The sequence below is a fragment of the Cupriavidus sp. HMR-1 genome (genome assembly GCF_000319775.1).
Taxonomy (GTDB): Bacteria; Pseudomonadota; Gammaproteobacteria; order Burkholderiales; family Burkholderiaceae; genus Cupriavidus; species Cupriavidus metallidurans.
On the sequence record NZ_ANKP01000234.1, the window covers coordinates 1 to 57,671 of the forward strand.

Genomic DNA, 57,671 nt, shown 5'->3' on the forward strand with positions numbered 1-57,671 from the left:
ACGGCCAGCGCCTTGAGCTTGCCGGCCTTGATCAGCGCCATGGAGGAAGGCAGGTTGTCGAACATCACCTGCATCGTGCCACCCGTCATGTCGGTCAGCGCGGGGCCGCTGCCGCGGTACGGGAAGTGGACCATGTAGGTCTTGGTCTGGGTCTTGAACAGCTCGCCGGCCAGGTGGATCGACGTGCCGTTGCCGCTCGATGCCATGTTCAGCTTGCCAGGATTAGCCCGTGCGTAGGCAATGAGATCGTTGACGGTATTGATCTTGTTCTGTTGCGCGAAGGCGGGGTTCACCTCCAGCACATTGGGTACCGACGCCACCTCGGTGATCGGCGCGAAGTCCTTGATCGGGTCGTACGGCAGCTTGCCGTACAGCGACTGGTTGATGCCGTGCGTCCCTACGGTGCCCATCAGCAGCGTGTAGCCGTCCGGCGCCGACTTAGCGACGATGTCCGAGCCGATATTGCCGCCGGCGCCGGGTTTGTTGTCGACCACCACGTTCCAGCCGGGCAGCTTCGACAATTCAGCAGAGACTGCGCGCGCCAGGATGTCAGTGGTGCCGCCGGCCGGGAATGGCACGACCAGACGGATCGGCTTGGTGGGATAGGCGTCGGCTGCATGGGCCGAAGCGGCCGCCAGCGGGCTCAGGGCAATCGAAAGCAGCAGCGCGACAGTGCGCCGGCGTGGGTGTGACATGGCGAGGTCTCCGTATAAGGGCCGGCTAATGGCCGGTTGTCCCGGTCTCGGAGCCATTCTAGTCTGGTGCCCGCCACCTGGCGGATGGGGTGAAGCCCTTATGCGTGTCTCGCATCTGGCAAAAAAAAAGGCGCCCGTGGGCGCCTTGAAAGGAACGATGAATCGGTTCGATCAGAACTTGTGGCGAATACCCAGGGCCACGCCGACCTGGCTGTTGGCGCCTTGCTGCAGGTAGTAGCCGTTGGCGAAGCTGACCGCCGACGTGTCGAAGTTCAGGCCCGAGTTCTTCGCGTAGGCCATCGTCAGGTAGACGTCGGTGCGCTTCGAGAAGTTGTAGTCGGCCACGAAGCTGATCTGCCACGGGTTGGCGGGATTGTTCGACGGCAGGGCAGCCTGGCCAACCCCGGCAGGGGCGCGCAGCTGCGTGACGTCGTCGTAGAAGTAGGCCAGCGTCAGACCCAGCGGAGCGCTGACCTGATAGTTCAAGCCGATCCAGTAGTAGTTGTCGCGGATCAGTTCGTTGCCGCTGCTGTCCGTGGTACGGCCATAGCGGTAACCAGCCATCAGCTTGGCCGGGCCATACGTGTAGCTACCGGCTGCGCCGATCTTGCGCGACCGGCCAGGCGAGCCAATGTTGACCGCCGGACGCCATTCGTCATAGGCAACCGTCAGGCCAAGGGGGCCGCTCATGTACAGCACGCCAGCGCCACCGCCTGCGTTGTTGTTGAAGTTGCCCGGCACTTCGCCAGCACCGCCGCCGGCCAGCGGGGTCGTGCCGATCGCGCCGACGCCCGTGCCGAAGCTCCAGTGCGCCTCGGCGGTGACTGGGCCGATCACGGCGGTGTACTTGGCCGTGTTGTCCGAGCGGAAGTTCGTACCCAGTTGGGCCACCACCGGTTCATACAGCGTCGCGTAGCCGGTCGGCGAGAAGTTCGCGAACATGTCGAACATCGTGGTGTACTGGCGACCGAAGGTCACGCGACCCAGCGTATCGCTTTGCAGACCCACGAATGCCTGACGACCGAAGAGGCGGCCGCCTTGCTGCGACTTGCCATCGTCAAGGCCAAAGCCGCTTTCCAGCACGAACAGTGCCTTCAGGCCGCCGCCCAGATCTTCGGTGCCACGCAGGCCCCAACGCGAGCCGGACAGGCCGCCGCCGCCAGACAGACCAACACGGCTGCCGCCGCCCGGCGCCGCTTGAGGAACGCCGCTGGCGTTAGGGGCGCCCAGGCCCGGTGCCAGGTGGTTCGTGTATTCGATCGGCAAGTCCACGACACCATAAAGGGTCACGCTCGATTGCGCATTTGCCGCAGTGGCAAACGCGCTCATCGCGGCAAGCGCGAGAAGCGACTTTTTCATGCTGGGTGATCTCCACTTAAGAATTATTAGATAAAGCCCGGAAGGGACCTCCATAAGTCAGCCCTCTACACCCTTCCGCACTTGACTTCCTTGGAAGCTGCCGACCACTCTAACAAAAGAGCACTTCTTTTGACCCTGTGGTAAACGCCTTGTCTGGTTTTCACAACTCAGGGTTTTTAAGTACCTGTAAGCGACAGATGCCAGCACAGACGCGGCGTTGCGGGCGATGTTGCGGGCCTCGCGCGGGTCGCGCGGGTACAATGGGGGAATTCCCGAAGGCGCGTTTGGTGCGACCTACCTCTTCAGTGGGGCGAAGGTTCGATATGCGCGCAGACCATCCCTAGACAGACATGGATACGTTGATCCGAGAATTCGATGTCGCGTTGCGCGCGATTGCCGGTGCGACCCGCGCGGAGCGCGCCAACCCTGCAGACAGGCTGGCTCCGGAAACGGAGCAGATGAACCCCGAGGAGCGTCGCCACGTATCCGGCCTCATGCGCATCAACCATGTTGGAGAGGTTTGCGCCCAGGCCCTCTACCAGGCGCAGAAGCTGACCGCGCGAACGCCGGCCGTGCGCGCGCAGATGGATGCTGCCGCCAAAGAGGAAGAGGATCATCTGGCCTGGTGCGCGGACCGCCTGCGTGAACTGGGCTCGCGTCCGAGCCTGCTGAATCCCGTCTGGTATGCCGGCGCGTTCGCGATCGGCGTTCTGGCGGGACGCGCCGGCGACAAGGTCAGCCTTGGCTTCGTGGCCGAGACTGAGCGTCAGGTCGAGCATCATCTGACCAGCCACCTCGACCGCCTGCCCACCACGGACAGCCGCTCGCGCGCAATCCTCGAACAAATGCGCGACGACGAGGTCCGCCACGGCGATGCCGCGAGGAACGCAGGGGGTATCCCACTGCCGGGACCAGTTCGCGCATTGATGCAAGTCGCATCGCGCGTCATGACCACCACCGCCTACCGCATCTGATCGATAAGGATCGGCGCGTCTCGAAGCGCTTCGTCGCGATCCAATTCGCGATGGGTCGCGGACCTGCCTGTGGTGGTTGTGGAAAAGTCCCCTGAGCCCTTGCCTGACAGGGGCTGACAGCAAAACGTTGTATCCTTCCCGACGGCGTGAAACCGATGGCGTTTCACGCTGTCGGCAGTATTCCCTCCGGTAGTTCTCAGGTGGTTTCTCTGCTTTCCTCCCCAAGTTCTTCATTTCATTAAGGAATCACCTTTGCGGTGCGTGAGGTTGACGCGCTAAGTCTTTGTTCTGATTAAAAAAAGCTTGTTTCTTGCCCCATAGCGAGCCTTGACCCGCCAAAACGCTTCCTCTAAAGTGGGAAATAGTGTGAGGAAGTGTATTTTTGTGTGAAAAACCGGGTTGGCTCTGCGATGATTTATCTCAGACCGAACTGGTAGCGGAAGGGATGAATCGACCTGCCGGACGGCTCTGAGGCCGACGGCTACCAGGGGGGCGAGCTTGTTTCAGGGAGCATCGGCGCTTTCGCTTGATGCCAAGGGTCGGATGTCCATTCCGGCCAGGCACCGCGAAGCGCTGCAAACACAGGCCGAGGGCCGGGTTACGCTGACCAAGCACCCGGATGGATGCCTGTTGCTCTTTCCCCGCCCTGAGTGGGAGGTTTTCCGAGGCCGTATAGCGGCGCTGCCGATGGATGCCCATTGGTGGAAGCGGATTTTCCTCGGTAACGCCGCCGACGTGGATATGGACGGCGCAGGCCGCGTGCTGATAGCACCGGAATTGCGCAGTGCCGCCATGCTCGACAAGGAAGTGATGCTGCTCGGCATGGGCAGCCACTTCGAAGTTTGGGATGCCGCGACCTACGCCGCCAAGGAACAGGCAGCGATGGCGCAAGGCATGCCGGAAGCATTGAAGAATTTCTCCTTCTGAAGAGGTCATGAGCCCTACCGAATCGCCGGGGACCACCACCCTGCGCCATCGCACCGTGTTGCTGGACGAGGCCGTCGATGCGCTCGTCTGGCGGCCCGACGGCGCCTATGTGGACGGCACCTTCGGCAGAGGGGGGCACAGCCGGGCAGTACTGGCCCGGCTGGGGCCGGCCGGCACCCTGGTCGCCTTCGACAAGGATCCGGCAGCAATCGCAGAAGCGGGCACCATCAAGGATGCCCGCTTCTCCATTGAGCACGCGAGCTTTGCGGAAATGGGCGATCGGCTGGCCGGCCGTGGCCCGGTAGCTGGCGTGCTGCTCGACCTGGGAATCAGCTCGCCCCAGATCGACGAGGCAGCGAGGGGGTTTTCCTTTCGTTTCGAGGGCCCGCTGGACATGCGCATGGACACCACGCGCGGCATTACCGCCGCCGAGTGGCTTGCACAAGCGGACGAGCATGACATTGCCAGGGTGATACGAGACTATGGGGAAGAACGGTTTGCTCTACAGATTGCAAAGGCGATTGTTGCTCGCCGGCGCGAATCCGGCGATGGCGGAGCACTCGCCACTACTTCAGACCTTGCCGCGCTCGTGGCGAAAGCCGTCAAAACACGCGAGAAGGGCCAGGACCCTGCGACCCGCACCTTTCAAGCTTTACGGATTTACATCAATCAAGAGCTTGAGGACCTCGAAAGAGGCCTGAAGGCGGCGTACGAACTGCTTCAGGTCGGGGGCCGCCTCGTGGTGATCAGCTTTCACTCGCTCGAGGACCGTATCGTCAAACGGTTCATGCAGGCGCACGCCCGTCCCGAGCGGGATGCCGATCCGGCCCTGCGCCGCGCACCGTTGCGCGCGGCCGACCTGCCGCAGCCGACGATGAAACTGCTGGGCCGATTCAAGCCGGGCGCCGAAGAGGTGGCCGGCAACCCGCGCGCCCGTTCCGCGGTGATGCGCGTGGCCGAAAAACTCGGAGAGCAGTCGGCATGAACCGCCTGACCTTCTTCCTCCTTGCCGCCCTGTTGTTCTGCGCGCTGTCGCTGGTCAGCGCGCAGCATCAGGCACGCACGCTGTTCGTGGCACTCGAACGCGCGCAGTCGGAGGAGAAGCAGCTCGATATCGACTGGTCGCGCCTGCAGTACCAGCAAAGCTCGCTCAGCAAGAGCGCGCGCATTGCCGAGGCCGCGCGCACGCAGCTCAAGATGTCGCCGGCGGTGGCCGGTCGTACCCAGTATCTGCAGGGCGTGGTGCTGCCATCGACGCCGCCGGATGCCGAACAACCCGCAGAGGGGGCAGCCAAATGAGCATGGCCCGGCCAACCATGAACCGCGCCCGCGCCGGCAACAAGTCGCGCGGCGAGGCGGCCCGTCCTCGCACCGGCCAGTTCTCTGCCAGCCCGGTGCTGGGTCTGCGCCTGCCGATGTGGCGCTCGAAGTTCGTGGTGTTCCTGATGTTCGCCGCGTTCCTGGCGCTGGCCGCGCGCGCGATGTGGATTCAGGGCCCGGGCAACCAGTTCTACGAGATGGAGGGCAAGAAGCGTTTCCAGCGCACGCTGGAGCTGCCCGCCACGCGCGGCAAGATCCTGGATCGCAACGGCCTGGTGCTGGCCACCAGCCTGCCGGTCAAGGCGATCTGGGCCGTGCCTGAGGACGTGCCGAACGATCTCGATCCGCAGCGCATGCGCCAATTGGCCAAGCTGCTGGACATGTCCGAAAAGGAACTGCGCGCCAAGTTCAACGAGGACAAGAGCTTCGTCTACCTGAAGCGCCAGGTGCTGCCCGATGCGGCCGACAAGATCGCCGCGCTCAAGATCGATGGCGTTCACCAGACTCGCGAATACAAGCGCTTCTATCCCGAAGGCGAGGCGATGGCGCATATCGTCGGCTTCACCAACGTCGAGGACAAGGGGCAGGAAGGCGTGGAACTGGCGCGTGAAAGCGTGCTGGCAGGCCGTGCCGGCGCGCGTCAGGTGATCAAGGATCGCCTGGGCCGCGTGGTGGAGGACGTTGGCATCCTGAAGACCCCGCGCGACGGCGAGGACATGCAGCTGTCGATCGACGCCAAGATCCAGTACCTGGCCTACAACGAGGTCAAGGCCGTGGTCGAGCGTAGCAAGGCTAAGGCCGCCAGCGCCGTGGTGCTCGATGCGCAGACCGGCGAGGTGCTGGCGCTGGCCAACTGGCCGACCTACAACCCGAACGACCGCAGCCGCCTGTCGGGCGAGCAGCTTCGCAACCGTGTGCTGACCGATACCTTCGAGCCCGGCTCGATGATGAAGCCGATCTCGATCGGGCTGGCGCTGCAGCTTGGACGCGTGACGCCGTCGACGACCATCGTGACGACCGGCAAGTTCAACTTCGAAGGCGCGACGATCTCCGATACCCACAACTACGGCACGCTCACGGTGGGCGGCGTGATCCAGAAGTCGAGCAACATCGGCACGACGAAGATCGCGATGATGATGAAGCCGCAGGAAATGTGGGACATGTTTACCAGCGTCGGCCTGGGGCAGGCGCCAAAGATCGGCTTCCCGGGTGCCGTGGCGGGTCGCGTGCGGCCGTGGAAGAGCTGGCGCCCAATCGAGCAGGCGACGATGTCCTATGGCTATGGCCTCTCGGTGTCGCTGTTCCAGATCGCGCACGCCTATACGATCTTCGCGCATGACGGCGAGCTGATTCCCGTGTCGATCTTCAAGACCAACGGCCCGACAGACGGCGAACGCATCCTGTCGCCCCAGGTTGCCCGCCAGGTGCGCGGCATGCTCGAAACCGTGACCGCGCCCGGCGGTACCGCGCCCGAGGCCCAGGTGATGGGCTACCGCGTCGGCGGCAAGACCGGCACTGCATACAAGCATGTAGGCCGCGGCTACGACCGCAGCAAGTACCGCGCCTCGTTCATCGGCCTGGCCCCGATGTCGAACCCGCGCGTGATCGTGGCCGTCAGCGTGGACGAGCCGACCTCCGGCAGCCACTACGGTGGCGCGGTCGCCGGCCCGGTCTTCTCGGCCATCACCGGCGGCGCTCTGCGCGCGCTGAATGTCCAGCCCGACTCGCCGATCCGGCAGTTGATGGTCACCGACAAGGTGCCTGAGAGCGAACCATGGAGCGCGACCCAATGACGCGCCAGCCGCTGCTTCCGCTCGAAGTCTCCGCCCAGGCCAGCAACGCGCTGGCCTGGCTGCGTACGCACGCCCCGGAAAACGCGCAGTTGACCGGCGATACGCGCCGCCTGCAACCGGGCGACGTGTTCTTCGCCTATGTGCTGGGCAACGAGCGTCTGGCTACCGATGGTCGTCCGCATATCGACAAGGCGATCGCTGCCGGCGCGTCGGCCGTCGTCTACGAGGCTGACAACTTCGCATGGCCCCATGACGATCGCGTGCCCCACCTGGCAGTGTCTCACCTGCACGAGCTGGCGGGCCCCATCGCGGCTGGCTGGTACGGCATCGCTGCGTGCAATCTGACGATTACCGGCGTCACGGGCACCAACGGCAAGACCTCGTGCTCGCAATGGCTGGCACGCCTGCTGCAGATGGCAGGCACGCGATGCGCGACGATCGGCACGCTCGGCTCGGGCTTCCCCGACGCGCTCAAGCTCACCGGCTTCACCACGCCGGACGCCGTTCAGTTGCAGGCCAGCCTGGCCGAACTGCACGACGCCGGCGCGCGCGCCGTGGCGATGGAAGTTTCCTCGCATGGGCTGGAGCAGGGCCGCGTGGCCGGCACCGGGTTTGCCGTTGCCGTGCTGACCAACCTGACCCAGGACCACCTCGACTACCACGGCACGATGGCCGAGTACGAGGCAGCCAAGGCGCGCCTGTTTGCGTGGGACGGCCTCAAGGCGGCGGTGATCAATCGCGACGATGGCATGGGCCAGCGCCTGCTAGCCAGCAACGCGGTGGCCGTGAGTGCCCCGCAAGTCATTGAATATGGCATCGACGGCAAGGCCGGCGCTTCGGTGGCACGCGGCCAGTGGTTGCGCGCGACTGGCGTGCGGGCCACTGGCGCCGGCACGGCGTTCCACGTCGATGGCAGTTTCGGCACCGCGGACGTGACCACGCCGATGATCGGCGCATTTAACGTCAGCAATCTGCTGGCCGTGCTCGGCGCCGCGCTGGCGCAGGGCGTGACCTGGGATGCGGCCATCGATGCGCTGCGCCGCCTGACGCCGGTCGATGGCCGCATGGAATTGTTCGGCGGCCACGATGCCCCGCTGGCCGTGGTCGACTACGCCCATACGCCCGATGCGCTGGTCCAGACGCTGATCGCGCTGCGGCCCGTGGCCCAGGCGCGTCAAGGCAAGCTCTGGTGCGTGTTCGGCTGCGGCGGGGATCGCGACGCCACCAAGCGCCCGCTGATGGGCGAAGTGGCCGAGCGCCTGGCCGATGAAGTGGTGCTGACCAGTGACAACCCGCGCAGCGAAGATCCGCGCGAGATCCTTGAAGCGATCGCCGACGGCATGAACGACCGCGCCCGCGCCGCGCTGATCGAGGACCGCGCCGCCGCCATTCTCTACGCCATCAAACATGCCGCCCCGGCCGACGTGGTGCTCGTGGCCGGCAAGGGCCACGAAGCCACGCAGGAGATCCAGGGGCGCAAGCGCCCGTTCTCCGACCGCGAGCACGTGCGCCTGACCCTGGGCGCGCGGGGGGTGTCGGCATGAACCGCCAACCGATGACGACTCTGCAGCAAGCCGCTGGCTGGATTGCCGGCGCAAGTATTTCCGGAGATGCTGCGCGCTCGTTTTCGCGCGTGCATACCGACAGCCGTACCGTCGAGCCCGGCGACCTGTTCGTCGCGCTCAAGGGTGAGCGTTTCGACGCCCACGATTTTCTGGCCGATGTGGTCGCGCGCGGCGCCGCCGCGGTGATGGTGAGCCGCAAGGTCGACGTCGACGTGCCGGCGCTGATCGTGCCCGACACGCGCACCGGCCTCGGCCAGTTGGCCACGGGTTGGCGCCACACGTTCACGCCGCCGACGGTGGCCGTGACCGGCAGCAATGGCAAGACCACGGTCAAGGAAATGATCGCGGCGATCTTTGCCGCGGCCGTGGGTGAGGGCGATCGTCTGGCAACGGGCGGCAACCTGAACAACGACATCGGCCTGCCATTGACCGTGCTGCGCCTGCGCGCGCATCACAAGCTGGCCGTGCTCGAACTGGGCATGAATCACCCGGGTGAGACGATCTACCTGGCCGGCATTGCCCAGCCGACCGTGGCGGTGGTCACCAACGCCCAGCGCGAGCACCAGGAATTCATGGTCAGCGTGGAGGCCGTGGCGCATGAACACGCCAGCGCCATCGCCGCGCTGCCCGCCGATGGCGTGGCCGTGTTTCCGGTCGATGCCGAAAGCGGTGGCGCCTATGCGGCCATCTGGCGTCAGGCCGCCGGCACACGGAAGGTGCTGTCGTTCGGGACCGATGCTTCGGCTGACGTACGGGCCACGGTATCGCTGGAGAATGGCGTGCAGGTGCTGGACGTGACCGCGCCAGACCTGCGCTTCACGCTGCGCCTGCAGGTGCTGGGTGTGCACAACGTGCGCAACGCGCTGGCGGCCACGGCGTGCGCGCTGGCCGCAGGCGTCGATGTGGCGGCGATCCAGACCGGCATCGCCGGCTTCACCGCCGTGAAGGGCCGCCTGCAGGTGAAGCACACGCCAGCGGGCATCGTCGTTATCGACGACACGTACAACGCCAACCCGGATTCGATGCGTGCCGCGATCGACGTGCTGGCCGGATTTGCGACGCCGCGCCTGCTGGTGCTGGGCGATATGGGCGAGGTAGGGGACCAGGGGCCGATGTTCCACACCGAGATCGGTGCGTACGCGCGCGAGCGCGGCATCGACGCGCTCTGGGCAACAGGCGAACTCGCACCGCACGCGGTGCAGGCATATGGCGGTGGCGCACGGTATTTCGCTCGCGCGGAAGACCTGGCGCAGGCGCTGGAGGCAGACAAGGAGGGCACGGTGGCCAATGCAGCGGCCGTGCTGGTGAAGGGATCGCGCTTCATGCGCATGGAACGGATGGTCGATGCGCTTGTCGCATCACCTTCCGCTCATTAACGAAACAGACCAACGATGTTATTGACACTGGCCCAGTGGCTGCAGAACGACTACAGCTTCCTGCGGGTCGTCAACTATCTGACTTTCCGCGCGGTGATGGCCAACGTCACCGCGCTGGTGATCGGCCTGGGTTTCGGGCCGTGGGTGATTCGCCGCCTGACCGAACTGAAGATCGGTCAGGCCGTACGCACGATCGGCCCGCAGACGCACCTGGTGAAGGCCGGCACGCCGACCATGGGTGGCGTGCTGGTGCTGATCTCGATCGCGATCTCGACATTACTCTGGTGTGACTGGGGCAACCGCTTCATCTGGGTTGTGCTGCTCGTGACGCTGGGCTATGGCGCGATTGGCTGGGTCGACGACTACCGCAAGGTGGTCTATCGCGATCCGCGCGGCATGTCGAGCCGCGAGAAGTTTTTCTGGCAGACGCTGATCGGTCTGGTTGCCGCCGTGTATCTGGCGTTCTCGGTGTCCGAGGCCAGCAACGTGCGCATCTGGAGCCTGTTCCTGAGCTGGATCGAGGGCGGCATGTTTGCCGACGTGCCGTACAAGATGAACCTGATCGTGCCCTTCTTCAAGGAAGTGAGCTACCCGCTCGGCGTGACCGGTTTCATCGTGCTGACCTATCTGGTGATCGTTGGCTCGAGCAACGCGGTGAACCTGACCGACGGCCTGGACGGCCTCGTGATCATGCCCGTGGTGTTGGTGGGCGGCGGCCTTGGCGTGTTTGCCTACGTGATGGGCAATGCGGTCTACAGCAAGTACCTGCTGTTCCCGCACATTCCCGGCGCGGGCGAACTGCTGATCTTCTGCTCGGCGATGGCCGGCGCGGGTCTGGCGTTCCTCTGGTTCAACGCCCACCCGGCACGCGTGTTCATGGGTGACGTCGGCGCGCTGGCGCTGGGCGGGGCGCTGGGCACGGTCGCGGTGATCGTGCGCCAGGAGATCGTGCTGTTCGTGATGGGCGGGATCTTCGTGGTGGAAACGCTGTCAGTGATGCTCCAGGTGTCGTGGTTCAAGTTCACGAAGCGTCGTTACGGCGAAGGCCGCCGGCTGTTCCGCATGGCGCCGCTGCATCACCACTTCGAACTGGGCGGCTGGAAGGAAACACAAGTGACGGTGCGCTTCTGGATCATCACGATGCTGCTGGTGCTGATCGGGTTGTCGTCGCTGAAGCTGCGCTGAACCCGGGCTGAAATTTTTAACCTACGGACTCTACAAGGCAGGAAAACGAAGTGTTTGGCGTGTTGCAGAAACCTCATGTGCTGGTACTTGGCCTCGGTGAATCGGGGCTGGCCATGGCACGCTGGTGCGGCCTGAATGGCTGCCGCGTGCGCGTGGCCGACACACGCGAGGCGCCCGCCAACCTTGTCTTCCTGCAGGCGGAACTGACCACGGCCCAGTTCGTGGGCGGGCAGTTCACCGAGAACCTGCTCGACGATATCGGTCTGGTGGCGATCAGCCCCGGGCTGTCCCCGCTCGAACCCAATACGCGGGCGCTGCTCGAGGCGGCGCAGGCACGCAGTATTCCTGTCTGGGGCGAGATCGAACTGTTCGCCCAGGCGATTGGCTACCTGGAGGCCACGTCGGGCTACGCCCCGCGCGTGCTGGCCATCACCGGTACCAACGGCAAGACCACGACCACCGCGCTGACCGGCCGGCTGATCGAGCGCGCAGGCAAGACCGTAGGCGTGGCAGGCAATATCAGCCCGTCCGCGCTGGACAAGCTGTCGGCCTGCATCGCAAGCGCCACGTTGCCCGATGTCTGGGTGCTCGAACTGTCCAGCTTCCAGCTCGAATACACGTTCTCGCTGGCGCCGCACGCGGCCACGGTGCTCAATGTCACGCAGGACCACCTCGACTGGCACGGCAGCATGGAAGCGTATGCCGCCGCCAAGGCGCGCATCTTCGGCCCGGCCGAGAAGGGTTGCCTGCAGGTGCTCAACCGGCAGGACCCGCTGACGATGAACATGGCCCGCCGCGGCACCACGCTGGTCACGTTCGGCACCGACCTGCCCGAGACGCCGGGCAGCTACGGCGTGCTGCGCGAAGGCGGGATGCCATGGCTCGTGCTGGCCGAGCCCGACACCGAAGCCGATGCCGAGCAGAAGCCGCGCCGCCGCAAGAAGGACGATGTCGTCGCCGATGCCGTCGTGCCGGTGCGCCACAAGCGCCTGATGCCGGCCGACGCGCTGCACATCCGTGGCATGCACAACGCCACCAACGCGATGGCCGCGCTGGCGCTGTGCCGCGCGATCGACCTGCCGCTGAACGCGCTGCTGCACGGCCTGCGCGAGTATCGCGGCGAGCCGCACCGCGTGGAATGGGTGGCAACGATCGATGAAGTCGAGTACTTCGACGACAGCAAGGGAACGAACGTCGGCGCCACCGTGGCTGCACTGAGCGGGCTGGACAAGCACGTGGTGCTGATCGCCGGTGGTGAGGGCAAGGGCCAGGATTTCTCGCCGCTGGTCGCGCCGGTGGCGCAATACGCGCGCGCCGTGGTGCTGATCGGCAAGGATGCGGGCGCGCTGCGCGAAGCGCTGGAGGCGACCGGCAAACCGCTGATCGACGCCGGCTCGCTGGAGGAAGCGGTAGAGAAATCCGCCAGCCTCGCGGAAGCGGGCGACGTGGTGCTGCTGTCGCCGGCCTGCGCCAGCCTCGACATGTTCCGTAACTACGTGCATCGCGCCCAGGTGTTCCGCGGCGCGGTGGAAGAACTGGCTTTGTCCCGGGGGATCATGCCATGAGCGACTCGCAGGTCAAGCGCAGCGGATTCATCGGCGCCACCATTGGCAATGCCTGGGGTGGCCTGCGTGATGCGGTGTCCGGCGTCAAGCCGACCCGCTCCCGCATGATGGAGTACGACCAGCCCCTGCTGTGGGTAGCGATCGTACTGCTGACGTTCGGCCTGGTGATGGTCTACTCGGCGTCGATCGCGCTGCCGGACTCGCCGCGCTACGCCAACTACCGCGAGGCCCATTTCCTGGTGCGCCACGCGTTCAGCCTGGTGATCGGACTCTCCACGGCGCTGGTGGCGTTCCAGATTCCGGTGAAGGTCTGGGACCGTTACGCGCCGAAGCTGTTCATCGTCGCCCTGATCCTGCTGGTGATCGTGCTGGTGCCGTTCGTCGGCAAGGGCGTGAACGGCGCGCGGCGCTGGATTCCGCTTGGCCTGATGAATTTCCAGCCGTCCGAACTGATGAAGCTGGCCGTGGTGCTGTACGCGGCCAACTACACGGTGCGCAAGCAGGAGTGGATGCAGACCGTCTCGAAGGGCTTCCTTCCGATGGGGGTGGCCGTGGTCGTGGTGGGGATGCTGCTACTGCTCGAACCCGATATGGGCGCGTTCCTGGTGATCGCGGCCGTGGCGATGGGCATCTTGTTCCTGGGCGGCATCAACGGCAAGCTGTTCGCCGGCCTGGTCGGCGTGGCCGTGGGCGCGTTCGCGCTGCTGATTACGGCATCGCCGTGGCGTCGCGAGCGGATCTTTGCGTACCTGAATCCGTGGGAAGAAAGTAACGCGCTCGGCAAGGCTTATCAGCTCACGCACTCGCTGATCGCCTTCGGCCGTGGCGAATGGACTGGTGTGGGCCTGGGCGGCAGCATCGAGAAATTGCACTACCTGCCGGAAGCCCACACTGACTTCATCCTGGCGGTGATCGGCGAGGAATTCGGCTTCATCGGCGTGCTCGTGATGATCGTGCTGTTCTACTGGATGGTCCGCCGCTGCTTCGACATCGGCCGTACGGCGCTGCAGCTCGACCGTACCTTCGCCGGTCTGGTGGCCAAGGGCATGGGCATCTGGATCGGCTGGCAAACGTTCATCAACATGGGCGTGAACCTGGGCCTGCTGCCGACCAAGGGCCTGACGCTGCCACTGGTCAGCTATGGCGGCTCGGGCATCCTGATGAACTGTGTGGCGTTGGCGATTGTCCTGCGCATTGACTACGAGAACAGGGTGTTGATGCGCGGAGGGAAGGTATGACCGCACGCACGCTGCTCGTGATGGCTGGCGGCACCGGGGGCCACGTGTTCCCGGGGCTGGCGGTCGCGCGTGCGTTGCGTGACGAGGGCTGGCGGGTGGTCTGGCTCGGCAATCGTACGGGCATGGAAGCGACGCTGGTGCCGAAGCACGACATCCCGATGGAGTACATCCAGTTCGGTGGACTGCGTGGCAAGGGCCTGCTGACCAAGCTCCTGCTGCCGCTGAACCTGCTGCGCGCGTTCTGGCAGAGCATCGGCGCGCTGCGTCGGGTGAAGCCGGACGTGGTGCTCGGCATGGGCGGCTATATCACCTTCCCGGCAGGGATGATGGCGTCGCTGCTTGGGCGCCCACTGGTGCTGCACGAACAGAACTCGATCGCTGGCCTGGCGAACAAGGTATTGGCGAAGGTCGCGGACCGCGTGCTCTGCGCGTTCCCGGACACGTTGCCGAACAGCGAGTGGACCGGCAATCCGGTGCGTGCCGAACTGGCGCAGATTCCGGCGCCGGAGTCACGCTACGACCATCGCACCGGCCCGCTGCACGTGCTTGTGGTGGGTGGCAGCCTTGGCGCGGCCGCACTCAACGACGTGGTGCCGAAGGCGATCGCGCTGCTGCCCGAGGGGCAGCGCCCGGTCGTCAAGCATCAGGCCGGCGTGAAACAGATCGATACGCTGCGTGCGAACTACGCCGCGGCGGGCGTGGCCGGCGATACCGTGCCATTCATCGACGACATGGCGGCGGCCTATGCCGACGCCGATCTGGTCATCTGCCGCGCGGGCGCGATGACGGTTTCCGAAGTGGCGGCCGCCGGTGTGGCGGCGCTGTTCGTGCCGTTTCCGCATGCGGTGGACGATCACCAGACCACCAACGCGACGTTCCTGTCGAAGCAGGGCGCTGCGTTGCTGGTGCAACAGAACGAACTGACCGCGGAAGGTCTGGCGAAGACGCTCGCCGGCCTGTCGCGGACGCAATTGAAGGACATGGCGCGCGCTGCGCGCGGCCTGGCCAAACCGGAGGCAACCCGGCGCGTCGCCGAGATCTGCAGCCAGTTGGCGGGTAAATCGTGAAACGAATTCAATGAAGCATATTGTCAAGAACATCCACTTCGTAGGTATTGGCGGGGCCGGCATGAGCGGCATCGCCGAGGTCCTGCTGAATCTGGGCTACAAGGTCTCGGGTTCCGACGTGGGCAGCAATGCCGCCACGCGGCGCCTGGCTTCGCTCGGCGCGCGCGTGGCTCATGGCCACGGCGCGGAGAACGTGACGGGCGCCAATGCCGTGGTGGTATCCACCGCGGTGACCAACGACAACCCCGAAGTGCTGGCAGCCCGCGCCAGGCGTATCCCGGTGGTGCCGCGTGCGGTGATGCTGGCCGAGCTGATGCGCCTGAAGCAGGGTGTGGCCATTGCCGGCACCCATGGCAAGACCACCACGACCAGCCTGGTGGCATCGGTGCTGGCCGAAGGCGGGCTCGATCCGACGTTCGTGATCGGTGGCCGCCTGAATTCAGCCGGCGCCAACGCGCGGCTCGGCACGGGCGATTTCATCGTCGCGGAAGCCGACGAGTCCGACGCGTCGTTCCTGAACCTGTTTCCGGTGATGGAAGTCATCACCAATATCGACGCCGACCACATGGACACCTACGGGCATGATTTTGCCCGGCTCAAGCAGGCGTTCGTGGAGTTCACCCAGCGCTTGCCGTTCTACGGCATTGCCGTGCTGTGCGTCGATGATCCGAACGTGCGCGAGATCCTGCCGTTCGTGTCCAAGCCGGTGGTGCGCTACGGATTTGCCGAGGACGCGCAGATTCGCGCCGTCAATGCGCGCGCCGTCGATGGACAGATGCACTTCACCGTGCTGCGCCAGCTCAATGGCCACGCCGAGCCGCCGCTCGACATCGTGCTGAACCTGCCGGGGATTCACAACGTGCAGAACGCGCTGGCCGCTATCGCGATCGCCACCGAACTCGAAGTGCCGGACGCGTCGATCGTCAAGGCGCTGCGCGAGTTTCACGGCGTGGGCCGCCGCTTCCAGCGCTATGGCGAGGTGGCGACGCCCGACGGTTCGGGCACGTTCACGCTGGTCGACGACTACGGCCACCACCCGGTCGAGATGGCCGCGACGCTGGCCGCCGCGCGCGGCGCGTTCCCGGACCGCCGCCTGGTGCTGGCGTTCCAGCCCCATCGTTTTACACGCACGCGCGACTGTTTCGAGGACTTCGTCAAGGTGCTGGGCACCGTCGACGCGCTGCTGCTGGCGGAGGTGTACGCCGCCGGTGAATCGCCGATCGTCGCGGCCGATGGCCGCGCGCTGACGCGCGCGCTGCGCGTCGCAAACAAGGTAGAACCCGTTTTTGTCGAGCAGATCGAGGACATGCCCCAGGCCATCCTGAATGCCGTACGGCCCGGCGATGTGGTCGTAACCATGGGCGCTGGCTCGATCGGCGCGGTGCCGGGCCAGTTGGTATCGCATCAACAAGGGGGGCAGCAATGAGCTTCGTCGCCCATCCCAATATCGATCCGAAGTCGCTGGGCAAGGTTGGCGTGCTGCTGGGCGGCAAGTCGGCCGAGCGCGAGATCTCGCTGCTGTCCGGGAACGGCGTGCTGGCCGCGCTGAAGTCGCGCGGCGTCGATGCGCATCCGTTCGATCCGGGTCTGCAGCCGATCAGCGAACTGGCTGCGGCAGGTTTCGACCGCGTTTTTATCGCGCTGCACGGCCGCTACGGCGAAGACGGCACGATGCAGGGCCTGCTCGAGCAGCTTGGCATCCCCTATACCGGCAGCGGCGTGCTGGCGTCGGCGCTGGCCATGGACAAGCAGGCTACCAAGCGCCTGTGGATGACGCATGGCCTGACCACGCCGCGCTTCGCGATGCTCTACGCGAATACCGATTTCGATGCCGTGGTTGCCGATCTTGGCCTGCCGCTGATCGTCAAGCCGGCCCGTGAAGGGTCGTCGATCGGCCTGACCAAGGTGGTCGCCGCGGACCAGATGCGCGCTGCGTTCGAGAAGGCTGCAGGGCTCGATGCCGACGTGATCGCCGAGACGTTCATCGACGGCGCGGAGCTGACTTGCCCGATCGTGGGCGAGGGTCCGACGGCCGAAGCGCTCCCGGTTATCAAGATTGTCGCGCCGGAGTCGAACTACGACTATCAAAATAAGTATTTTACTGACGATACCCAATACCTGTGCCCGTCGACATTGCCCGACGCGCTGGAGCGCGAAGTACGCGCGCTGGCCGTGGAGGCATTCCGGGTGCTGGGGTGTCGCGGCTGGGCCCGCGCGGACGTGATGCTGACGCGTGACGGCAAGCCTTATCTGCTCGAAATGAATACGTCCCCCGGCATGACCGGCCATTCGCTCGTGCCGATGGCGGCGCGCGCGCAGGGCATCAGCTATGAGGATTTCGTCATGCAGGTACTGGCGGCCGCCACGCTGGACCTGCATCCGAATGAACACTGGAAACCCGAATAACCGCAGTACCGACCGCCTGACCGACGACACATGTGGCATAACGCGCGCCTGCTCAACCTGCTCGCCTCAGCGCTATACGCGCTGGTGGCGCTCATGGCGCTTGGGGCTGGGCTGCTGTGGCTGGCCCAGCGGCCGGTGTTCGCCATTACGCATGTCGAGCTGACGTCGATGGATGGCGAGCCGTTGCGCCACGTGAACGCGCCGAGCGTGCGGGCGAACGCGCTGGGCAAGCTGGCCGGCAACTTCTTCACGCTCGACCTGAACACGGCGCGCCAGGCGTTCGAGTCGGTGCCCTGGGTGCGCCACGCGAGCGTGCGACGCGAGTGGCCGAACGGCCTGGCGATCCAGGTGGAAGAGCATGAGCCCCTCGGTACCTGGGGTGGTCCGGATAGTGGCAGGCTGATCAATACCTATGGCGAGGTATTCGTGGCCAACACCGCCGAGGCCGAAGAGGATGCCCAACTGCTGGCGCTTGACGGACCGCCGGACAGCGAGGGAGACGTGGTCGAGAAGCTGGAGATCATGCGCGAGTGGTTCAAGCCGATGAAGCTCGAACCGCTGGCCGTCGCGCTGTCGGGGCGTTATGCATGGCGTGCCAAGTTGTCTAACGGCATGGTCGTCGAATTCGGCCGCGAGCAGAACGACGAGGATCGCACGGCCATGGAGGCGCGGGTCAAGCGCTTCGTGGCGTCGTGGCCGCAGGTCACGGAGCAGATGGGCAAGCAGATCGAGTATGCCGATCTGCGCTATCCCAACGGATTCGCGATCCGGGCGGCCAGCGTGCGCTTCCTGACCGATGCGCAGGCAGCGGCGGCGGCCAAGGCGGCGACCAAGGCTGCCAGCGGCACGGCAACCCCCCAGGCGGCTTCGGCCGGTAACACCAACAACAATCCGACGCGACTCAAGAGTAAGAACGCGGAGAAAACTCGATGAGCAAGGAATACAAGGACCTACTGGTCGGTCTAGACATCGGCACCTCGAAGGTGGCGGCCGTGGTGGCGGAACTGCGCCCCGACGGCAGCTATGAGGTGATCGGGATGGGCCAGTCCGAGTCCAAGGGTTTGAAGAAGGGGGTCGTGGTCAACATCGAGGCAACCGTGCAGTCGATCCAGCGCGCGCTGGAAGAAGCCGAGCTGATGGCTGACTGCAAGATCGCCGAGGTGTTCACCGGCATTGCCGGCAGCCATATCCGCAGCTTCAACTCGAGCGGCATGGTGGCGATCAAGGACAAGGAAGTCACGCAGACGGACGTGGCCCGGGTGATCGAGACCGCCAAGGCGGTCAACATCCCGACCGATCAGCAGATCCTGCACATCCTGACCCAGGAATTCATCATCGACGGCCAGGAGGATGTGCGCGAGCCCATCGGCATGAGCGGTATCCGGCTCGAAGTGAAGGTGCATATCGTGACGGGCGCGGTTAGCGCGGCCCAGAACATCGTCAAGTGCGTGCGCCGCTGCGGCCTGGAAGTGCACGACCTGATCCTGCAGCCGCTGGCCTCGAGCCTGGCGGTGCTGACAGAGGACGAGAAGGAACTCGGCGTGGTGCTGGTGGATATCGGCGGCGGCACGACGGACATCGCCATCTTCAGCGAAGGCGCGATCCGGCACACGGCCGTGATCCCGATCGCCGGGGACCAGATCACCAACGACATCGCCATGGCGCTGCGCACGCCGACGCCCGATGCCGAGGACATCAAGATGCAGTACGGCATTGCCAAGCAGGCGATCGCCGACCCGGAAGACATGATCGAGGTGCCTGGCGTGGGCGACCGCGGCACGCGCACGCTGAGCCGTCAGGCGCTGGCCGCCGTGATCGAGCCGCGTATCGAGGAACTCTATTCGCTGGTGCACCAGGTGGTGCGCGAGTCGGGCTACGAGGAACTGCTGTCTTCGGGCGTGGTGATCACCGGTGGCACGGCCATGATGCCGGGCATGGTGGAACTGGGCGAAGACATCTTCCTGAAGCCCGTGCGCGTGGGCGTGCCCGAGTATCGCGGCAACCTGCACGAAGTCGTGAAGAGCCCGCGTTACTCCACGGTGATGGGCCTGCTGCAGGAAGGATGCGTTCAGCGTATGCGCGGCCGCAAGGTGGCGGTGCAGAGCGGCTCCGTGAAGCAGGTGTGGGGACGCATGAAGGAATGGTTTGTCGGCAACTTCTGATGAGTTTGCCGGTCAGGTTTTCTTTGACGTGATACGCGACTGGCGTCAGCGAGATGGCGGAAATGCACGTTGAGCAGTTTTTTCGCAGTTTTTCTGGTTAGTTGTTCTTGATGGTTTCTTGTTCAGGAACCAAGGGTTGCGGCGGGGAGGCTGCAGCGTTTGGGGACTGATTTTTCTCGGAGGCAGTGATGGACTTTGACATGATCGAAACGGAGATTCAGGACGGCACCATCATCAAGGTGGTGGGCGTGGGCGGCGCGGGCGGCAATGCCGTGCAGCACATGATCAGCCGTGGCGTACAGGGTGTGGAATTCATTTGCATGAATACCGATGCCCAGGCGCTGAAGCGCTCCACCGCATCGCGCGTGCTGCAACTGGGCAACACCGGCCTTGGAGCCGGTGCCAAGCCGGAAGTTGGCCGTAACTGCGCGGAGCAGGCGCGTGACCAGATCGCCGACGCCCTGCGCGGCGCGCACATGGTCTTCATCACTGCCGGCATGGGCGGTGGCACCGGTACCGGTGCTGCGCCGATCGTGGCGCAGGTGGCCAAGGAAATGGGCATCCTGACCGTGGGCGTGGTCAGCAAGCCGTTCGACTTCGAAGGCGCGCGCCGTGCCAAGGTGGCCGAACACGGTTCGGGCGAACTCGAGTCGTCGGTGGACTCGCTGATCGTTGTGCTCAACGAGAAGCTGTTCGAAGTGATGGGCGACGACGCCGAGATGGACAAGTGCTTCCAGTGCGCCGATGACGTGCTGCATAACGCTGTCGCTGGCATCGCCGAAATCATCAATGTCGACGGTCTCGTGAACGTCGACTTTGAAGACGTGAAGACGGTGATGGGCGAGCAGGGCAAGGCCATGATGGGCACGGCTACCGTGTCCGGCGTGGATCGCGCCCGCCTGGCCGCCGAACAGGCCGTGGCCAGCCCGCTGCTCGAAGGTGTGGACCTGTCCGGCGCGCGTGGCGTGCTGGTCAACATCACGGCCAGCCGCTCGTTGAAGCTGTCGGAAACCAAGGAAGTCATGAACACGATCCGCAGCTACGCTGCGGAAGACGCGACCGTGATCTTCGGTACGGTGTACGACGATTCGATGAGCGACGCGCTGCGCGTGACCGTGGTGGCCACTGGCCTGGGCCGTTCGGCCAAGAAGCAGCAGCCGATGACGCTGCTGAAAACCGGCACGGACAACATCCCGGTGCAGATGATGGCTGGCCTGACCGCTGCCCCGGCGCATGCATCGCCGGACTACAGCGGCCTGGATACGCCGGCCGTGTGGCGCAGCTCGCGCGAGTCGGCGTCCGCCCACGTGGCGGCGCTGCAAGAGAAGGGCGTGGATACGTACGACATCCCGGCCTTCCTGCGCAAGCAGGCTGACTGAGTTGGGCTCCGGCAGGGCCGTGGCGTTGGCCGCGTGCCTGGCGGGTTGTCGCTGGTCCGTTCCGCATCGCCCGAGCGCTCCCTTTCCGCTCGGTGATTGCCTGGACTGACGCCATCCGTCAGTGCGCCGGCACGCGTCGCGCCCGCGCCGAAAGCAGTCCGTCCGCATCCCGTTGCCGGGCAGGCAGGCCATCGGCCGCCTCCCCGGACTGGTTTCCCGCCTCCCAGCGGCGGGATGTGCCCCCGTCCGCGCGGCGCGTCCACAAGACGCGCCGCGCGGCGTTTGAGCAGCAAGCCGACTGCCCTGCACTTGACATAGCTGAAGCCAGGATTCGCCAATGCGACGCTTGGTTGCAACGGCATCCGCCCCTATGATGCAGGCAGGGTTTCTACCGAGAGGAGGAATCTCCCATGATCGCCATTGGGCAACGCGTCCCCGACGCCACGCTGTACGAATTTTTCGAAACCGAATCCGAAGGCTGCGCGCTCGGGCCGAATGCGTTTTCGGTGGCCGAACTGGTCAAGGGCCGCAAGATCGTGGTCTTCGGCCTGCCCGGCGCTTTTACCCCGACTTGCTCCGCGAAGCATGTGCCCAGCTATCTCAAGGAGTACGATGCCTTGCGTGCCGCCGGTGTCGACGAAATCTGGTGCCACTCGGTCAACGACGCCTTTGTGATGGGTGCCTGGGGACGCGAGCAGAAGGCCACAGGCAAGGTCAGGATGATGGGTGACGGCGCCGCGCAATGGGCCAAGGCCCTGGGGCTGGATCAGGACCTGAGCCAGCGCGGCCTGGGTGTGCGCGCCAAACGCTATGCGATGGTCGTCGATGACGGTGTGGTGACCCACCTGTTCGTCGAGGAGCCGGGCGAGTTCAAGGTCAGCAGTGCCGAATGGGTGCTGCAAGCGTTGCGCGCCTGATACGGTAGTTCGGGCGTGAATGCTTTATGCGTATCATTTCGGACGTTGTCTAACACCCCGAAACAAAGTGGTGCAGCGCAATAGACCGAGTAATGGTAGTATCGCGTTATCAAGTTTTACGCCCAATAGCTTTTAATAATAGTTGAGGCCGTCATGCTCAAACAGCGCACTATCAAATCCCTGGTGAAGACGGTTGGTATCGGTTTGCACTCGGGCCGCAAAGTGACGCTGACCCTGCGCCCGGCTCCGGCCGATACCGGCATTGTCTTTACCCGCGTCGACCTGCCCGAGGCCGTGGAAATCCATGCGGCGGCTTCGGCCATTGGTGATACCCGTCTGGCATCGGTGCTCCAGAAGGACGGCGCGCGCGTTTCGACCGTTGAACACCTGATGTCGGCCTGCGCCGGCCTGGGTGTCGACAATCTTTATGTCGACGTCGACGCCGAAGAAATTCCGATCATGGACGGCAGCGCGGCATCGTTCGTGTTCCTGCTGCAGTCGGCGGGCATGGAAGAGCAGCCTGCGGCCAAGCGTTTCATCCGCGTGAAGAAAGCCGTGGAAGTCCGCGATGGCGACAAGCTGGCTCGCCTGGAGCCGTTCTTCGGTTTCAAGCTTGCCTTCACGATCGACTTCCGCCATCCCGCTGTCGACAAGACGGGTCAGACGTTCACGATCGACTTTGCCGACACCAGCTACGTCCGTGAAATCGCCCGTGCCCGCACTTTCGGTTTTGCCCATGAAGTTGAGGCACTGCGCGAGATGGGCCTGGCACGCGGGGGCAGCCTCGACAACGCGATCGTGCTCGACGAGCACCGCATGTTGAACAACGAGGAACTGCGCTACGGCGACGAGTTCGTCCGCCACAAGATCCTCGACGCGATTGGCGACCTGTACGTGATCGGCCATCCGCTGATTGCTTCATATGTTGCGCACAAATCTGGCCATGGCATGAACAATCAGTTGCTGCGCGCGCTGCTGGCGGACCAGGAAGCCTACGAATTCGTGACCTTCGACAAGGTCGAGGAAGCGCCCGTCGCGTTCCTGCCACAGGCTCAGCCGGCATTTGCCTGACAACTGACTGGCATCAAGCTTCGATCGAAACCCCGCGCCTCGAAAGAGCGCGGGGTTTTTTGTTGTCTGTGGGATGGTGCCGGGCCGCGCATCCAGCCGCAACAAACTACTGATAAGGGGGCTGAGCGGGCGTAGCGAGGATCGAATCAGCGATGCCGGGCCAGCAAGGCCACCACCGCATCCTTCAGCGGTGACGCCTCCAGGTTGTGCGCCAGCACGTCCATGCTGTGCAATCCGGCGGGCGATAGATTGGCCGTTCGCGGCTTGCGTTCGACCGGGTCAGTGTCCCAATCGCCACGCCCGACCTCCGGTTGTACCCGTACACGGATTGCGGTAACCTGCGATCCCCGTTGTTGCAGCCGGGAAAGCAGGGTCGGCACCACTTGCCGGACCCGCGCGGCCGCCGCGCCATGCGCGGCAAGCAACAACAGTGTGCGTTCCGTTTGCGGTCCCCGGTCGTCAGTCTTGATGCCGGCCACGGCGATGCCGGCCCGCATGCCTTGCGGCAGGAGCGACAGGACTTCCGCTTCCAGAGATGCCAGTTGCCGCGCGGTCTGCATCAGCGCCGAAACCGGCCCGGCCTTGGCCAGCCAGTCATTGAGTGGCTTGGCCGCAGGGGTCTGGTGAGCGTGGTGAGTGAACATGCGCATGCGCGCATTCTAGCGCGCAATCCTTGCCCGTCCGAGAGCCGGGATGCCTTTGCCCGCGTGCGCACGGGGCCGAAAGAGCGGCCCCGTCTTTTGGGGTGGGGTTAGGTCATGCAAATCATCGTGCTACATCCGCGCGAGCAGCGGATGCTTCGTTTTCATCTCACGCGCCTGCGCGTCGCGCTGCTCATGCTGGCGCTCTGCTCGCTCGTTGCTGCCGCCGCTTCAGGGGTGACCTGGCTCGTGGCGCGCTCCCAAGCGTCGCCCGAGGTCTCGCGACAAGCACGCGAAAACGCCTTTCTACGGCAGAACCTGGCGGTGCTTGCCGCGAGCGTGGGCGATCTGCAGGCGCAGATGGTCCGTCTCGATGCCCTCGGTGAGCGGGTTTCGGGTCTCGCCGGCATTGCCCCCCAGGATTTCGACTTTCGCCATCGTCCGGCCCGTGGCGGCCCGACCGCGCCGGCGCAGTCGACCGAACTGACCTTGCCGGAGTTGCGCGCCGAGCTGGCGCGCTTGGGCGAGCAGGCCGAGCACCGCGTCGACTACTTTGACGTGATCGAGACCGCGTTGATGGACCGTCAGATGAGAGAACGACGCATCCCCCGGGTGCTTCCCGTAGCAACCGGGTACGACGGATCCAGCTTCGGTGCGCGGATCGATCCTTTCACCGGTCGCCGCTCTCAGCATGATGGCGTGGACTTCGTGGCGCCCACCGGCACGCCGATCCTGGCGGCCGCAGGTGGCGTGGTGGTGGCAGCGGAATGGCACAACGAGTACGGCAACATGATTGATATCGATCACGGTAACGGACTCAAGACCCGGTATGCTCATGCGTCGAAGTCGCTGGTTCGGGCCGGCGATATCGTCCGCCCTGGCCAGATGATTGCCCGGGTCGGCAGCACGGGGCGCTCGACCGGCGCGCACCTGCACTTCGAGGTCCATGTGAACGGTTTGCCACGTAATCCGAACGGCTTTCTGAACGCGGCCGCACCGGCGCCCTTGGCCGAGGCGCTCTCCCCAACCGACCGTACCGCCATCCGCTGATCGTCGAACCCTGGGCACGCAGCGGAACATTGAAGTCGGTGAGGTTGTCCCAACCTCACCGGTAGCCTGTCCCGGACGGGCGGCTCCGGTTATCGCCCGGGCCTGTTGCGCCCATGCAGATTCTGGCCTGGCAGCGGTCCGGTCAGGACATCGGCACATGATAAACTCGGCGTTTTGCGCCAATCCACCCATTCCTCGCGCGTGGCTGCCCGGTTCGCCGCTGGTCGCTCGCAGGTGAAAGCACTCGATGATCACGGGCCTTCTCAAGAAAGTCTTCGGCAGCCGCAACGAACGGCTGATCAAACAATATCGCCGCACGGTCGAGCAGATCAATGCGCTCGAGCCGAAGTTCGAGAAGCTCTCGGACGACGAGTTGCGTGGCATGACCGAGACATTCCGCCAGCGCCATGCCGGCGGCGAGTCGCTCGAGGCACTGCTGCCTGAGGCTTTCGCCGTCTGCCGCGAAGCCAGCAAGCGGATCATGAAGATGCGTCACTTCGACGTGCAGATGATCGGCGGCATGGTGCTGAACGACAACAAGATTGCCGAAATGCGCACCGGCGAAGGCAAGACGCTGACCGCCACGCTGGCCGTGTATCTCAATGCGCTGACCGGCAAGGGCGTGCACGTGGTGACGGTCAACGACTACCTGGCGCAGCGCGACGCCGAGTGGATGGGGCGCCTGTATAACTTCCTGGGCCTGTCGGTGGGCGTGAACCTGTCGCAGATGCCACACGATCAGAAGCAGATCGCGTACAACGCGGACATCACGTACGGCACCAACAACGAGTTCGGCTTCGACTATCTGCGCGACAACATGGTCTATGACCCGTCGCAGCGCGTGCAGCGTCCGCTGCACTACGCGATCGTCGACGAAGTGGACTCGATCCTGATCGACGAGGCGCGCACGCCGCTGATCATCTCGGGCCAGGCCGAGAACCAGACCGATCTTTATCAGCGCATGAACGGCATTCCGAAGCTGCTCGAGCGCCAGATCGGCGAGGAGAAGGCCGACGGTACCGGCGTCGAGAAGCCGGGCGACTACTACGTGGACGAGAAGGGCCATCAGGTCTACCTGACCGAGGCCGGCCACGAGAAGGCCGAGCAGATCCTGTCCCAGCTCGGCCTGATCAGCGAGGGCGAATCGCTCTACGCGCCTCAGAACATTACGCTGATGCACCACCTGTACGCCGCCCTGCGCGCGCAGAGCCTGTTCCATCGCGACCAGCACTACGTGGTGCAGAACGACGAGGTCATCATCGTCGACGAATTCACGGGCCGCCTGATGACGGGCCGCCGCTGGTCCGATGGCCTGCACCAGGCCGTGGAAGCCAAGGAAGGCGTGACCGTCCAGCAGGAAAACCAGACGCTGGCAACCATCACGTTCCAGAACTACTTCCGCATGTACGAGAAGCTGGCCGGCATGACCGGTACGGCCGACACGGAAGCCTACGAATTCCAGGAAATCTACGGCCTCGAGGTCGTGGTGATCCCGACCAACCGTCAGGCCCAGCGCAAGGACCTGCAGGATCAGATCTACAAGACGTCGAAGGAACGCTACGACGCCGTGGTGCGCGATATCCGCGACTGCTACGACCGAGGCCAGCCGGTGCTGGTGGGCACGACGTCGATCGAAACGTCCGAGTATCTGTCGGACCTGCTGAACAAGGAAAAGCTGCCGCACCAAGTGCTGAACGCCAAGCAGCACGCGCGTGAAGCCGAGATCGTGGCGCAGGCCGGTCGGCCCAAGATGATCACGATCGCCACCAACATGGCCGGTCGCGGTACCGACATCGTGCTGGGCGGCAACGTCGAGAAGCAAGCCGGTTTTATTGAAGCCGATGCCAACCTGGCGGATGCCGAGAAGGCCGAGCGCATCGCCAAGCTCAAGGATGAGTGGCAATCGCTGCACGACCAGGTCAAGGCGGCTGGCGGCCTGCATATCGTCGGCACCGAGCGACACGAGTCGCGCCGGATCGACAACCAGCTGCGCGGCCGTGCCGGCCGTCAGGGCGACCCGGGTTCGTCGCGCTTCTATCTGTCGCTCGACGACCAGCTCCTGCGTATCTTCGCCGGCGACCGCGTGCGCGCGATCATGGAGCGCCTGAAGATGCCTGAAGGCGAGCCGATCGAAGCCGGTATTGTCACGCGCTCGATCGAATCCGCGCAGCGCAAGGTCGAAGGCCGCAACTTCGACATCCGCAAGCAACTGCTGCAGTACGACGACGTTGCCAACGACCAGCGCAAGGAAATCTACAAGCTCCGCAACGACGTACTCGAATCGCAGGACGTCGGCGACATGGTGGCGAACCTGCGCGAGAGCGTGCTGGTCGAGGTGTTCCGCGAGTACGTGCCCGCCGAGAGCATGGAAGAGCAGTGGGACATCGCTGGCCTGGAGCAGCGCCTGCGTGACGACTGGGGTCTGGAGCTGCCGCTGGCGAAGACCATCGAAGGCGCGCAGAGCATCGAGGATGAAGAGCTGCTGGACATGATCCTGAAGGCAGCGCGCGAGCACTACGACGCCAAGGTGGCGCAAGTGGGCCGCGAGTCGTTCGCCGGCTTCGAGCGCTCGGTCATGCTGCAAAGCATCGACACGCACTGGCGCGAGCACCTGGCCGCGCTGGATCATCTGCGTCAGGGCATCCACCTGCGTGGCTATGCGCAGAAGGATCCGAAGCAGGAGTACAAGCGCGAATCGTTCGAACTGTTCGCGCGCCTGCTGGACGTGATCAAGAGCGAAGTCACGCGCGTGGTGTTCAACGTGCATATCCAATCGCCCGAGGAACTCGAACAGGCTTCGGAGCAGATCGAAGAGGGTCTGGCGCACCTCGAGAACGTGCAATACAAGCACGACGAGTTCGCCGAGGGCGCCGAGCCTGTGGAGCAGGCAGAGCCGGCACGCAGCAACACGGCCGCCGCGGCGCTGGCCGCGATGGGCGGCGAAGCGGCGCTGGCCGGCATGCCCAAGGTTGGCCGCAACGACCCGTGCCCGTGCGGTTCGGGCAAGAAGTTCAAGCAGTGCCACGGCAAGCTGAGCTGAAGCCAGTCCGTCGCGGTCGGTGATAGGCGCGCGCGGCGCGCATCACCAAACCATCCAGCACATGCCCGCTTGAACCCTGCGTCAAGCGGGCATGTTCGTCAGGTGCATCAGAGAATTTGAGGAAATCACCATGCCAGTGAACCTGCCCCTGCCCCAGGCAGAAAACTTGAAATCCGTCGCCGGCGTCGAGCTTGGCTGGGCCGAAGCCGGTATCCGCAAGGCCAATCGCAAGGACGTGCTCGTGGTCCGCGTGGCCGAAGGCAGCACGGTGGCGGGCGTGTTCACGCAGAACCGGTTCTGCGCGGCGCCAGTGCAGGTTTGCCGCGAGCATCTCGCCGCGGGCGCTGGCATTCGTGCCATCGTGGTGAACACTGGCAATGCCAACGCCGGCACCGGGGAACCGGGTCTGGCCGCCGCGCGCGCCACGTGCGATGCGCTGGCCAAGGCACTGGCCATCCAGTCGAACCAGGTGCTGCCGTTCTCGACCGGCGTGATCCTGGAACAGCTTCCGGTCGACCGCCTGACCGCCGCACTGCCGACGGCTATCGCCAACGCACGTGCCGATAACTGGCTGGCCGCCGCGGAATCGATCATGACCACCGACACGCAGCCGAAGGCCGCCTCGCGCACGGTGCAGATCGATGGCAAGACCGTGACGCTCTCCGGCATCAGCAAGGGCGCCGGCATGATCCGCCCGAACATGGCGACGATGCTCGGCTTCATCGCCACCGATGCCGCCGTGGCGCAACCGGTGTTGCAGAAGCTGGTGTCGCACGCCGCCGATCACTCGTTCAACAGCATCACGATCGACGGCGATACGTCGACCAACGACTCGTTCGTGCTGATCGCTTCCGGCAAGGCCGGCGTGACGATCGATCGCGCCGAGGGTGCCGCGTTCGAGGCGCTGCGTGATGCCGTGACGGCGCTGGCTCAGGAACTCGCGCAGGCGATCGTGCGCGATGGCGAAGGCGCCACCAAGCTGATGACGATCCGTGTGGAAGGGGGCAAGAATGTGGCCGAGTGCCGCCAGATCGCCTACGCCGTGGCCCATTCGCCGCTGGTGAAAACGGCGTTCTATGCCTCGGACCCCAACCTCGGCCGTATCCTCGCCGCTATCGGCTATGCCGGCGTCAACGACCTCGACGTCGATCGCGTGAACCTGTGGCTCGATGACGTGTGGGTCGCGCGTGACGGCGGCCGCAACCCCGAGTATCGCGAGGAAGACGGTCAGCGCGTGATGAAGCAGGCGGAGATCACGGTGCGCATCGCGCTGGGCCGTGGCGACGCCGAAGCGACCGTGTGGACCTGCGACCTGTCGCATGACTACGTGTCGATCAACGCCGACTATCGTTCGTAAGTTCGTAATTCTGGAAGACTCGCCCCATGTCTGACCTCGCTGCCCGCCTCGATGGCTTCCTTGCCCGACTTGAACAATGGCTGCCGCCGGAACTGACCGACGCGGACTGGAAGGAGGCGGTAGCGTTCCGCTGGCGCAAGCGCCAGAGCCTGTTCGGCAACATCGGCTATCTGCAGGCGATCCGGCAACTGCCGCCGATCCATCTGGGCGATCTGAAGAACATCGATCGCCAGAAAGACGCGATCGTCGCCAATACCCGCCAGTTCGTGAACCGGCTGCCGGCCAACAACGTGCTGCTGACCGGCGCGCGTGGCACCGGCAAGTCGTCGCTGATCAAGGCTTGCCTGAATGCATTCGTGAACGACGGGCTGCGCCTGGTGGAAGTAGACAAGGATGATCTGGGCGATCTCGGAGACATCGTCGAGCAGCTTGCGCAGCGCCCCGAGCGCTTCGCGATTTTCTGCGACGACTTGTCGTTCGAGGACGGCGAATCCGGCTACAAGTCGCTCAAGTCGGCGTTGGACGGCTCGGTGGCCGCGCAGTCAGACAACGTGCTGATCTATGCGACGTCGAACCGCCGGCATCTGCTGCCCGAGTACATGAAGGACAACGAGACCTACCAGCACACCTCCGATGGCGAAATCCATCCGGGAGAAGTGGTGGAGGAGAAGATCTCGCTGTCCGAGCGCTTTGGCTTGTGGCTGTCGTTCTACCCGCCGAAGCAGGACGAGTACCTGGCCATCGTTGGTCACTGGCTCGGACACTTTGGCTGCACGCCCGCCGATATCGAGGCCGCACGCGGCGATGCGCTGGTTTGGGCTCTCGAGCGCGGCTCGCGCTCCGGGCGCGTGGCGTGGCAGTTCGCGCGCGACTGGGGCGGCAAGCATGGCAAGCCGTTCGTGGCTGATCCCGCGACTGATTCAGGCAGCAAGGCATGAGCGGTCAGGTGGACACGGTGAAGTCCGCCGACGGGCAGACGCGCAAGGTCACGGAAGTGGCGGTTGGCGTGATGATCCAGGCGGACGGCAAGTTTCTGCTGGCGCAGCGTCCGGCAGGCAAGCCGTACGAGGGCTACTGGGAATTTCCGGGCGGCAAGCTCGAGCCCGGCGAATCGGTTGAGGCGGCCCTGGCGCGCGAGCTGCACGAAGAACTCGGCCTCGACATCGTGAGGAGCGAACACTGGCACACGCTGGAGCATGATTACCCTCATGCCTATGTGCGCCTGTATTTCCGCAAGATCACGGAATGGCGCGGCGATCCGGTCGGACGGGAGGGCCAGGCATTCTCCTGGCAGACAGTGCCTGTGTCGGTGGGGCCGCTCCTGCCGGCGACGATCCCAGTCGTCGACTGGCTGGCGGAAGAATCCCGCGCAAGCTGAAATCGGTGCCCGGCTCCTGCCGGGCAATTTTTTTAGACCACTCACAGGAGGCTCAATGCAACGTGTCGATCGTATCGATGACGCTGTTTCTCTGCCCGAACTGACGCTGCGGGGCATCATCCTCGGCGCCCTGATCACGGTGGTGTTCACCGCCTCCAATATCTACCTCGGCCTCAAGGTCGGCCTGACGTTCTCCTCGGCGATTCCCGCTGCCGTGATCTCGATGGCCGTGCTGCGGCTGTTTCCGGGCGCGAACATCCTCGAGAACAACATGGTGCAGACGCAGGCGTCCGCGGCTGGCACGCTGTCGTCGATCATCTTCATCCTGCCGGGCCTGGTCATGCTGGGGCACTGGCAGGGATTCCCGTTCTGGCAGACGCTGGCGATCTGCGCGGCGGGTGGCATGCTCGGTGTGATCTTTAGCATCCCGCTACGCCACGCGATGGTGGTGCACAGCGATCTGCCGTATCCGGAAGGGGTGGCCGCCGCCGAGATCCTGCGAGTGGGGAGCGCGAGCCAGGATAAGGGCAATGGAAAACAGGAGACCGGGCTTGGTGACCTCGTTGCAGGTGGCGTTGCTGCGGGCCTGTTCAGCGTTGCCGCGGGTGGTTTCCGGGTTCTGGCCGAAGGGGCGAATGCCTGGCTGGCCGTTGGCGCATCCGTGGTGCGCCTCTCGACGGGTTTCTCGCTCGCGCTGGTGGGCGCCGGCTATCTGGTCGGCATCGTCGGCGGGCTGGCCATGCTGCTGGGCCTGTTCCTGACCTGGGGCATCGCGGTACCGTGGCTGACCGCCATCACACCGATGCCGGCGGGGGCCACACTGTCCAGCTTCGGTACCGCCGTGTGGAGCACGCAGGCGCGCTTCATCGGCGCGGGCACGATCGGTATCGCGGCGATCTGGACGCTCGGCACGCTGTTCAAGCCGATGGTGGAAGGCGTGCGTGCATCGATGGGTGCCCTCCGTGCCGGCGCGCCGGGGGCGGGTGGCGCGGTGCCGCGCACGCAACGCGACTTGCCGATGGCCTGGATCGGCGCCCTCACGCTGGTCCTGCTGGTGGTGCTGGCAGTGACGTTTGGATACTTCCTGGCCCCGGCGCCGCTCGATACCGGCGCCACCTGGCGTCTGGTTGGCTGTGCCGTGCTGTTCGCCTTCGTGTTCGGCTTCCTGGTGGCTGCCGCATGTGGCTATATGGCTGGTCTGGTGGGGTCGTCAGCCAGCCCGATCTCGGGCATCGGCATCATCGCTGTGATCCTGGTGTCGCTGCTGATACTTGGCATCGGCACGCTGGACGGCCTGCTCGACGCGCCCGAGGGCGGCAAGTACGCGATTGCGCTGGCGATCTTCACGACCTCGGCTGTCGTGGCGGTGGCCTCGATCTCGAATGACAACCTGCAGGATCTCAAGACTGGCTGGCTGGTTGGCGCCACACCGTGGCGCCAACAGGTGGCGCTGCTGATCGGCTGCGCCGTGGGTGCCGCCGTGATTCCGCCGGTGCTCGAACTGCTCTATCACGCGTACGGCTTTGCCGGCGCCTTGCCCCGGGCCGACATGGACCCGAATCAGGCGCTGGCCGCTCCGCAGGCCACGTTGATGACCGCGATCGCTACGGGCATCTTCACGCACAAGCTCAACTGGACAATGATCCTGATTGGCGTGGCGCTGGGTGTTGTGTTGATCGCGATTGACGAAGTGCTGCGCCATCGCGGTGGCGTGGCGCGGCTGCCCGTACTGGCAGTCGGCATCGGCATCTACCTGCCGCCGACGATCAGTTCAGCGCTGGTGGTGGGCGCGGTGTTGTCGTGGTGGTTGCTGCGCACGGAGCGCAAGCGCGCCGAGGCGCGTGGCGACGATGTGCCCACGGTGCTGGCCCATGCCGAGCGGCGCGGGACGCTGCTTGCTTCGGGCCTGATCGTGGGTGAAAGCCTGGTCGGCGTTGCGCTGGCCGCGGTGATCGGCCTCTCGGGCAAGGAGGCGCCGCTGGCACTGGTGGGCGAGGGGTTTGGCACTACGGCGCAGTGGCTGGGACTGGCCGTGTTCGTGCTGGTCTGCGTGGGATTCAGCCGTCGGGTGCTGGCTGCGCGTTAGCCCGGCCGGCCGTAGCACTCGGCAATATCGCGGCTATCGCAGGTTCCCCTCTTTCGCCTGGCGTGAGAGGGGCGCAGCGATCCGATCAGTCTTCGGCGTCTTCCGGCAGGTCCGGCGACGGCGTCTCGCCCGGCTTGCCACCGATCACATACTTCTCGGACGCCCAGGCGCCCAGGTCGATCTGCTTGCAGCGTTCCGAGCAGAACGGACGGAACTTGTTATCCGGCACCCAGGCAACTTCCTTGCCGCAGGTGGGGCATTTGACGACGGCTGGCATCGGAGACTTCAGAAATTACAGAGCTTCAGCAGGAAGGGGATATCGGCATCCACCGATCGGGGTCGCATGTCGCCATCCTGCTGCGTGAACCGTACCCAGAGCATGTACTTGTTGGCGCTCATCTCGGGGATGAAGGCCAGCAGCGATTCGTCCAGGTACACCTGCATGAGTTGGTAGCTGCGGCCAGACAGCATCTGCTGATAGCTGCCACCGGTGGCAATGACCTTGCCGCTCTGGCCGGACTCGCGCAGCAGGCGCAGCACGATGCCAGCGCCCATGCGCAGCGAGGCTAGTGGGCGTGCCCATTTGAGGATGTCGGCGCGGCGATCATCGGCGTCGCGATGCTGCCAGGCGTAGTACGCCGGCAGATCGAACTCGCAGGTGCCACCGGGGATGATCGCGCGGCTGCGGATGCTGGTCAGCCATTCATTGTCGGCCAGCAACTGGCCGGCCTTGCCGACAGTCTGGCTGAGCGCCGCAATGCCTTGCTCGATTTCGGTGATCACCGCGACCAGCGCATCCTGATCAATCTGCGGATTGGAGCGCAGCGGCGCCAGGGCCTGGCGCTGGCGCTCGAGTTCCTTGATCAGGTCGGTCTTGAGGTCGGCACGTCCCGCCACGTCGATGATCTCGAAAATCGTGGTGATGGCGACGTGATGCTGAAGCGGATGTTCCTGCCCGAGGAAATAATCCAGCCGATCGAACAGGTCCTCCAGGCGCAGGAGTGTCCTGATGCGTTCGTTGAAAGGATATTCGTACAGGATCAAGTCGGTGTCCGTGCTGCGCGCCGGTTGGCGGTTGTTTCAGTCGGGAAGGCGCTTTGGCGCTGTCCGTGCCGCTTTCGCCCATGCAAAGACAACTCGCGCCTGGGTGGAGTTCCTGGCCGGAACTCGTCACACCGCGCATATTTGCCGGCATGTTTCAGCGCATTCTATGCGAGTCAGGGCCCGAGGACAAATCGAATCTGCCCCTATCGGGCATGGGGGATGTCACGGATGCGCCGCGTTTTCGGATGTGTTTCCAGATGTATCCGAAAGCGAGCGATATAGCGCATCGAGCTTCGCGACTTGCGCGTCCAGCGCTTCGGGTGGCCCGTCGTTGTCGATCAGGTCGTCGGCCACGGCCATGCGTTCGGCGCGTGTGGCCTGTCGCCGCATGATCGCCAGTACCTGATCGCGCGTGAATCCATTGCGGGTCATCACGCGGGAGATCTGGGTTTCCTCCTGGCAATCGACTACGAGCACGCGGCCGACCCGCGCGCGCCAGGTACTCGATTCGACGAGCAGGGGTACCACGTAGATCAGATACGGGTTGTGGCCCGCTTCGCGGATGGCGGTGGCCCGCGCCTCGGTGACCTGGCGAATCAGCGGATGGGTGATGCCCTCGAGCCGGGTCTTGGCCGATGGGTCGGAGAAGACGAGCGCCCGCATCGCGTCGCGATCCATCGCCCCATCCTGGCGCAGGCATCCGGGCCCGAATGCCGCGACGAGCGGCGCGATGGCGGGGCCGCCCGGCGCGGTGATCTCGTGGGCGATGATGTCGGTATCGATCAGCGCGGCGCCGCGCGCGGCGAACATGTCCGCGACGCGGGTCTTGCCGGAGCCGATGCCGCCGGTCAGTCCGATTTCCAGCATGGAACAGGGTGTCAGTCAGTCGTGAATGTCGCCAACGATACCAGCTTTGCGTGCAACTGCCGGTTGTCGGCTAGTGTCCGGCCACCAGCGTCAGCGGTACTACATCGGCGCCAAAGAACAGGACAATCAGCCCGGCGCCGACAATGTACGGGCCAAACGGGAAGGTCGTGTCGCTACTCTTGCGGTGGAAGATCAGCATCGCGCCGCCAAGCACGGCGCCGACCACCGACGACATCAGGATCAGGGCGGGCAGTGCCTGCCAGCCGAACCATGCGCCAAGCGCCGCCATCAACTTGAAATCGCCGTGGCCCATTCCCTCGCGGCCCCGCACAAGCTTGTAGAGCCAGTAGACGCTCCACAGCAGCAGGTAGCCCGCCGCAGCGCCGATGACGGCATCCGCCAGTGGCGCGAACAGGCCCTGCAGGTTCAGCAGCAGGCCCAGCCATAGCAGCGGCAGCGTAATCTGGTCTGGCAGAAGCTGGGTGTCGGCATCAATCATGAACAACGCGACCAGCGCCCAGATCATCGCGATCGCAGCCAGCGCCTGCGCCGTTGGACCGAAGTGCCACATCGCCAGGCCGCTGAGCGTCGCCGTGACCAGTTCGACGAGCGGATAGCGGATGCCGATCGGCGTCTTGCAGGCCTTGCAGCGGCCACGCAGGAACAGGTAGCTGATGACGGGGATGTTCTCCCAGGGGGCGATCTGGTGGCCGCACTTCGGGCACGCGGATCGCGGCACCATCAGGTTATAGCGCTCTGGGTGCGGCAACGGTTCATCGCGGATTTCCGCGATGTAGTTGGCCTCGTCGTACTCCATCATCTTAGGCAGACGATGGATCACCACGTTGAGGAAACTGCCGACCATCAGGCCAACGACCCCTGCCGCGACAATAAGGAAAGCTGGCGGCAACGCCGCCAGCGATGACAGGACAGCTTGCATGCGTTACATCACCCGGCGTTACACCACTTGGCCCAGCTTGAAGATCGGCAGATACATGGCGATGACCATGCCGCCGATCAGCACGCCAAGCACCACGATGATCAGCGGCTCGATCAGGCTCGAGATGGCGGCCACGGCGTCGTCGACCTCGCGCTCGTAGAACTCGGCGACCTTGAGCAGCATGCTGTCCAGCGCGCCCGACTCCTCGCCGATCTGAGTCATCTGCAGCACCATATTGTCGAACACATGGGTGGCCTGCATGGCGTTGGTCAGGCTGGTGCCGATACGCACAGACTGCTCGATTTCGCGCGTGGCATCGTAGTACATCCAGTTGCCGGCGGCCCCTGCTACCGATTCCATCGACTCCACCAGCGGTGTGCCTGCCGCGAACATCGTGGCCAGCGTGCGCGTCCAGCGTGCGACCACCGCCTTGCGGAACAGGCTGCCGAAGATCGGCAGCTTGAGCAGAACCTTGTCGTGCCAGCGCTGCACCTTCTCCGACTTCTTGCGGGCGCGGAAATAGCCAATGATCGAGAAGACTGGCGCGCCGATAACGAGATACCAGTACTGCACGAAAAAGTCGGAGATGTTGATCACGACCATCGTGGGCGCCGGTAGCGAGGCGCCAAAGCTCGAGAACACGCCCTTGAAGGCCGGGATCACGAACAGCATCAGGATCACCGTCACGGCAAAGGCCACGGACAGCACGGCGATCGGGTAGATCATCGCGGACTTGATCTGGCTCTTCAGCGCGATGCTCTTCTCCATATAGAGAGACAGCCGTTCGAGCAGTGCATCGAGAATACCGCCTTGTTCGCCAGCGTCAATCAGGTTGCAGTAGAGCGTATCGAAGTACTGCGGATGTCGGCGGAACGCCGTGGCCATGCTGCTACCCGATTCGATGTCCGAGCGGATGACAGTGAGCAGCTGGGTGAAGTTCGGGTTGGCGTGGCCGCGCGCGATGATGTCGATCGACTGCAGCAGCGGCACACCCGCCTTGAGCATGGTCGAGAGCTGGCGCGTGAAGTAGGCGATGTCCTTCTCGGTAATCTTCTTGCCGCGCGCGCCCTTGCGCTTCTTCATCTTGACGACGGTCAGCCCCTGCTTGCGCAGCGAGGCGGTGACCTCGGACTGGCTCTCGGCGCGTTGTTCGCCCTTGAACGACTTGCCTTTTCGGTCCTTGGCTTCCCACTCGAAGATGTACTGCGTGGGTGCCTTCCGCCCTGATTTCGCCCGAGACGGCGCTGCCGTCCGGGCGCCCGCCGCTGGTGCGCGCGTCGCCATGATTTGACCCCTGAGACTTGTTCTTTGTTTTACGTGTTCGTGGTCGCCAGCACTTCTTCGAGTGACGTGACGCCCTGTTTGACCTTGAGCAGGCCAGCTTCCCGCAACGATAGCACGCCTTCCTTGCGCGCCTGTTCGGCAATCTGCAATGCCGTGCCGTGCGACAGGATGATCTGTTGAATGGTTTCGGTAATCGGCATGACCTGGTAGATACCGCATCGCCCCTTGTAGCCGCTACCGCTGCATCGGTCGCAGCCCACCGGGTGATAGGGCTTCCATGTGCCGTCGAGGTCTGATTCCTGGAAGCCTGCGTCGATCAGCACCTGCGGCGCCAGGTCGCCCTCGCGCTTGCAGGTGCAAAGCCGGCGCGCCAGACGCTGCGCGGTGATCAGCAGGACCGACGAGGCGATGTTGAACGGTGCCACGCCCATATTCATCAGGCGTGTCAGCGTGGTCGGCGCGTCGTTCGTGTGCAGCGTGGACAGTACCAGGTGACCGGTCTGCGCGGCCTTGATGGAGATGTCGGCCGTCTCGAGGTCACGAATTTCGCCGACCATGATCACGTCGGGATCCTGGCGCAGGAACGATTTCAGCGCGGCGGCGAAGGTCAGGCCGGCCTTGTCGTTCACGTTGACCTGATTGATGCCGGGCAACTGGATTTCGGCCGGATCCTCCGCCGTGGAGATATTGATGTCGCCCTGGTTCAGCATGTTCAGGAACGTATAGAGCGACACAGTCTTGCCGCTGCCGGTCGGGCCAGTCACCAGCACCATTCCGTACGGCCGCTTGATCACTTCCTGCAGCAGTGCCTTCTGCTGCGGCTCGTAGCCGAGTTGGTCGATGTCGAGCTTGTCGGACGACGAATCGAGAATCCGCATCACGATCTTTTCGCCGAACAACGTGGGCAGCGTGGAGACGCGGAAGTCGATCGCCTTGTCGACGGTCTCCTTGCCGTCCTTGTCTTTTGGCATCGAGATCAGCAGCTTCATCCGGCCGTCCTGCGGCACGCGCTTTTCCGAGATGTCCAGGCGCGACAGCACCTTGATGCGCGTGGCGATCTTGTCGCGGATATCGAGCGGTGGCCGCGCGACTTCCTGCAGCACGCCGTCCACGCGGAAGCGAATGCGGTAGAAGAACTCGAACGGTTCGAAGTGAAGGTCCGACGCGCCGCGATGGAAGGCTTCCGTCAGCAGCTTCTGCAGGAAGCGCACCACCGGCGCGTCGTCGATGTCGTTGGCGCCGGGGACCTTGCGCGCGCTTGCGGCGGCCACCGGGTCATAGTCGATCATCTTCTGAGCCGTGGGCGTCGGCAGGGCGTTCTTGAGCGTGCCAAGTGCCTCGCCGGCGGATCGGACATGCTTCATCAGCTTGTCGTGTTCGACGACGACCGTTTCCACGGGCAGGCTGAACTTCTGGCGGATCACCTCGACGCCGGCCTGGTTGGCGGGATCGGACATCGCGACGATCAGGCGGTTTTCCCGACGGCCCAGCGGCAGGAGCCGGTGCGCATGGAACTCGCGGTTGCCCGAGAGTGCCGACGGCACGCGGCTGAGGTTGTATTCGGAGAGGTCGAGCAGCGGGAGCTGGTACTTGTCGGCGGCGAACACGGCGACGTCATGGGCGGACATGGTGCCGCTGCCAATGATCTCGTCGATCAGCTGCGTCTTCTTTTCCCGGGCCGATTGCTCCAACTGGGCAAGCAGAGCCGGCGCGATCCGCCGGCTCTGGGCAAGCGCGAGGCCTAGTGTCATGGCGAAATACTGTGCAAGGTGCGCGCGTTCGGGCTGGTGAACGGCGGCGCGGTTGACTGCGGCGGGATCGGCGGGGGCATGTGTCCCGGACCGGGGCAGTTTGCCGCTGGGGTCACTTTTTGTAAAGCTCGGTTGCGCGCGCGTTGGCGTTTGTGCGACAGCGGCGCAACCCTACTTGCGCGGGGCGGGGGAATCGACGCGAAAAAGGGCGCCGTGGAGGGTGCCGTGGCCGGGGTGGGCCACAAAGCAAAAAGCCGGATCCACATGCGAGGATCCGGCTTTTTTGAAATCTGGTCGGGGTGAGAGGATTCGAACCTCCGGCCTCTACGTCCCGAACGCTAGGCACTTGCCCTGTATCCACTGGTGTTATAAGCTGTCCCAGCATTAATTGGGACAAATTTGGGACACAAGAGACATGGGCACGATCACGAAACGCGGCGAATTGCAGTGGCAAGCCAAGGTGCGGCGCAAGGGCTACCCCGCACAGTCACGCACCTTCTCCTACAAAGAGGACGCCGAGAAGTGGGTTCGTGAGCTGGAGCGTGCCGCCGACACGGGCGGTGTGGTGGATCGGCGCGAGGCTGAGAAGAACACCCTCGGAGCCATTCTGCGCCGCTATCAAACGGAGGTCACGCCGTCCAAGAAATCGGCCGACATCGAGTCCGTGAAGATCGACGTCATCATGAAAGACGCGACCCTGCCCAAGCTCAAGATGTCGGCGGTCACCAGCACTGCCGTGGCCAGTTGGCGCGACCGGCGACTCAAGCAGGTCGGTGGCGCTACCGTCAATCGCGAGATTGATGTGCTGTCTGCCGTCTTCAACCATGCCCGTCGCGAATGGGGCGTGCATGTTGAAAACCCGATCCCACTGATCAAGCGCCCCGAGAAGGCGCGGGCTCGTGATCGCCGGTTTTCAGCCGAGGAAGAAACCTACCTCCTGGCCGCCCTGACAGGTGGTGAGCGCTTGGCCGATGGCACGTTCAGCAAGGGCGCCCGCAACCCCTGGCTGCTGCCATTGGTCAAACTGGCCATCGAAACTGCCATGCGACGTGGTGAGCTGCTGTCGCTCACGTGGGAAAACGTGGATCTCAAGCGCCAGACCGCCCACTTGCCCGACACCAAGAACGGTGATCCCAGAACAGTACCCTTGTCCACGCGGGCCGTCGCCATCCTTCAGGCGCTGCCTCTGCCAGAGGTTGACGAAGAGGACAGTGACATCGAAGACCCCCAAAGGACGGGCCCTGTCTTTCCAACCACTGCATTGGCATTGCGCAAGGGCTTTGCCCGAGCCATTGAGCGCGCTCAAGAGCAATACCGTGCCGACTGCAAACAAGCCAAGCGCCGCCCTGCTGCGGGCTTTCTTGAAGACGTTCATTTTCACGACACACGCCACGAGGCGGCATCGCGCTTGGCCGAGAAGCTGACGAACGTCCTGGAGCTGTCGGCGGTCACCGGCCACAAAGACCTGCGCATGCTCAAGCGCTACTACCACCCTCGCGCTGAGGACCTGGCCAAGAAGCTCGGTTGATGTGGACAAGGTCGTGGACAGCCGGAGTTGTCCACGATAAATCGCCCCTGCCAGATTTCGATAGATCACCCCTGCTGACCGCAGGCTTTCCTCGATAGATCACCCCGGGCTTGTTCGATAGATCGCCCCTGCTCTGTACAGATAGGGCTTCTGATAGCGTTCAGGTAGCTCAACTGGTAGTGGGGGCGCCACTTCTGTGGACAAGCCACAAGACAGCGAGATGGCAGCAGTCAGGCAACGCTTTGTTACTCGGTGAGACCTTGAGGCTGTCGTCGGGCCTGCTAGATTTGCTTCCCAAAAGTTACAGGGGAAGCAATGAGGCCATTCATCGTGATCGGTGACAAGACCAGCCATGGTGGTGTGGTCATCGGGTCCACGCAAACCACAGACACCCACGGCAAGCGCTTGGCACGCGTCGGTGACCAAGTCACTTGCCCAAAGAAGGGCCATGGCACCACCGTTATCGTGACGGGTGACCCGACCATGATCGTGGATGGCGCCCCAGTGGCTCGACACGGCGATCTGTGCGCATGTGGCGCTGTGCTGATCTCCAGCCAGGTTGTCTCTCGTGTGGGTGACGGCGGTGGCTCATCAAACACAAGCCATGGGGCTCAGGCCGTGACGGCCAGCTCGGGTGCAGCGGCTGCCCAAGCCGCCAACGAAGCGATCCAGGCCTTGTTCGACCATCGCTTTGTGCTGAGATGCGATTTGACCGACATGCCCTTGGCCAAGCAGCCGTACCGTCTGCGTTGGAGGGGGCACGTCATTGAGGGCGTGACCGATGAGAAGGGGCAAACCTCCGCGATCCCCACAGGCAGCTTCGCTGCCGAAGTGACTTGTGAAATCCTCGGGGAAGCAATCGATGGCTAACGGCCCAGCACTCAGGGTCATCACGACCCAAAAATCTCAGTCCACAGTCAAGAGCGACACGAGGCCAGCGCAGGCACAAGGCAACGAGCTTGCCATGGCACTTCAGGGCATGGAAGCGGCCTCTGCTGCGTTTGCCGAGAGCATCATCAAAGACCCATCTGCGCGCGCCGACTACACCCGCAAGACAGCCGCCGCCAGGGCAGAACTGATTCAGCTCGTGAAAGAGGGCAAGATCACCCCGCACGAAGCGGCCAGGACGGCGAATGCTATCCGCAATCAAATCATGGAGCTGACACGCGCAAAGCTCACCGACTTCGGCCTGGCCTTGTCAAAAGACATGAAAGCATCCGGACGACCACTGGACTACATGCAGAGCCTGAAGGCCAATGAAATGTTCGGGAGGCCGTTCGAGTCGCTGACCTCCGTGCAGAAGGAAAAGGTTTGGGTGCAGATCGTCGAGAGCGCAGGCAAGTCCAATCATGGCGTCAACATGCGCGTGAAGCTGTACGGCGCTGCGGGGCGAGTTTTTTTGGTGGCGACCCTCGCGTTCGCCGTCTACAACGTTGCCACTGCTGAAGACAAGCCTCGTCAGGCGGCCAAGGAAGGCGCCACGGTTGCGGGTGGCTTTGCTGGTGGTGCTGTGGCCACGGTCGGCGTTGTCGCGGTGGCCAGCAACCCTGCGGGCTGGGTGGTCGGTGTCATGATGTTCGTGGGGGCTGCTGTCGGAGCGACCGGCGCATCATCCACCTTTGACTACTTTTGGCCGGAGAGAGAGCATTGAATCAGCTTGCCGTGATTGCCGCGACACAAGGCATTGCCATGGCGGCAGCGATCATCATGTCGATGCGCCTCACGGCCGATGTACCTTTAGCGCCCACCTCACAGGGTGAGCGTTTGCGGGCCTGGGCGATCATCGCTGCTTGCTGCGCTGGGCTTTGCCTTCTGACGGCGGGCATGTTTCACGCGGGCTGGCCATACAAGACGCACCTGTTGGCCGCACTGGGCTTGGGGGGGCTTCTGTATCTGCCCTTCTCGACATCCTCTGAATCAGATGAGGATGACTCACCAGTACCCATCCTCGACAAGGTCAAGGTGACCTTGGCAACCGTGGCATGCGCAGCATCTCTTGCTGCCATTGGGGCCTACGCCGTGCTGCTCAAGCTCTGACGCTACCCATCGCAGCACGTCAGGTTGTGCCAATCACGCTGCCATTGCCTGGTAGCGCACCTCGACGCGGCCACACATTTCCGCAAGCGACCACTCCAAAGCTCCAGCCAGCCGATGCAGCACGCTGATGGTGGGCTGCTTCCGCCCGCTCTCGATCAAGGTGATGTAGGGCCGATCCAACTCACAGCGCCCAGCCAGGTCCTCCTGCGACAAGCCGAGTTCTAAGCGGCGCACCTTGATCTCCACCCCCAAGGCTTCGATCAACGACTGGTTTCGACTCGGTCTCATGGACAGCGAGTCTTCCGAATATGTACACTATTGACACGTGTCTATAGATAACATTCGAGAGGGAAACGAGATCATGGAAGGCTTGCGACGACTCCACACCACAGGCTACGTGACGTCACGCAGTCATCGCAAGGCGTCCAGCCAGCGCTCGATGACATCCATCTGCGTACTGGCTCTGATTCAGACGCTTTCAGGGTGCGTAACCACCCAAGCGCAACCGGACGGATCAACCAAGGTGCGGCTCTCACTGGGCGCCCAGGTCCAGTCTGCTCAAACCGCCACCCCCGACAACTTTGAGCGCCAAAAAGGTGCCGCCTTGCCAAGCGTCCGCACGACGCGTTTGGCCGGCATCTTCAGCAAGCATCCCTACGACGGTACGGCAAAGACGCACTTTCCCCGTGTGGCCGTCACGGTGACGGACTGGTCCCGGAGCGACTGCTGGTCGGCAACCGCCACGATTTGGTGGAGCAAGAGCAAATCAGAGGTAGTGCCGGGCTTTTCGGTCTGCTGGGGTCAGTCAGTCAGCTTTGCAGCGAACAATGCCGCCAATTTGCACCTCTTCATGCAACAGATGGCGGTTGACCACAGCGGAAATGTCCGTACCGTTGGCCCCAAGCCGCCCATGCTGGTCATCCCCGACCGGCAGCCGATCAGCGAGCGGCAACAGCTCGCCTTCCAGGGGTTTGTCCAGCAACTGGTGCTCGACACAGGCTGGCAGCCGGGCGCACCGACCAATATTTGGTTGGTGGGGTATGACACCAATGCGCCCATCAAGCCCACCGTGCCTCTTGTTTCCAGCAACGGAGCGTCGCAGCCCGTGGACGCCAAGAGCAAGGCGCAACTCGAACAGGCGCTGGGCTGCGCGGCCATCGGTCCACGATTTGAATTGGCTGAGTCCATGCTCAAGCTGTCGGGGTGGAATCCAGATCAAGGCGTCACGCCGGTCACGCTCGCCGAGCCCATCAACGTCTATGGGGTCCGCGTCCGCAAGGTAGCGGTGTCACGTGACGGGGGTGAGCAAACCTACCGCAGCTACTTGCCCGGCATCACGGTCCAGCAACTTGCGAAGTCCGCCTCGCTGAAGCTGGGTAAGGACGGTAAGACCTATGGCCGTTTGACCAAGGTCGGCGTGTTGTCGGCGGGCATGGAGGGCGGCGAAGCCACGCTGACCTGCACCGTCAACACCGAAGGTTCGGAGGGCTGAGCATGTCGATGCAATGCCCGAGTTGCGGCAGCACGCACATCCAGCCGATGGCCGTTGTGCATTCGGGCGGCACGCAGCAGTTCCACGCAACGCACACGGCGGTCACCTCAGATGGTCAGTTCGTCCAAGGCAGTAGCCAGGGCTCCCTGTCCACGGCGTTGGCCCAGCACTGCGCCCCACCTGCGCCGCCATCACCGCTGCGATTCATTGGAGCCTATGGGATAGGCGGCATCATCATCTACATGTCGATGACGGTTTGCCCGTTGTTGGCACGTGAGTGCGTGTACGTCGGTTTGGCGGGCCTGAGCTACAACTGGAAGCAAGCGGCTGTCGGCTTGGGACTCATCGTGCTGGGCTGGCTGCTGATGAAGGGCTGGCGTACCCAGGCGAAGGCATACAGTGCCGCGAAGCGCCGGTGGCAGCGCACGTGGTTCTGCCACGCGTGTAGTCAGGCGCACCAGCGGGACTGACGGCGAGCAACGGCTATCGTAATTACGGTAATTACCGTAATCGTCCGATGTGCTTACTGTCACAGCCCCGAGCCCAGAGGCGCAAATGCCAAGGGCCTGGCGTCAACAAGAACTTCGGCTCAGGTAGTTGAGCACCCGCCTTGACTGAAAGGCGCGCGCGATCTGCCAACTGTCTTGCCCGTGTGCATCTGGCCTGAGTGGATCACCACCACGTTGGATCATCAAATCAAACAGCTCGGGCAAGTCGCTTTCAGCCGCCAGCATCAGCGGAGTTCGGCCAGGAACAGGGTATTTGTGAGATGCATTCGGGTTGGCTCCTACGTCCAGAAGTGTTGCGGCGATTCGCATCAACTTGGAACCGGATTGCCTTGACACGTGCTGGTCAACCAGTGCCTTGGCCACAGCAATTGCCAGTTCTTGATGCGAGCGCAAAGCGGCTGAGTTTGAACCGAAGGCGCCTGCGACTCCGACGCCGAATCGTCGTAAGGTGTCCTGAAGCACCAAGTCTGGCTCCTGCATCATTCGCGCAGTCAGAGTGACCAGCATCCGCGTTGGGTTCACCCTGCCAGACAACCGGCTCACCAGGTAGTACAGCGGTGACTGGCTGTCGGTCAACGCGCGCTGCTCAACATCTGCTCCTTGCATGACCAGGGTCTCGACGACATCCGGTAGCCCCAAATCGATCGCGCACATCAATGGCGTTAGTTGCTTTCGCCGGGTAACCGCATTGATCGTGGCACGTTGATGGGGCTTGTCCAAAAGCAGGTCCAGTACCTCGCGCCTCCCCGTCTGTTCTGCGTGCTGAAGTGCACAGAGCAGTGCGGATGCATTTGAGCTGTCCAGGTCGTCTACCGAGGCCCCCGCGTCGAGCAGAGCTTCGACTTGCTCAACAAGCCCAAACGAAGCAAACAGGCGTAACTGTGGCCAGCGGCGAACCTGCCCATCTGCAGAATGCACGGCCCGTACGCGACTCGGTGTCTTGAGGTCGGGTTTTAATTTGGCAATAGCGTCTCGGTCGATGAAAAGCCATCCTTGAATGGGCTCATCTGCGAGATCTTGCTGGCATTCCGCGAATCGTCCGCATGCTGGAAATTCGAGTGGTAGCTGCAGTGCGAGCTGATCAAGTTCCCAATCTTCGATAACCGATCCCGCTTCAGGCTTGCGGTACAGCCCAAGTGTGATGCCCACGTGCTTGAGCTGCTTCAGGAACACCCGTTCCTTCGGTAGAAAGGCTGACAGGCATGACGCTTCGGAAATGATGTCCTTGACTTGGTGCCCTGCTCGATAGCACGCCTGTTCGAACGCCTTCTTGTAGTGCGGAAGCGCTTCCTGATACTGCCCGGACAGCACATGCCAGCGGCCTTTCATCCAGCTGTAGTGATAAGCGGTGCGTCCTTCCGGGTCGCTGGTTGTGGCCAGCCGCTCCAGTGCTTCGATTTGCTGCCATGTCCGCTCTTGATCGCCAGGCTGCTTTGCCGACGTGCGGCGGAGGTCATGCCAAAGCTGTCGGCCAGGCTCAGCGAGTTCGGGCCATGCGTGTCCGGCGCGGACGACCAACTCGGATAGCAGCTTGTCAATGGGCCTCCTGGGCGGAGTGCTCCCTTGTACGTATAGGTGCAACAACGACCGCAGCGGTGCCGCCGATTGCTTTTCTAGCCTCGACAGGGCAGAAGCAATCATCAGCCAAACAGGGCTGGCAGGGAGCGGCTTCCAGCGTTCGGTCAACCTTTGGTGGAACAGCTTGATGCTTTGCGCTGATGGAATGTCGGTGCCGGTACGCCACTTTCGGACCTTTTCCTGCTCGACCCGAGCCGATCCAGTGCTTCCTGGATACAGCAGTTTCTCTACGGGACCCCCGACGGCGCTATCCAGCCATTCGAGCGTCACCTGCAGTGGTTGCTGGTTGTCCGCGAGCAAAAGCTGCAAATCAGGGCCCGGGATGTCGGCGCTGATTTGCCGCAGCAGTTGTCCGCCGGCCGGAGCAAAGAAGTGCTCGACCAATACTGGAAGGACATCGTTGCGTCCCAGGGCATCCAATGACACGTCCAGCACAAGCGTGGTGTAGGCAGACCGAACGGCGGCAACCCAGCGCTCAAAGATTTGGCGGGTTGGATCTCCGACGACTGTTGCAATGCTGTCAACGAGTAGTTCGGCAATGACCGTATCCAGTCGCTCCCAGTCGAAATCGCCTTCTCGGGCCAAGCGTCCAACGTCACTGCCGGTCTTGTTAGCGTCAATTGCACCGGCCAAGGCCGAGACGCATTCGCCGAATCTGGGGTAAGGGGGCTGTAGTTTTGTCATGGTCACTTGGTCGCGGCGATGCGGCGAATGTCCCTGCGGAAATTCAGGCTGGCCCGCCAGTCGCTCGGCGTTCCCGGCACCGCAAGCCTGCGGCCATTTGGCGCGACAAGCTTGCCATGCGTTTTGCCGTTCACGTACTGCCAACCTGAGCGGACCAGTGTCCGCACCAGGGCGGAGACCGTCTTGTCGTTGCTGTATCTCATGTTCAACTTCAGGCCTGGCGCCATCGCTGGCGCCAGGCTCAGCTCCGGTTACTTCGAGCCCTTGGTGCCGCTTTGATTCGCGGCAGCGGCGCTCTGTGCCCGCGCAGCGAAGCTACCAGCTGCCACGTGACCGCCGTTGGACTTGGCGGTAGACGATTGGATGCGAGCGGCTGCCTGGCTGGTCATCGGGGTGGACTTGGCAGAGGACTTGGACATGGGGGAACCTTTCAATGGTGGCGTTGCGCACATCGGCAACAGTCGAAAGGTTAGATTTCTGGCGTCATTTCGACTCCCGCGCGACCGCTGAAGAAATTTTCTGTTTTGATCTTCTTGCTGTGGCTGCATGCCGATCCGCCCACTCCGACGAGGATGGGTGCTGCGCCGGGCCCTCAGCGTCTCTCGTACGCAACGCTCTGAGTTGCGCCCATGCTCAACCGGCACACTGCCTGCCAGCGTTGTTGGCCACACAGGGCGGCTGCGCTGAAACGCTCACACCCGTACGGGGCGTGCGCCTTGGAGCGGTCTCATGCCGTGAACCCCATCGGTTTGCGAGTTGCGGCAGACAGGTCCGGCAGGTCGCACACCTGAATGTGATCCCGCTCTTCCCGTGCTGCGCGCCCCAGGGCGCGCTTCAGTGCCAACCCCAAGCTTCTCGGCGGCAGGCGCTTCAGCTCCTCCACCACCTGTTCATCCAGCTTCGGCGCAAAGACCGATCCCCAGGGGCTCTCTGCCCGCATGCGGCCGTACATTTGTTGGGCGATGTGAGCCACCTGTTCTGCATTTGGGGCCTGCACCTGAAGCACGGTCATGCGCGACAGCAGCGGCGCCGGGATGCCTTCGATGCTGTTGGCCGTTGCGATCCAGTTCACGTGGCTGGCGTCGATAGCGAAGTCGCGGATCGAGAGGTCGATGAAGTCGCGCGCGCTGCGAGGTTCCAGCAGGGTATAGAGCGCCGCGAGTGGGTCGTACTGACGTTGCTGGTCGGTCTTGTCGAGCTCGTCCAGCACGATCACCGGATTGGCCAGCGGCTGGTACGCCAGCAGCTCAAACACCACGCCGGGCTCCGAGTTCGACCAGAACGATTCCGATCCCGCCAGCGGTGAGCTGGATTGGGTGCTGGCCATGTCGATCACACGGAAGGGAAGGCTCAGCCGCCCAGCCAGCCAGCGGGCAGCCTCCGTCTTGCCGATCCCGGCCGGGCCGACCAGCAGGATAGGCGACCATGCCACACGGCCATCGCCCATCGCATGCAGGGCGAAGTGGTCGTGCAGTACCTCGGCCAGTTCCGCGAGGTTGGGAAAGTCGCGCTGGAAGTCTTCGATCAGTTCTGTCCAGTCATCGGGCAGCTCACTCAGCTTGCGTCGTTCGTGGCCAGCAGCCCGGATGCGTTCGGCGATGTACTGCGCCCGCTTGCCCTTCTCGTCGGGCTTGGCGCGGTGGCGTTCGACAAAGCTGCGCAGGCCTGCGGCGTCCAGAAACGCGATTTGGGGTGTTGCCCGAGGTGCCTGCGGGGCGGGCTGATCCAGCCCCGCTGCCGGTGGCTTCATGTCGGGCAGCGACTGCACTAGCGCGTGTACGGCATCGTCGATGGACGGATCGAGCGGCTCGCCACGCACCGACTCCTCGGGCTTGGTGGTGGCCGGGAGTAGCCCTGCCGCTACCGCCAGTTTGTGATTGCGCTTGAGGTCTTCGGCGAAGAGCCCGATGGTGGACTCATGCTGCTTACAGCGGACTCCCTGGCCTGCATTCGCATCGCCGCCAATCACGGGCGCCGAGCAAACCGGGCAATGTTGTTGGGCGGCATGTCGGGCGGCCTCAATCAGATCCGACAAAGCCCTGTCCCTGTTGATGCTGGCGCCCACCAGTTCCACCCGCAGGCTGAGCTTGTCGCGCTGGTTGGTGGCGCAAAACAGCGGCAGGTGGCGGTAGTCGGCCGGCTTCATCAGCAGCTCGCACTGGCCCACGAAATGGGCCAGCACCGCCAAGTGGCCAGGGGCGGGCTCCACCACCTGCTTGGCCAGCCATGGGTGCTCGGCTTTCAAGGCGGCCAGGCGAGCTTGGTAGGCGGCGCGGCTCATGGGGCGACGGCTGTTAGGACGAGTCATGGCGGCCTCTTGCGATTCACTATAACTTACTATAACAATGTAAAGCGCGATGATCCAGCGCTCGCTTGCCGCATTGGCCTTGGTTATAGTGATTTACTGTGATTCTTTTGGAGGCCGACATGTCTGCCTTGAGCAGCGAGCAACTCCCCATACTGGCCGGTGCGCTCTTGCGTCTGCGAGGCCTCACGTTGGCAGCGGTGTTTGACGCCACCGGCATTCGCGCGGCCAACCTGTCTGCATGGCTTAAAGGCAGACCGCAGGTCATCTCTGCGGCGCGCGTGACGGCGTTGCTTTACTACCTGGGAGTTCAAGGTGGGCAGCTTCGGTCGGACATGGTGCACACCTGGAGCGACCAAGGTGAATGGGCGCACCTGCGCACCGTTTTCAACCTGCTTCAGGAGCCAGTGGCGCCCCGATGCTTGTTTCTCGATGAGCATCCGGGCATGTCCCATACAAGATTTCTGCAGTGGGGCGAGGCATGGGTTCGGCTGTCTCTCACGCCGGGGCCGACTGCGCAGGACGATTTGGCCGCGATGGTCAGCCCCGACCGAATGATCGTGCTGCCCGTTGCGCTGGAAGGCATCCCTACGCAAGACCCGCAAGCGACCGCTTCTGCGCTCATGAGCCTCGCCGAGCAGGGTGGGCAGGAGATTCCTACTGGCGAACTGGCCCATGGCTTCATGCAACGCCTCGGGGCGCCACCTGGGCAGGACTTTGTGCTCACGAACGGCGACTCATTGGGCTGGCGCATTTTGGAGGTGAGCTTGCGCAGTGCGATGCGCAGGGGGTTGAGCCCCACCCAATTGGCATTGAAGATAGAGACGATGCGTCTCGATGAAGACGACTTCCCCCGTCCAGGCAAAGCCAAACCTGGCTGAACTGCCGAACGAACGCGACTAGGACGCGGGCAGCCAGACCGCTTCCTGCTCCAGTGCCATTCCCAGGTGCTGCATCTGCTCGGTCAGCTCGCGCACGGACGGCGGTAGTTGCGCTACGGCGGTGGTGAAGTGGCGCAAGGTGTCCCGCCATATCTGGACGCTGCCATAGCGCGCCAGCTTGCTTTCCCACTGCGGCATCAGCCAGAAATCGCAAGCATCGCCCAGCGCTTCACGAAGTCGCGCGAAGTTGCTCAGGCCCACGCCGTCATAGTCGGCAAAGAGGATCACCTGGCTGGCACGGGGGCGATGACCCAGCCATGACAGTAGCCTGCCGTCGAGCTGCCCGCCGTAGTACAGCAGCGTGGCCTGCGTGCCTTCGGGCAGCCAGTCCGTGCGATCAAACAAGGCTTGGTTCTCGACGAGCCAGAGCGCTTGCTCTGAGTGCCAGGCGTCATCTGACTGAATGGAAAGTGAGGCCGCACCGAAGTCGCGTGTGGCAGCACTCAGTGGCAACTCCGCGCCCCTTTTGACCTCACGCCAGCTGACTGTGTCGCCGACCGCCTTGAGCAGCGGGTAATGGCTGCCGTGTTGATGGCGCCGGGCCTTGCTGTCGCGGGCATGGGCCACGTGCTGTGCGCGCAGAGGGAGCTGTTCGGCGATTGACGGCTCCACCTGAGGGGAGAGCTGCGACACGTGAGCGTCGAACACCGCCTGATCGCAAACGCTGTACACGTCTCCTCGGCCTTGGCGCAGACAGTTCACGGCACCTGTTTGCCGGGCAAATTGATCCAGGGCCATGCGCTGTGCAGAGGTGAACTGGCTGGCGGGTAAGGGGCTCTTGCCTTGCAGCTTGAGCAACGCCGCGCGCAGGGCTTGCTCGGTCATCAGGCCTCCACGGGTTCGATGATCTGCCAACTGAAGCGGCTGATCTGGTTGCTGCCCTGCCGATGATGAATGGGCACACAGTAGCGCACGGTGGTCAGTGGCGCTGGGGAGGCGAAGATCAGCGAGAAGCCGAACTCGGCAGCGGTCTCGATCAGGCTGCGCTGGTTGCGCGCATCCAGCGCCAGGGCTTCGTCCAGATAGCAAATGCCTTGGATCGGGCGCCGCTGATCCTGCATCAGGTGCAGCATGGCCAGGCCCGTCACCAGCTTGGCCATCAGCACCGTGCCGTTCGAGGCGGCGCTGTCGAGGTCATCGAAGGCTTCCGGCTCGCGACCCGCCTTGCCCACCCAGAAACGCAGGCGGAACAGGTCGGCCACGCGCAAACCATGGCGGGCGTTGCCTTCCTCGATGAGCAGCGTCTTCGCACGGTTGAGCTGGTCATCATCCAGCACGCTCTGCTGGTTGAAGAGTTCGAAGGTCTCGCCATTGCCAACCGTGGCAGCCGTGCTGATGAGCAGCTCAATGGCCTCGACGAGTGCGGTTTCGTCTTCGGGTTCGATCTTGAAGACCGCCAAATCGGAGAGCTGGCGTCCGCTGATCTTGCGGTTGAACTCGCGCATCCGGCGCTTGAACGCGGCCAAGCCATCGCGCAGTTCGCGCAGGCAAGCCGCGACGTTCACCACCGCCGACCGCACCTTCTTTTCCAGGGCCTCGGCTTCCTGCGGCAGGTGATGGGCGAACTCCACCAGGCGCGCGATTTCTGCCTCGGGCTCACCGACGAACTGGTACTTGGTGAGCCCGCCCGTGTGGATTTCGCCCAGCAGTCGGCGGATCTGGTCGTCCAGTTCCAGCAATTGGCGGCAGTCCGCCTGATAGGTCTGCAGGCGTTCGGCCAGCTGGTCCAGCGAGAACTCCGGCTGTGCCAACCAGGGGTGGTGGGGTGAGTCGGACAACCAGGTGAACGGGCCTTCCTGATCGATGCGTTGGTTGCGGCGTTGCTCGATCTGCCGGTGCTGTTGCCCGATTGACTCCAGATCCCTCTGCCTCTGTTGACGCTGCTGATCCAGCGCCCGGTGCCGGGCAGCCGATTGCGCCAAACTGGTGGCCAGCTCGGCGAGCTTCTGGTCGAGTGTCACAAGCCGTGCTTGCCGCTCAGCGTCGCTGTCTTGCAGGGCCTGCATCTGGCTGTAGTCCCGCAATTCGGCGTCCAGCTGCACCAGCTGCTTTTCCAAGGCATCACGTTCGCGTTGGACGAGTTCCAGCGCTTGTGCCGTCGCCAGCTGCTCCTTCAGCTGCACCTGCTGTTGCTGCAAATCCCGCAGCAGCTCGCCCAGTTCGGCCAGGCCGCGCTGTTGGTGCTGCTCAGGCAGGGCGGCGACGCGCAGCTGCAGACCCGGGATGCCGGCATGCTCACCATTGGCATCTCCCAAAGCCTTGGAGAGCGCCTGGCCATCGAGCTGGAAGTCTTCGGCGCCCAAGGTCAGCACGGGTCTAGCCAGCACCTTGTTCAGCGCCGCCAATTGATCGGGCGGCAACGCGCCTGCCAGCTGCTGGTAGAGGTTGTGGCCTTGGGTGCGCATCTCCTGAGTCAGCTGGGCCAGCTCTCTGTCCACGCGGGCGAGTTCGCGTTCGATGGATGCCAGAGGCCGGCTCTGCGCCTGGCCCAAGCGGACCACCAGAGCATCTCGTTGGGCCTGCACGTCGCGGCGGCAAGTCTCTAGAACCGCCCGGCTTTCCACCAGAGCGAATCGCTGTTGCAATGCCTGCAGCTGTTGGCGCTCCTGGCGCAGTTGCTTCTGCTCCAGCTCCCACTGGCTCTGCTCCCGCAAGGCCTGGCGATCCTGCTCTCGCAAGCGGTCCAGCTCGCCATCGCACTGCTGTAGCTCGTGCTGAAGGGCTTGCTGTCGTGATTCGAAGTGCTGCTGCCAGTGGCCCAGGGCTTCGTCGATCATGGGCCGCCAGCACAGCAGCTTGCCGCGCAGGGTCAGTCGAGTATCTTGCTTGCGCTCAAGTTCAGCGAGGCTGCCTTTCAGGCGTTCGGCGGCCAGGTACTGACTGCGCTCGGCGTTGAGGTCGGCGAAGGCCTTGTCCCACTCTGCCTTGAAGTCGATGCTGGCGTCGGGCAGGTCGCGCCGGAAGATTTGCAGCAGGTAGTCCTTCACCTCGCTGGAGCGCAGCTTGTCCAAACGCAGTGTTCGGGTGAGCACGCGCTGAAAGATGCTGGCATCGCTGGCGTGCTCCAGGCGGAACACGCAGAAGTCTTGTGAGCCGCTCAGCTTGCGGTTTCGGCCGCCGTACACCATGTCGGCGAACTCGCTGCCGCTGTAGCTGAACACGCGGCGCCCATGGGTGGCCAGATGGCTGGCCAGCTTGGGCTGTGCCACGAGCGAGCCATCGGGCAGGCAGAACTCTTCCACCTTGAGCGGGCCGGCGTAGGCAAAGTACTCGTACTCGAAGCTCACGCCCTTGCCGACGCACCCGAGCACCACGGTGCCGGATTCCGGCAGCGACACCTCCAGCAGCACATAGGCGCTGTTGTTGGGGAAGTAAAACCGCCTGCTCTTCTCCACGTCGTGCGCGCCAAAGTCCATGCGGCGCCTGTCAATGATCAGCAGGAACTGCAGGGCATTGATCAGGCTTGTCTTGCCCGTGTTGTTGGGCGCCACCAGGGAGACTGCGCCATCCAGCGGCAGCTCGGCGCGGGAGTAGCCCGCGCTGCCAAGCAAAACCAGGCGTTGAAAGCCGTGCTGCATCAGTCGATCTCCTCATCGTTCAGCACGTCGTCGCTGCTTTCCTCAGGGGCAGCATCCGCCTCGTTGTCGTCATCTCGGAATGCTGCGGCCAGCCCCTCAAAGTGGTCCAGGTAGCGGCAGACGGCGGGCAACAGTCGCCAGCCTGCCGGCTCCGCCACTGCAAATCCCAGCGTGCAGGCGCGGCCCAGCAAATCGATCAGCCCATCGGGAGACAGCCCTTCGGCGTCCAGTAGGTCTTTCTGCTGTTCGTGCACCTCGGCCAGCCATTCCCGATCAATGAGCCAGTCGGTGAAGCGTTGCAGCGCTTTGCCGGCATTGGCTTGGGCGTCGAAGATGACCATGAACAGCAGTGCCAGTTGACGGCTGACCTTGCCGATGTTGCTGCTGGCGTCGGTGCTGTGGAACCAAGCAAAGCCTCGCGCATCCACGCGCAGCTCAAAGCCCAGCGCTGCGAAAAGACCTGCGTAGGCCGGTTCGTGCTGCTCAAGCTCGGCCCAAAGTGCAGGCTCGGCCATGCGGTTCAGGTGCTTGCCGGACAGGAACAAGCGGAAGAGCTCGGCCAGTGCTGGCATCTGCGCCAGTTGCGGCGTCAGTGGATGAGGCGTCGTCATTCCGGAATGCTCACTCGGTGAGGATGGTGCAGCACGCGGATGGCCTGCAAAGTGGTGGTCTCAGGATGCTCGCTGGCTTCGATCTGCCAACTGCTCTCGTGCTGCAGTTCATGGAACAGCCGCAGCAGCGTCCCATCCTGCAGATGACTGTGATGGGTATGCAGCCAGTCCAGCAGGCTGTCCACCGGTAGGCTGCTTCTCAGCTGCTGCCGGATGGCTGCCTCGTCCACGTGCTCCAGTAGCGGCGGGGCGTTGCCAGGGTCATCTTGCGGGAAGGCCACCGACTGCGGTTGGTACTGCTGCGCTGCGGCCATCACGGCGCGGACTTCATCGCCCAGTTGCAGGCGGAAGCCGCGTTCGTTGCGCCAGACGGGCAGTGTTGTGCCTGCGTCATGCCGCGACAAGGCTCGGCGCAGACCCCGCTTGCGCACCTGGCCCAGCAGTAGGCTGACCGCACTGGTGAGGGCATTGTGTTGCCGCATTTCCTCGCGCAGTGGGAGCACCGTGTCGGCGCATTGTTGGGCGATCAGGCGGCCGAATCGCCGCAGCTCCTTGGCCTGGTGCGCCACCTGCCTGAGCTGCAGGCGATGCGAGTACAGCCCGCCTTGAACCGTCAGCTGTTCAAAGGCCAGGTCCAGTGAGCGCTCAGCGTCTTCCAGGTAACGGTAAAACGTGCCTTGTGGGCCGGTGTCCATCATCTGGTTCATCGGCTCGACGTACTGGTCGTAAGCCTCCAGCACACGCCGGTAGCGCTGGGCGATGGGCATGCTGGCGTCGGCGCTCTTGGCGTCTTCGGCAAGTTCCAGCAGTGCGTGGCGGTCTTGATCCAGTTGCAGGCTGATCTGGCGGAAGAGTTCAGCGAGCTTGTTGGCTGCCCCCCGCACCCGATCCATGTCGGCACCTTGCATGCCCTCGTTGAGAGCCTCTGTGGCCTCGCGGATGGCGGTAACACGTGCTTGAAGCACGGCAGCCAGACCGAGCTCGTGTTCGCGAGTCAGCCCGCGCACGAAGTCCAGCACGTAGGCATTGAGCTGCAGGTCGCTGCTGCGGGCGCAGGATTGGAGGATGTCTGCATTCACCATGGCGCGCAGGGCTGCACCCTGGGCTTCGGCATCCAGCTGCGGTGCCACCTTCGTGATGCAGCCCAGCACTTGTTCGGTGGTGAGCACCGCAAACTCGCGAGACAGCCTCACCAAGACTTCGACGGTGTCCCAGTGTGTGTACAGCGCGTAGACCAGCGAACGCGGGTTGGCCATGTCAGCTCAACCTCCCACCATGGCGAGCATCGTGCTCGGTGCGCGATTCCAGACCATTTGGTATCGCCCACAGCCGCGCATGGCGGCACACCGGCCCATGGCCGCAGCAAGGATTCAACCTGATGCCTGATCTGGACGCAGCCTTCTTCTGCAGTGTCCCCAGTTGCCGCTGCCCACCAAACCTGTCGGCTTGGCGCCCAGCGGCCACATTCTTTGAGCTCGAAGAAGCGAACTCAAAGAATGTGTCGAATGCGGTGGGGACAGCCTGCTTGCGAACGTGCGTCCAGCATGAATGTGCGACAGACGGTGCCAACCCTTGCGCGAAGACCGGCGCCTGCTTTGTGCGAAACAGGTGGGGACCGTGTGTGAACTCAGTGTTAAGAGGTCTCCGCCCAATGTGGCAGCAGTGTGCTGACACCCCGCCGCACAGTGTGGCGTCATGTCGCCCAACAGTGTGGCGACTCAAGGAAGGGAGCGGCCAGGAGCGCGTCAGCATGACACCTCGAAGCACCGCAGCAACTGCGCACGAATATCTGCAGGCTTCGCTGCCAAGTCCACGGTCGCAAAGCGGAGCGGATGACCCTGGATGACGACCGTTTCATCGATCATCGTTCCAACGGATGGGTGCACCATCAAGCCGCTTGCCGAGTCTGCCAACGGATCGCCACAGCCAACCTGTGACCGCAGATAGGCGTACATCTGGTAGATGTAGCCGCTGCGCAGGCTTTGCTCTCGATACCACCCTGCCGTGACGATGGAGGTGAACTTGGTGTCGATGACGATACGTCGCCCCGAGCCACCATGGTCGAGCACCACGTCGGTCCGCATGGCAGGCAAGATGTCATCAATACCTTCCGTCTTGGACGAGATTTGCCACTGCAGCGTGGCGCCGCAACGAACATGCCACCCGAGTGGACTGAGCACCACGGCATACAAGCCGCCAACGGCGCGCTCAAACAGACGACGGACCCAAGCCTCTTCCCGGCCAGGCATCGCCAGCACGTTGCCGCCTGCGGATTCCGTGGGTAGCGCCAGGTCATAGGCAAGCTTGGCTGCTGCCACCATGAACTGGTCGTCCGCATCATGGCGGCCGAATCGATCAGCGCTCATCTGGGCGCGGGTCGGCGGCTGGCCTGCGACGCCTCGGGACCACATCGCAGCAGCAAGAGATCGGCACCGATGGGCGACAACTGGCTTCATGACCAGGCGGGCGACGGACTCCAATGCAGGGGAGCCCGCAGAATTCGGAAAAAATCGTACGCTAAGGTTTTCCGGGCATCCGTAGGGGCCGAAACTTCCCGTCTTCCAGTCTGCGGCTCTGCCGCCAGACGTAATCGCCGGTTAGGTTGATGTGCTCCCAGCCCAGCGGCGACAGGAATTGCAGCAGCTCGCCGTCCACCGGCTTGCCGGCCTCGACCAACCCCTGGGTGGCGCGCTCCAGGTACACCGTGTTCCACAGCACGATAGCCGCCGTCACCAGGTTGAGGCCGCTGGCCCGGTAGCGCTGCTGCTCGAAGCTCCGATCCCTGATTTCCCCAAGGCGGTTGAAGAACACCGCCCTGGCCAGCGAGTTGCGCGCCTCACCTTTGTTCAGGCCGGCATGCACGCGGCGGCGCAGTTCAACACTTTGCAGCCAGTCCAGGATGAACAGCGTGCGTTCGATCCGGCCCAGTTCGCGCAGGGCGACAGCCAGGCCGTTCTGACGCGGATAGCTGCCGAGCTTGCGCAGCATCAGCGAGGCGGTAACGGTGCCCTGCTTGATCGAGCTGGCCAGGCGCAGGATGTCGTCCCAATGAGCGCGCACGTGCTTGATGTTCAGGGTGCCACCGATCAGCGGGCGCAGCGTCGGGTAGGCCTGCACGCCCTGCGGCACGTACAGTTTGGTTTCGCCGAGGTCGCGGATGCGTGGCGCGAAGCGGAAGCCCAGCAGGTGCATCAGGGCGAAGACGTGATCGGTGAAACCGGCCGTGTCGGTGTAGTGCTCCTCGATCCGCAGGTCGGACTCGTGATACAGCAGGCCGTCGAGCACATAGGTGGAATCTCGGACGCCGACATTCACCACGCGTGTGCTGAACGGCGCGTATTGGTCGGAGATGTGGGTGTAGAACAGCCGTCCTGGCTCGCTGCCGTACTTCGGGTTGACGTGCCCGGTGCTCTCACCCCGGCCGCCAGCGCGGAAGCGCTGGCCATCGGAGGATGAGGTGGTGCCGTCGCCCCAATGGGCAGCGAAGGCATGGCGGTACTGGTGATTGACCAGCTCGGCCAAGGCCGCCGAATAGGTTTCATCGCGGATGTGCCAGGCTTGCAGCCAGGACAGCTTGGCGTAGGTCAGGCCGGGGCTCGACTCGGCCATCTTGGTCAGCCCGAGGTTGATCGCATCGCCCAGGATCGCTGACAGCAGCAATGTCCGGTCTTTGGCCTCGGCACCGTCCTTCAGGTGGGTGAAGTGGCGGCTGAAGCCCGTCCAGTCGTCCACGTCCATCAGCAGTTCGGTGATCTTGATGCGCGGCAGCAACTGGCTGGTCTGGTCGATCAGCGCCTGCGCGGTATTGGGCACCGCGGAATCCAGTGGGGTGATCTTCAGCCCTGACTCGGTGAGGATGGCATCGGGCAGCTCGTTGTCCTTGGCCAGGCGGGTGACGGTGGCCAGCTGCTCGTCCAGCAGCTGCAAGCGCTCTTCCAGGTACTGGTTGCTGTTCGGGTTGATCGCCAGGG

49 protein-coding genes and 2 pseudogenes (1 of these 51 running past the window's edge) are annotated in these 57,671 nt (G+C 63.8%); 31 read left to right on the plus strand and 20 right to left on the minus strand.

Going from position 1 to position 57,671, the window contains the following annotated elements; translation table 11 throughout:
• The coding region (locus D769_RS23745; protein ID WP_008650271.1) for a tripartite tricarboxylate transporter substrate-binding protein at window positions 1-695 on the minus strand (695 nt) is incomplete at its 3' end.
• Window positions 696-866: 171 nt separating this feature from the next.
• On the minus strand, window positions 867-2,054 hold the full coding sequence (locus tag D769_RS23750; RefSeq protein WP_008650276.1) for a porin: 1,188 nt from the start codon (window positions 2,052-2,054) through the stop codon (window positions 867-869).
• Between the two features lie 350 nt (window positions 2,055-2,404).
• Here D769_RS23750 and coq7 point away from each other — a divergent pair, with 350 nt between their 5' ends.
• The 18 genes from coq7 (at window position 2,405) to lpxC (ending at window position 22,999) form a co-directional block, all read left to right on the plus strand.
• Window positions 2,405-3,028, plus strand: coding sequence for a 2-polyprenyl-3-methyl-6-methoxy-1,4-benzoquinone monooxygenase (gene coq7, locus D769_RS23755; protein ID WP_008650278.1), 624 nt, complete (start codon window positions 2,405-2,407; stop codon window positions 3,026-3,028).
• Window positions 3,029-3,526: 498 nt separating this feature from the next.
• Entirely contained in the window at window positions 3,527-3,955 is a 429-nt protein-coding gene (gene mraZ, locus D769_RS23760; RefSeq protein WP_008650293.1) for a division/cell wall cluster transcriptional repressor MraZ, read from the plus strand.
• A gap of 7 nt (window positions 3,956-3,962) precedes the next feature.
• Window positions 3,963-4,940: a 16S rRNA (cytosine(1402)-N(4))-methyltransferase RsmH gene (gene rsmH, locus D769_RS23765; protein ID WP_008650294.1), complete on the plus strand. Its 978-nt coding sequence runs from the start codon at window positions 3,963-3,965 to the stop codon at window positions 4,938-4,940.
• Window positions 4,937-5,254 carry a cell division protein FtsL gene (ftsL, locus tag D769_RS23770; RefSeq protein WP_008650296.1) on the plus strand — a complete coding sequence of 106 codons (318 nt, stop codon included), beginning with the start codon at window positions 4,937-4,939 and terminating at the stop codon, window positions 5,252-5,254. The genes rsmH and ftsL overlap by 4 nt, the downstream gene beginning before the upstream one ends.
• Before the next feature lie 17 nt (window positions 5,255-5,271).
• Window positions 5,272-7,068 carry a penicillin-binding protein 2 gene (locus D769_RS23775; protein ID WP_029700546.1) on the plus strand — a complete coding sequence of 599 codons (1,797 nt, stop codon included), beginning with the start codon at window positions 5,272-5,274 and terminating at the stop codon, window positions 7,066-7,068.
• Window positions 7,065-8,612, plus strand: coding sequence for a UDP-N-acetylmuramoyl-L-alanyl-D-glutamate--2,6-diaminopimelate ligase (locus tag D769_RS23780; RefSeq protein ID WP_008650299.1), 1,548 nt, complete (start codon window positions 7,065-7,067; stop codon window positions 8,610-8,612). Before D769_RS23775 ends, D769_RS23780 begins: the two co-directional genes overlap by 4 nt.
• The gene (gene murF, locus D769_RS23785; protein ID WP_008650300.1) at window positions 8,609-10,009 is read left to right on the plus strand and encodes a UDP-N-acetylmuramoyl-tripeptide--D-alanyl-D-alanine ligase; all 1,401 of its coding nucleotides are present in this window, start codon (window positions 8,609-8,611) and stop codon (window positions 10,007-10,009) included. The genes D769_RS23780 and murF overlap by 4 nt, the downstream gene beginning before the upstream one ends.
• A gap of 15 nt (window positions 10,010-10,024) precedes the next feature.
• Complete coding sequence (mraY, locus tag D769_RS23790) at window positions 10,025-11,194, plus strand: phospho-N-acetylmuramoyl-pentapeptide-transferase (RefSeq protein ID WP_008650301.1); 1,170 nt, start codon at window positions 10,025-10,027, stop codon at window positions 11,192-11,194.
• 50 nt (window positions 11,195-11,244) lie between these two features.
• The gene (murD, locus tag D769_RS23795) at window positions 11,245-12,759 is read left to right on the plus strand and encodes a UDP-N-acetylmuramoyl-L-alanine--D-glutamate ligase (protein ID WP_008650306.1); all 1,515 of its coding nucleotides are present in this window, start codon (window positions 11,245-11,247) and stop codon (window positions 12,757-12,759) included.
• Entirely contained in the window at window positions 12,756-13,997 is a 1,242-nt protein-coding gene (ftsW, locus tag D769_RS23800) for a putative lipid II flippase FtsW (RefSeq protein WP_008650307.1), read from the plus strand. Before murD ends, ftsW begins: the two co-directional genes overlap by 4 nt.
• Window positions 13,994-15,064 (plus strand): undecaprenyldiphospho-muramoylpentapeptide beta-N-acetylglucosaminyltransferase, encoded by a 1,071-nt coding sequence (murG, locus tag D769_RS23805; RefSeq protein WP_008650309.1) that lies wholly within the window; start codon window positions 13,994-13,996, stop codon window positions 15,062-15,064. The genes ftsW and murG overlap by 4 nt, the downstream gene beginning before the upstream one ends.
• 10 nt (window positions 15,065-15,074) lie before the next feature.
• Complete coding sequence (gene murC, locus D769_RS23810) at window positions 15,075-16,490, plus strand: UDP-N-acetylmuramate--L-alanine ligase (protein WP_008650310.1); 1,416 nt, start codon at window positions 15,075-15,077, stop codon at window positions 16,488-16,490.
• Window positions 16,487-17,470, plus strand: a complete 984-nt coding sequence (locus D769_RS23815) for a D-alanine--D-alanine ligase (protein WP_008650312.1) — start codon at window positions 16,487-16,489, stop codon at window positions 17,468-17,470. Before murC ends, D769_RS23815 begins: the two co-directional genes overlap by 4 nt.
• 30 nt (window positions 17,471-17,500) lie before the next feature.
• The gene (locus D769_RS23820; protein ID WP_008650314.1) at window positions 17,501-18,403 is read left to right on the plus strand and encodes a cell division protein FtsQ/DivIB; all 903 of its coding nucleotides are present in this window, start codon (window positions 17,501-17,503) and stop codon (window positions 18,401-18,403) included.
• Entirely contained in the window at window positions 18,400-19,632 is a 1,233-nt protein-coding gene (gene ftsA / locus D769_RS23825; RefSeq protein ID WP_008650315.1) for a cell division protein FtsA, read from the plus strand. Before D769_RS23820 ends, ftsA begins: the two co-directional genes overlap by 4 nt.
• A 188-nt stretch (window positions 19,633-19,820) precedes the next feature.
• A complete protein-coding gene (gene ftsZ / locus D769_RS23830) occupies window positions 19,821-21,011 on the plus strand; it encodes a cell division protein FtsZ (RefSeq protein ID WP_008650317.1) in 1,191 nt (396 codons plus the stop codon).
• A gap of 410 nt (window positions 21,012-21,421) precedes the next feature.
• Window positions 21,422-21,928 carry a peroxiredoxin gene (locus tag D769_RS23835; RefSeq protein ID WP_008650319.1) on the plus strand — a complete coding sequence of 169 codons (507 nt, stop codon included), beginning with the start codon at window positions 21,422-21,424 and terminating at the stop codon, window positions 21,926-21,928.
• Window positions 21,929-22,081: 153 nt separating this feature from the next.
• On the plus strand, window positions 22,082-22,999 hold the full coding sequence (gene lpxC, locus D769_RS23840) for a UDP-3-O-acyl-N-acetylglucosamine deacetylase (RefSeq protein ID WP_008650320.1): 918 nt from the start codon (window positions 22,082-22,084) through the stop codon (window positions 22,997-22,999).
• A gap of 146 nt (window positions 23,000-23,145) precedes the next feature.
• On the opposite strand, the gene D769_RS23845 is transcribed toward lpxC, so the two are convergent.
• Window positions 23,146-23,649: a DciA family protein gene (locus tag D769_RS23845; RefSeq protein ID WP_008650321.1), complete on the minus strand. Its 504-nt coding sequence runs from the start codon at window positions 23,647-23,649 to the stop codon at window positions 23,146-23,148.
• A gap of 108 nt (window positions 23,650-23,757) precedes the next feature.
• On the opposite strand from D769_RS23845, the gene D769_RS23850 reads away from it, so the two are divergent.
• The 6 genes from D769_RS23850 (at window position 23,758) to D769_RS23875 (ending at window position 32,551) form a co-directional block, all read left to right on the plus strand.
• Window positions 23,758-24,690 carry a M23 family metallopeptidase gene (locus D769_RS23850; RefSeq protein WP_008650322.1) on the plus strand — a complete coding sequence of 311 codons (933 nt, stop codon included), beginning with the start codon at window positions 23,758-23,760 and terminating at the stop codon, window positions 24,688-24,690.
• A 247-nt stretch (window positions 24,691-24,937) separates the two neighbouring features.
• Window positions 24,938-27,730 carry a preprotein translocase subunit SecA gene (gene secA, locus D769_RS23855; RefSeq protein WP_008650323.1) on the plus strand — a complete coding sequence of 931 codons (2,793 nt, stop codon included), beginning with the start codon at window positions 24,938-24,940 and terminating at the stop codon, window positions 27,728-27,730.
• Window positions 27,731-27,860: 130 nt separating this feature from the next.
• Window positions 27,861-29,087: a bifunctional glutamate N-acetyltransferase/amino-acid acetyltransferase ArgJ gene (gene argJ, locus D769_RS23860; RefSeq protein ID WP_008650325.1), complete on the plus strand. Its 1,227-nt coding sequence runs from the start codon at window positions 27,861-27,863 to the stop codon at window positions 29,085-29,087.
• 26 nt (window positions 29,088-29,113) lie between these two features.
• Window positions 29,114-30,025 (plus strand): ATP-binding protein, encoded by a 912-nt coding sequence (locus D769_RS23865; RefSeq protein WP_008650326.1) that lies wholly within the window; start codon window positions 29,114-29,116, stop codon window positions 30,023-30,025.
• Window positions 30,022-30,465: an NUDIX domain-containing protein gene (locus D769_RS23870; protein ID WP_008650327.1), complete on the plus strand. Its 444-nt coding sequence runs from the start codon at window positions 30,022-30,024 to the stop codon at window positions 30,463-30,465. Before D769_RS23865 ends, D769_RS23870 begins: the two co-directional genes overlap by 4 nt.
• Window positions 30,466-30,520: 55 nt before the next feature.
• Window positions 30,521-32,551 (plus strand): oligopeptide transporter, OPT family, encoded by a 2,031-nt coding sequence (locus D769_RS23875; RefSeq protein ID WP_008650329.1) that lies wholly within the window; start codon window positions 30,521-30,523, stop codon window positions 32,549-32,551.
• An 85-nt stretch (window positions 32,552-32,636) separates the two neighbouring features.
• On the opposite strand, the gene D769_RS23880 is transcribed toward D769_RS23875, so the two are convergent.
• The 6 genes from D769_RS23880 to pilB all read right to left on the minus strand — a co-directional run bounded on the left by D769_RS23880 (window position 32,637) and on the right by pilB (window position 38,437).
• Window positions 32,637-32,828, minus strand: a complete 192-nt coding sequence (locus tag D769_RS23880; RefSeq protein WP_008650330.1) for a DNA gyrase inhibitor YacG — start codon at window positions 32,826-32,828, stop codon at window positions 32,637-32,639.
• An 8-nt stretch (window positions 32,829-32,836) separates the two neighbouring features.
• Complete coding sequence (gene zapD / locus D769_RS23885; protein ID WP_008650332.1) at window positions 32,837-33,595, minus strand: cell division protein ZapD; 759 nt, start codon at window positions 33,593-33,595, stop codon at window positions 32,837-32,839.
• 222 nt (window positions 33,596-33,817) lie between these two features.
• Window positions 33,818-34,462: a dephospho-CoA kinase gene (gene coaE / locus D769_RS23890; RefSeq protein WP_008650333.1), complete on the minus strand. Its 645-nt coding sequence runs from the start codon at window positions 34,460-34,462 to the stop codon at window positions 33,818-33,820.
• 70 nt (window positions 34,463-34,532) lie between these two features.
• Complete coding sequence (locus tag D769_RS23895) at window positions 34,533-35,402, minus strand: A24 family peptidase (protein WP_008650335.1); 870 nt, start codon at window positions 35,400-35,402, stop codon at window positions 34,533-34,535.
• Between the two features lie 18 nt (window positions 35,403-35,420).
• Window positions 35,421-36,686: a type II secretion system F family protein gene (locus tag D769_RS23900; protein ID WP_008650336.1), complete on the minus strand. Its 1,266-nt coding sequence runs from the start codon at window positions 36,684-36,686 to the stop codon at window positions 35,421-35,423.
• A 29-nt stretch (window positions 36,687-36,715) separates the two neighbouring features.
• On the minus strand, window positions 36,716-38,437 hold the full coding sequence (gene pilB, locus D769_RS23905; RefSeq protein ID WP_008650337.1) for a type IV-A pilus assembly ATPase PilB: 1,722 nt from the start codon (window positions 38,435-38,437) through the stop codon (window positions 36,716-36,718).
• A 415-nt stretch (window positions 38,438-38,852) separates the two neighbouring features.
• On the opposite strand from pilB, the gene D769_RS23910 reads away from it, so the two are divergent.
• The 4 genes and pseudogenes from D769_RS23910 to D769_RS23925 all read left to right on the plus strand — a co-directional run bounded on the left by D769_RS23910 (window position 38,853) and on the right by D769_RS23925 (window position 42,002).
• On the plus strand, window positions 38,853-39,965 hold the full coding sequence (locus D769_RS23910; RefSeq protein WP_008650339.1) for a site-specific integrase: 1,113 nt from the start codon (window positions 38,853-38,855) through the stop codon (window positions 39,963-39,965).
• A 315-nt stretch (window positions 39,966-40,280) separates the two neighbouring features.
• A pseudogene (locus D769_RS32790) lies at window positions 40,281-40,523 on the plus strand (PAAR domain-containing protein); the annotation flags it as partial.
• 406 nt (window positions 40,524-40,929) lie between these two features.
• On the plus strand, window positions 40,930-41,616 hold the full coding sequence (locus tag D769_RS23920) for a hypothetical protein (RefSeq protein ID WP_008650342.1): 687 nt from the start codon (window positions 40,930-40,932) through the stop codon (window positions 41,614-41,616).
• The gene (locus tag D769_RS23925; RefSeq protein ID WP_008650344.1) at window positions 41,613-42,002 is read left to right on the plus strand and encodes a hypothetical protein; all 390 of its coding nucleotides are present in this window, start codon (window positions 41,613-41,615) and stop codon (window positions 42,000-42,002) included. The genes D769_RS23920 and D769_RS23925 overlap by 4 nt, the downstream gene beginning before the upstream one ends.
• 33 nt (window positions 42,003-42,035) lie before the next feature.
• Here D769_RS23925 and D769_RS23930 read toward each other — a convergent pair whose 3' ends face one another.
• Complete coding sequence (locus tag D769_RS23930; RefSeq protein ID WP_235333949.1) at window positions 42,036-42,266, minus strand: helix-turn-helix transcriptional regulator; 231 nt, start codon at window positions 42,264-42,266, stop codon at window positions 42,036-42,038.
• 97 nt (window positions 42,267-42,363) lie between these two features.
• Between D769_RS23930 and D769_RS23935 the strand changes: the two genes are divergently transcribed.
• Both D769_RS23935 and D769_RS23940 read left to right on the plus strand, forming a co-directional pair.
• A complete protein-coding gene (locus tag D769_RS23935) occupies window positions 42,364-43,494 on the plus strand; it encodes a hypothetical protein (protein WP_008650348.1) in 1,131 nt (376 codons plus the stop codon).
• A gap of 2 nt (window positions 43,495-43,496) precedes the next feature.
• On the plus strand, window positions 43,497-43,964 hold the full coding sequence (locus D769_RS23940; protein WP_008650350.1) for a hypothetical protein: 468 nt from the start codon (window positions 43,497-43,499) through the stop codon (window positions 43,962-43,964).
• A gap of 102 nt (window positions 43,965-44,066) precedes the next feature.
• On the opposite strand, the gene D769_RS23945 is transcribed toward D769_RS23940, so the two are convergent.
• From D769_RS23945 to D769_RS23955, 4 genes are all read right to left on the minus strand, one after another.
• Window positions 44,067-46,265, minus strand: a complete 2,199-nt coding sequence (locus D769_RS23945) for an ankyrin repeat domain-containing protein (RefSeq protein WP_040011218.1) — start codon at window positions 46,263-46,265, stop codon at window positions 44,067-44,069.
• A 2-nt stretch (window positions 46,266-46,267) separates the two neighbouring features.
• Complete coding sequence (locus D769_RS23950) at window positions 46,268-46,468, minus strand: hypothetical protein (RefSeq protein WP_241227895.1); 201 nt, start codon at window positions 46,466-46,468, stop codon at window positions 46,268-46,270.
• 48 nt (window positions 46,469-46,516) lie between these two features.
• Complete coding sequence (locus D769_RS32450; RefSeq protein ID WP_008650361.1) at window positions 46,517-46,684, minus strand: hypothetical protein; 168 nt, start codon at window positions 46,682-46,684, stop codon at window positions 46,517-46,519.
• 308 nt (window positions 46,685-46,992) lie between these two features.
• Window positions 46,993-48,546, minus strand: a complete 1,554-nt coding sequence (locus D769_RS23955) for an AAA family ATPase (RefSeq protein ID WP_008650362.1) — start codon at window positions 48,544-48,546, stop codon at window positions 46,993-46,995.
• Between the two features lie 146 nt (window positions 48,547-48,692).
• On the opposite strand from D769_RS23955, the gene D769_RS23960 reads away from it, so the two are divergent.
• The gene (locus D769_RS23960) at window positions 48,693-49,451 is read left to right on the plus strand and encodes a helix-turn-helix transcriptional regulator (protein WP_008650363.1); all 759 of its coding nucleotides are present in this window, start codon (window positions 48,693-48,695) and stop codon (window positions 49,449-49,451) included.
• A gap of 18 nt (window positions 49,452-49,469) precedes the next feature.
• Here the strand turns inward: D769_RS23960 and D769_RS23965 are convergent, their stop codons facing one another.
• The 6 genes and pseudogenes from D769_RS23965 to D769_RS23990 form a co-directional block, all read right to left on the minus strand.
• Entirely contained in the window at window positions 49,470-50,336 is an 867-nt protein-coding gene (locus tag D769_RS23965; RefSeq protein ID WP_008650364.1) for a hypothetical protein, read from the minus strand.
• Window positions 50,336-53,089: a hypothetical protein gene (locus D769_RS23970; RefSeq protein WP_008650365.1), complete on the minus strand. Its 2,754-nt coding sequence runs from the start codon at window positions 53,087-53,089 to the stop codon at window positions 50,336-50,338. The genes D769_RS23965 and D769_RS23970 overlap by 1 nt, the downstream gene beginning before the upstream one ends.
• Window positions 53,089-53,661, minus strand: coding sequence for a DUF4194 domain-containing protein (locus D769_RS23975; protein WP_241227896.1), 573 nt, complete (start codon window positions 53,659-53,661; stop codon window positions 53,089-53,091). The genes D769_RS23970 and D769_RS23975 overlap by 1 nt, the downstream gene beginning before the upstream one ends.
• 35 nt (window positions 53,662-53,696) lie before the next feature.
• On the minus strand, window positions 53,697-54,869 hold the full coding sequence (locus tag D769_RS23980) for a hypothetical protein (RefSeq protein ID WP_241227897.1): 1,173 nt from the start codon (window positions 54,867-54,869) through the stop codon (window positions 53,697-53,699).
• A gap of 576 nt (window positions 54,870-55,445) precedes the next feature.
• Entirely contained in the window at window positions 55,446-56,066 is a 621-nt protein-coding gene (locus D769_RS23985; RefSeq protein ID WP_008650369.1) for a 5-methylcytosine-specific restriction enzyme subunit McrC, read from the minus strand.
• A 151-nt stretch (window positions 56,067-56,217) separates the two neighbouring features.
• Window positions 56,218-57,671, minus strand: a pseudogene (locus D769_RS23990) (Tn3-like element TnAs1 family transposase); its annotated part runs 1,006 nt beyond the window's last position; the annotation flags it as partial.

Coding starts and splice junctions, on each gene's coding strand:
- D769_RS23750 (WP_008650276.1), bottom strand. CDS start 2,054: ATGAAAAAGTCGCTTCTCGCGCTTGCCGCGATGAGCGCGTTTGCCACT.
- coq7 (WP_008650278.1), top strand. CDS start 2,405: ATGGATACGTTGATCCGAGAATTCGATGTCGCGTTGCGCGCGATTGCC.
- rsmH (WP_008650294.1), top strand. CDS start 3,963: ATGAGCCCTACCGAATCGCCGGGGACCACCACCCTGCGCCATCGCACC.
- ftsL (WP_008650296.1), top strand. CDS start 4,937: ATGAACCGCCTGACCTTCTTCCTCCTTGCCGCCCTGTTGTTCTGCGCG.
- D769_RS23775 (WP_029700546.1), top strand. CDS start 5,272: ATGAACCGCGCCCGCGCCGGCAACAAGTCGCGCGGCGAGGCGGCCCGT.
- D769_RS23780 (WP_008650299.1), top strand. CDS start 7,065: ATGACGCGCCAGCCGCTGCTTCCGCTCGAAGTCTCCGCCCAGGCCAGC.
- murF (WP_008650300.1), top strand. CDS start 8,609: ATGAACCGCCAACCGATGACGACTCTGCAGCAAGCCGCTGGCTGGATT.
- mraY (WP_008650301.1), top strand. CDS start 10,025: ATGTTATTGACACTGGCCCAGTGGCTGCAGAACGACTACAGCTTCCTG.
- ftsW (WP_008650307.1), top strand. CDS start 12,756: ATGAGCGACTCGCAGGTCAAGCGCAGCGGATTCATCGGCGCCACCATT.
- murG (WP_008650309.1), top strand. CDS start 13,994: ATGACCGCACGCACGCTGCTCGTGATGGCTGGCGGCACCGGGGGCCAC.
- murC (WP_008650310.1), top strand. CDS start 15,075: ATGAAGCATATTGTCAAGAACATCCACTTCGTAGGTATTGGCGGGGCC.
- D769_RS23815 (WP_008650312.1), top strand. CDS start 16,487: ATGAGCTTCGTCGCCCATCCCAATATCGATCCGAAGTCGCTGGGCAAG.
- D769_RS23820 (WP_008650314.1), top strand. CDS start 17,501: ATGTGGCATAACGCGCGCCTGCTCAACCTGCTCGCCTCAGCGCTATAC.
- ftsA (WP_008650315.1), top strand. CDS start 18,400: ATGAGCAAGGAATACAAGGACCTACTGGTCGGTCTAGACATCGGCACC.
- ftsZ (WP_008650317.1), top strand. CDS start 19,821: ATGGACTTTGACATGATCGAAACGGAGATTCAGGACGGCACCATCATC.
- D769_RS23835 (WP_008650319.1), top strand. CDS start 21,422: ATGATCGCCATTGGGCAACGCGTCCCCGACGCCACGCTGTACGAATTT.
- lpxC (WP_008650320.1), top strand. CDS start 22,082: ATGCTCAAACAGCGCACTATCAAATCCCTGGTGAAGACGGTTGGTATC.
- D769_RS23845 (WP_008650321.1), bottom strand. CDS start 23,649: ATGCGCATGTTCACTCACCACGCTCACCAGACCCCTGCGGCCAAGCCA.
- D769_RS23850 (WP_008650322.1), top strand. CDS start 23,758: ATGCAAATCATCGTGCTACATCCGCGCGAGCAGCGGATGCTTCGTTTT.
- secA (WP_008650323.1), top strand. CDS start 24,938: ATGATCACGGGCCTTCTCAAGAAAGTCTTCGGCAGCCGCAACGAACGG.
- argJ (WP_008650325.1), top strand. CDS start 27,861: ATGCCAGTGAACCTGCCCCTGCCCCAGGCAGAAAACTTGAAATCCGTC.
- D769_RS23865 (WP_008650326.1), top strand. CDS start 29,114: ATGTCTGACCTCGCTGCCCGCCTCGATGGCTTCCTTGCCCGACTTGAA.
- D769_RS23870 (WP_008650327.1), top strand. CDS start 30,022: ATGAGCGGTCAGGTGGACACGGTGAAGTCCGCCGACGGGCAGACGCGC.
- D769_RS23875 (WP_008650329.1), top strand. CDS start 30,521: ATGCAACGTGTCGATCGTATCGATGACGCTGTTTCTCTGCCCGAACTG.
- D769_RS23880 (WP_008650330.1), bottom strand. CDS start 32,828: ATGCCAGCCGTCGTCAAATGCCCCACCTGCGGCAAGGAAGTTGCCTGG.
- coaE (WP_008650333.1), bottom strand. CDS start 34,462: ATGCTGGAAATCGGACTGACCGGCGGCATCGGCTCCGGCAAGACCCGC.
- D769_RS23895 (WP_008650335.1), bottom strand. CDS start 35,402: ATGCAAGCTGTCCTGTCATCGCTGGCGGCGTTGCCGCCAGCTTTCCTT.
- D769_RS23900 (WP_008650336.1), bottom strand. CDS start 36,686: ATGGCGACGCGCGCACCAGCGGCGGGCGCCCGGACGGCAGCGCCGTCT.
- pilB (WP_008650337.1), bottom strand. CDS start 38,437: ATGACACTAGGCCTCGCGCTTGCCCAGAGCCGGCGGATCGCGCCGGCT.
- D769_RS23910 (WP_008650339.1), top strand. CDS start 38,853: ATGGGCACGATCACGAAACGCGGCGAATTGCAGTGGCAAGCCAAGGTG.
- D769_RS23920 (WP_008650342.1), top strand. CDS start 40,930: ATGGCACTTCAGGGCATGGAAGCGGCCTCTGCTGCGTTTGCCGAGAGC.
- D769_RS23935 (WP_008650348.1), top strand. CDS start 42,364: ATGGAAGGCTTGCGACGACTCCACACCACAGGCTACGTGACGTCACGC.
- D769_RS23940 (WP_008650350.1), top strand. CDS start 43,497: ATGTCGATGCAATGCCCGAGTTGCGGCAGCACGCACATCCAGCCGATG.
- D769_RS23945 (WP_040011218.1), bottom strand. CDS start 46,265: ATGACAAAACTACAGCCCCCTTACCCCAGATTCGGCGAATGCGTCTCG.
- D769_RS23950 (WP_241227895.1), bottom strand. CDS start 46,468: ATGAGATACAGCAACGACAAGACGGTCTCCGCCCTGGTGCGGACACTG.
- D769_RS32450 (WP_008650361.1), bottom strand. CDS start 46,684: ATGTCCAAGTCCTCTGCCAAGTCCACCCCGATGACCAGCCAGGCAGCC.
- D769_RS23955 (WP_008650362.1), bottom strand. CDS start 48,546: ATGAGCCGCGCCGCCTACCAAGCTCGCCTGGCCGCCTTGAAAGCCGAG.
- D769_RS23960 (WP_008650363.1), top strand. CDS start 48,693: ATGTCTGCCTTGAGCAGCGAGCAACTCCCCATACTGGCCGGTGCGCTC.
- D769_RS23965 (WP_008650364.1), bottom strand. CDS start 50,336: ATGACCGAGCAAGCCCTGCGCGCGGCGTTGCTCAAGCTGCAAGGCAAG.
- D769_RS23970 (WP_008650365.1), bottom strand. CDS start 53,089: ATGCAGCACGGCTTTCAACGCCTGGTTTTGCTTGGCAGCGCGGGCTAC.
- D769_RS23975 (WP_241227896.1), bottom strand. CDS start 53,661: ATGCCAGCACTGGCCGAGCTCTTCCGCTTGTTCCTGTCCGGCAAGCAC.
- D769_RS23985 (WP_008650369.1), bottom strand. CDS start 56,066: ATGAGCGCTGATCGATTCGGCCGCCATGATGCGGACGACCAGTTCATG.